Origin of the sequence: Clostridium sp. (genome assembly GCF_036569345.1) — a bacterium.
Taxonomy (GTDB): domain Bacteria; phylum Bacillota; class Clostridia; order Clostridiales; family Clostridiaceae; genus Clostridium_AD.
The window spans coordinates 1-48,552 of the sequence record NZ_DATCQT010000217.1 but is presented as its reverse complement, the minus strand read 5'-3'; the positions used below and the strand labels follow the sequence as shown (position 1 = coordinate 48,552).

General features: G+C 31.2%; 56 protein-coding genes, 1 pseudogene and 2 riboswitches. Of the genes and pseudogenes, 11 read left to right on the top strand and 46 right to left on the bottom strand.

The window, feature by feature from the left end; all coding sequences use genetic code 11:
• The first annotated feature begins 115 nt into the window (after positions 1–115).
• On the top strand, positions 116–2,614 hold the full coding sequence (locus VIM70_RS22965; RefSeq protein WP_331948102.1) for a transglycosylase domain-containing protein: 2,499 nt from the start codon (positions 116–118) through the stop codon (positions 2,612–2,614).
• A gap of 109 nt (positions 2,615–2,723) precedes the next feature.
• Here VIM70_RS22965 and VIM70_RS22960 read toward each other — a convergent pair whose 3' ends face one another.
• From VIM70_RS22960 to VIM70_RS22920, 9 genes are all read right to left on the bottom strand, one after another.
• Complete coding sequence (locus VIM70_RS22960) at positions 2,724–2,927, bottom strand: Spo0E family sporulation regulatory protein-aspartic acid phosphatase (protein WP_331948101.1); 204 nt, start codon at positions 2,925–2,927, stop codon at positions 2,724–2,726.
• Between the two features lie 499 nt (positions 2,928–3,426).
• Positions 3,427–3,588: a hypothetical protein gene (locus VIM70_RS22955; protein ID WP_331948100.1), complete on the bottom strand. Its 162-nt coding sequence runs from the start codon at positions 3,586–3,588 to the stop codon at positions 3,427–3,429.
• A gap of 69 nt (positions 3,589–3,657) precedes the next feature.
• Entirely contained in the window at positions 3,658–5,046 is a 1,389-nt protein-coding gene (locus VIM70_RS22950; protein WP_331948099.1) for a HAMP domain-containing sensor histidine kinase, read from the bottom strand.
• Entirely contained in the window at positions 5,039–5,761 is a 723-nt protein-coding gene (locus VIM70_RS22945; protein WP_331948098.1) for a response regulator transcription factor, read from the bottom strand. The genes VIM70_RS22950 and VIM70_RS22945 overlap by 8 nt, the downstream gene beginning before the upstream one ends.
• An 80-nt stretch (positions 5,762–5,841) precedes the next feature.
• The gene (locus VIM70_RS22940; RefSeq protein ID WP_331948097.1) at positions 5,842–6,600 is read right to left on the bottom strand and encodes an ABC transporter ATP-binding protein; all 759 of its coding nucleotides are present in this window, start codon (positions 6,598–6,600) and stop codon (positions 5,842–5,844) included.
• Between the two features lie 4 nt (positions 6,601–6,604).
• Positions 6,605–8,932, bottom strand: a complete 2,328-nt coding sequence (locus VIM70_RS22935) for an ABC transporter permease (protein WP_331948096.1) — start codon at positions 8,930–8,932, stop codon at positions 6,605–6,607.
• A gap of 113 nt (positions 8,933–9,045) precedes the next feature.
• Entirely contained in the window at positions 9,046–9,546 is a 501-nt protein-coding gene (locus VIM70_RS22930) for an N-acetyltransferase family protein (RefSeq protein WP_331948095.1), read from the bottom strand.
• A 16-nt stretch (positions 9,547–9,562) separates the two neighbouring features.
• Positions 9,563–10,378 (bottom strand): arsenite methyltransferase, encoded by an 816-nt coding sequence (gene arsM, locus VIM70_RS22925; protein WP_331948094.1) that lies wholly within the window; start codon positions 10,376–10,378, stop codon positions 9,563–9,565.
• A gap of 12 nt (positions 10,379–10,390) precedes the next feature.
• Positions 10,391–10,831, bottom strand: coding sequence for a MarR family winged helix-turn-helix transcriptional regulator (locus VIM70_RS22920; protein WP_331948093.1), 441 nt, complete (start codon positions 10,829–10,831; stop codon positions 10,391–10,393).
• Positions 10,832–11,193: 362 nt separating this feature from the next.
• Here VIM70_RS22920 and VIM70_RS22915 point away from each other — a divergent pair, with 362 nt between their 5' ends.
• The 3 genes from VIM70_RS22915 to arsB all read left to right on the top strand — a co-directional run bounded on the left by VIM70_RS22915 (position 11,194) and on the right by arsB (position 13,068).
• Positions 11,194–11,595: an arsenate reductase ArsC gene (locus VIM70_RS22915; RefSeq protein WP_331948092.1), complete on the top strand. Its 402-nt coding sequence runs from the start codon at positions 11,194–11,196 to the stop codon at positions 11,593–11,595.
• A gap of 15 nt (positions 11,596–11,610) precedes the next feature.
• Positions 11,611–11,934 (top strand): metalloregulator ArsR/SmtB family transcription factor, encoded by a 324-nt coding sequence (locus VIM70_RS22910; protein ID WP_331948091.1) that lies wholly within the window; start codon positions 11,611–11,613, stop codon positions 11,932–11,934.
• Positions 11,935–12,015: 81 nt separating this feature from the next.
• Positions 12,016–13,068, top strand: coding sequence for an ACR3 family arsenite efflux transporter (gene arsB, locus VIM70_RS22905; protein WP_331948090.1), 1,053 nt, complete (start codon positions 12,016–12,018; stop codon positions 13,066–13,068).
• A 4-nt stretch (positions 13,069–13,072) separates the two neighbouring features.
• Here the strand turns inward: arsB and VIM70_RS22900 are convergent, their stop codons facing one another.
• The 6 genes from VIM70_RS22900 to VIM70_RS22875 all read right to left on the bottom strand — a co-directional run bounded on the left by VIM70_RS22900 (position 13,073) and on the right by VIM70_RS22875 (position 17,967).
• Positions 13,073–14,170 carry a hypothetical protein gene (locus VIM70_RS22900; RefSeq protein ID WP_331948089.1) on the bottom strand — a complete coding sequence of 366 codons (1,098 nt, stop codon included), beginning with the start codon at positions 14,168–14,170 and terminating at the stop codon, positions 13,073–13,075.
• A 72-nt stretch (positions 14,171–14,242) separates the two neighbouring features.
• Complete coding sequence (locus tag VIM70_RS22895; RefSeq protein WP_331948088.1) at positions 14,243–14,830, bottom strand: undecaprenyl-diphosphatase; 588 nt, start codon at positions 14,828–14,830, stop codon at positions 14,243–14,245.
• Positions 14,831–15,154: 324 nt separating this feature from the next.
• Positions 15,155–15,856, bottom strand: coding sequence for an iron-sulfur cluster repair di-iron protein (gene ric / locus VIM70_RS22890; RefSeq protein WP_331948087.1), 702 nt, complete (start codon positions 15,854–15,856; stop codon positions 15,155–15,157).
• Positions 15,857–16,123: 267 nt separating this feature from the next.
• Positions 16,124–16,813 carry a radical SAM protein gene (locus VIM70_RS22885; protein WP_331948086.1) on the bottom strand — a complete coding sequence of 230 codons (690 nt, stop codon included), beginning with the start codon at positions 16,811–16,813 and terminating at the stop codon, positions 16,124–16,126.
• A 22-nt stretch (positions 16,814–16,835) separates the two neighbouring features.
• On the bottom strand, positions 16,836–17,543 hold the full coding sequence (locus tag VIM70_RS22880; protein ID WP_331948085.1) for a B3/4 domain-containing protein: 708 nt from the start codon (positions 17,541–17,543) through the stop codon (positions 16,836–16,838).
• Positions 17,544–17,646: 103 nt separating this feature from the next.
• On the bottom strand, positions 17,647–17,967 hold the full coding sequence (locus VIM70_RS22875) for a multidrug efflux SMR transporter (protein WP_331948084.1): 321 nt from the start codon (positions 17,965–17,967) through the stop codon (positions 17,647–17,649).
• Between the two features lie 105 nt (positions 17,968–18,072).
• Positions 18,073–18,168, bottom strand: a riboswitch (guanidine-I (ykkC/yxkD leader).
• A 337-nt stretch (positions 18,169–18,505) separates the two neighbouring features.
• On the opposite strand from VIM70_RS22875, the pseudogene VIM70_RS22870 reads away from it, so the two are divergent.
• The 4 genes and pseudogenes from VIM70_RS22870 to VIM70_RS22860 all read left to right on the top strand — a co-directional run.
• Positions 18,506–18,789 (top strand): annotated as a pseudogene (locus VIM70_RS22870) (helix-turn-helix domain-containing protein); the annotation flags it as partial.
• 99 nt (positions 18,790–18,888) lie between these two features.
• Entirely contained in the window at positions 18,889–19,617 is a 729-nt protein-coding gene (locus VIM70_RS22865; protein WP_331948083.1) for a DMT family transporter, read from the top strand.
• 17 nt (positions 19,618–19,634) lie between these two features.
• Complete coding sequence (locus tag VIM70_RS23505; RefSeq protein WP_414648747.1) at positions 19,635–19,796, top strand: hypothetical protein; 162 nt, start codon at positions 19,635–19,637, stop codon at positions 19,794–19,796.
• A 7-nt stretch (positions 19,797–19,803) separates the two neighbouring features.
• Positions 19,804–20,205: a B3/B4 domain-containing protein gene (locus VIM70_RS22860; protein ID WP_331948082.1), complete on the top strand. Its 402-nt coding sequence runs from the start codon at positions 19,804–19,806 to the stop codon at positions 20,203–20,205.
• A 421-nt stretch (positions 20,206–20,626) separates the two neighbouring features.
• On the opposite strand, the gene glmS is transcribed toward VIM70_RS22860, so the two are convergent.
• The 5 genes from glmS to cdaA all read right to left on the bottom strand — a co-directional run bounded on the left by glmS (position 20,627) and on the right by cdaA (position 28,422).
• A complete protein-coding gene (gene glmS / locus VIM70_RS22855; protein WP_331948081.1) occupies positions 20,627–22,453 on the bottom strand; it encodes a glutamine--fructose-6-phosphate transaminase (isomerizing) in 1,827 nt (608 codons plus the stop codon).
• 839 nt (positions 22,454–23,292) lie between these two features.
• Positions 23,293–24,642: a phosphoglucosamine mutase gene (gene glmM / locus VIM70_RS22850; RefSeq protein WP_331948080.1), complete on the bottom strand. Its 1,350-nt coding sequence runs from the start codon at positions 24,640–24,642 to the stop codon at positions 23,293–23,295.
• A 120-nt stretch (positions 24,643–24,762) separates the two neighbouring features.
• Positions 24,763–26,373 carry an NAD(P)/FAD-dependent oxidoreductase gene (locus VIM70_RS22845; RefSeq protein WP_331948079.1) on the bottom strand — a complete coding sequence of 537 codons (1,611 nt, stop codon included), beginning with the start codon at positions 26,371–26,373 and terminating at the stop codon, positions 24,763–24,765.
• Positions 26,354–27,604, bottom strand: a complete 1,251-nt coding sequence (locus VIM70_RS22840) for a CdaR family protein (protein ID WP_331948078.1) — start codon at positions 27,602–27,604, stop codon at positions 26,354–26,356. The genes VIM70_RS22845 and VIM70_RS22840 overlap by 20 nt, the downstream gene beginning before the upstream one ends.
• Positions 27,574–28,422 (bottom strand): diadenylate cyclase CdaA, encoded by an 849-nt coding sequence (gene cdaA / locus VIM70_RS22835; RefSeq protein WP_331948077.1) that lies wholly within the window; start codon positions 28,420–28,422, stop codon positions 27,574–27,576. The genes VIM70_RS22840 and cdaA overlap by 31 nt, the downstream gene beginning before the upstream one ends.
• Positions 28,423–28,657: 235 nt before the next feature.
• On the opposite strand from cdaA, the gene VIM70_RS22830 reads away from it, so the two are divergent.
• Both VIM70_RS22830 and VIM70_RS22825 read left to right on the top strand, forming a co-directional pair.
• Positions 28,658–29,680 (top strand): hypothetical protein, encoded by a 1,023-nt coding sequence (locus VIM70_RS22830; RefSeq protein ID WP_331948076.1) that lies wholly within the window; start codon positions 28,658–28,660, stop codon positions 29,678–29,680.
• A 74-nt stretch (positions 29,681–29,754) separates the two neighbouring features.
• Positions 29,755–29,876, top strand: a riboswitch (cyclic di-AMP (ydaO/yuaA leader).
• Between the two features lies 1 nt (position 29,877).
• Positions 29,878–30,432 (top strand): cell wall hydrolase, encoded by a 555-nt coding sequence (locus tag VIM70_RS22825; RefSeq protein WP_331948075.1) that lies wholly within the window; start codon positions 29,878–29,880, stop codon positions 30,430–30,432.
• A gap of 100 nt (positions 30,433–30,532) precedes the next feature.
• On the opposite strand, the gene VIM70_RS22820 is transcribed toward VIM70_RS22825, so the two are convergent.
• The 6 genes from VIM70_RS22820 to cwlD all read right to left on the bottom strand — a co-directional run bounded on the left by VIM70_RS22820 (position 30,533) and on the right by cwlD (position 35,694).
• Positions 30,533–31,402, bottom strand: coding sequence for an NAD(P)/FAD-dependent oxidoreductase (locus VIM70_RS22820; protein WP_331948074.1), 870 nt, complete (start codon positions 31,400–31,402; stop codon positions 30,533–30,535).
• Between the two features lie 179 nt (positions 31,403–31,581).
• Positions 31,582–31,920 carry a thioredoxin gene (gene trxA / locus VIM70_RS22815; RefSeq protein ID WP_414648745.1) on the bottom strand — a complete coding sequence of 113 codons (339 nt, stop codon included), beginning with the start codon at positions 31,918–31,920 and terminating at the stop codon, positions 31,582–31,584.
• 181 nt (positions 31,921–32,101) lie between these two features.
• Positions 32,102–33,337 carry a tetratricopeptide repeat protein gene (locus VIM70_RS22810; protein WP_331948072.1) on the bottom strand — a complete coding sequence of 412 codons (1,236 nt, stop codon included), beginning with the start codon at positions 33,335–33,337 and terminating at the stop codon, positions 32,102–32,104.
• A 105-nt stretch (positions 33,338–33,442) separates the two neighbouring features.
• Positions 33,443–34,000, bottom strand: a complete 558-nt coding sequence (locus VIM70_RS22805; protein WP_331948071.1) for a Fe-S-containing hydro-lyase — start codon at positions 33,998–34,000, stop codon at positions 33,443–33,445.
• Positions 34,001–34,022: 22 nt separating this feature from the next.
• Positions 34,023–34,865 carry a fumarate hydratase gene (locus tag VIM70_RS22800; protein ID WP_331948070.1) on the bottom strand — a complete coding sequence of 281 codons (843 nt, stop codon included), beginning with the start codon at positions 34,863–34,865 and terminating at the stop codon, positions 34,023–34,025.
• A 124-nt stretch (positions 34,866–34,989) separates the two neighbouring features.
• On the bottom strand, positions 34,990–35,694 hold the full coding sequence (cwlD, locus tag VIM70_RS22795) for an N-acetylmuramoyl-L-alanine amidase CwlD (RefSeq protein ID WP_331948069.1): 705 nt from the start codon (positions 35,692–35,694) through the stop codon (positions 34,990–34,992).
• A gap of 187 nt (positions 35,695–35,881) precedes the next feature.
• Between cwlD and VIM70_RS22790 the strand changes: the two genes are divergently transcribed.
• Entirely contained in the window at positions 35,882–36,526 is a 645-nt protein-coding gene (locus VIM70_RS22790) for a superoxide dismutase (RefSeq protein WP_331948068.1), read from the top strand.
• Between the two features lie 114 nt (positions 36,527–36,640).
• Here the strand turns inward: VIM70_RS22790 and rpsI are convergent, their stop codons facing one another.
• From rpsI to rpsE, 20 genes are all read right to left on the bottom strand, one after another.
• Positions 36,641–37,033 carry a 30S ribosomal protein S9 gene (gene rpsI / locus VIM70_RS22785; RefSeq protein WP_331948067.1) on the bottom strand — a complete coding sequence of 131 codons (393 nt, stop codon included), beginning with the start codon at positions 37,031–37,033 and terminating at the stop codon, positions 36,641–36,643.
• Positions 37,034–37,057: 24 nt separating this feature from the next.
• Positions 37,058–37,492 carry a 50S ribosomal protein L13 gene (rplM, locus tag VIM70_RS22780; protein WP_331948066.1) on the bottom strand — a complete coding sequence of 145 codons (435 nt, stop codon included), beginning with the start codon at positions 37,490–37,492 and terminating at the stop codon, positions 37,058–37,060.
• Between the two features lie 164 nt (positions 37,493–37,656).
• The gene (gene truA, locus VIM70_RS22775; protein ID WP_331948065.1) at positions 37,657–38,391 is read right to left on the bottom strand and encodes a tRNA pseudouridine(38-40) synthase TruA; all 735 of its coding nucleotides are present in this window, start codon (positions 38,389–38,391) and stop codon (positions 37,657–37,659) included.
• A 64-nt stretch (positions 38,392–38,455) separates the two neighbouring features.
• Positions 38,456–39,256, bottom strand: a complete 801-nt coding sequence (locus VIM70_RS22770; RefSeq protein ID WP_331948064.1) for an energy-coupling factor transporter transmembrane component T — start codon at positions 39,254–39,256, stop codon at positions 38,456–38,458.
• Positions 39,257–39,334: 78 nt separating this feature from the next.
• A complete protein-coding gene (locus VIM70_RS22765) occupies positions 39,335–40,189 on the bottom strand; it encodes an energy-coupling factor transporter ATPase (protein ID WP_331948063.1) in 855 nt (284 codons plus the stop codon).
• Positions 40,174–41,019, bottom strand: coding sequence for an energy-coupling factor transporter ATPase (locus tag VIM70_RS22760; protein ID WP_331948062.1), 846 nt, complete (start codon positions 41,017–41,019; stop codon positions 40,174–40,176). Before VIM70_RS22760 ends, VIM70_RS22765 begins: the two co-directional genes overlap by 16 nt.
• Positions 41,020–41,178: 159 nt before the next feature.
• Positions 41,179–41,520 carry a 50S ribosomal protein L17 gene (rplQ, locus tag VIM70_RS22755; RefSeq protein WP_331948061.1) on the bottom strand — a complete coding sequence of 114 codons (342 nt, stop codon included), beginning with the start codon at positions 41,518–41,520 and terminating at the stop codon, positions 41,179–41,181.
• A 12-nt stretch (positions 41,521–41,532) separates the two neighbouring features.
• Complete coding sequence (locus VIM70_RS22750) at positions 41,533–42,477, bottom strand: DNA-directed RNA polymerase subunit alpha (RefSeq protein WP_331948060.1); 945 nt, start codon at positions 42,475–42,477, stop codon at positions 41,533–41,535.
• Positions 42,478–42,540: 63 nt separating this feature from the next.
• Positions 42,541–43,161 (bottom strand): 30S ribosomal protein S4, encoded by a 621-nt coding sequence (gene rpsD, locus VIM70_RS22745; RefSeq protein ID WP_331948059.1) that lies wholly within the window; start codon positions 43,159–43,161, stop codon positions 42,541–42,543.
• A 45-nt stretch (positions 43,162–43,206) separates the two neighbouring features.
• A complete protein-coding gene (rpsK, locus tag VIM70_RS22740) occupies positions 43,207–43,599 on the bottom strand; it encodes a 30S ribosomal protein S11 (RefSeq protein WP_216287815.1) in 393 nt (130 codons plus the stop codon).
• 15 nt (positions 43,600–43,614) lie between these two features.
• On the bottom strand, positions 43,615–43,983 hold the full coding sequence (gene rpsM, locus VIM70_RS22735; RefSeq protein ID WP_331948058.1) for a 30S ribosomal protein S13: 369 nt from the start codon (positions 43,981–43,983) through the stop codon (positions 43,615–43,617).
• Positions 43,984–44,123: 140 nt separating this feature from the next.
• Complete coding sequence (gene rpmJ / locus VIM70_RS22730; protein ID WP_007062395.1) at positions 44,124–44,237, bottom strand: 50S ribosomal protein L36; 114 nt, start codon at positions 44,235–44,237, stop codon at positions 44,124–44,126.
• A gap of 15 nt (positions 44,238–44,252) precedes the next feature.
• Entirely contained in the window at positions 44,253–44,471 is a 219-nt protein-coding gene (gene infA / locus VIM70_RS22725; RefSeq protein WP_125002904.1) for a translation initiation factor IF-1, read from the bottom strand.
• 7 nt (positions 44,472–44,478) lie between these two features.
• Positions 44,479–44,769: a KOW domain-containing RNA-binding protein gene (locus tag VIM70_RS22720; protein WP_331948054.1), complete on the bottom strand. Its 291-nt coding sequence runs from the start codon at positions 44,767–44,769 to the stop codon at positions 44,479–44,481.
• 5 nt (positions 44,770–44,774) lie between these two features.
• Positions 44,775–45,521 (bottom strand): type I methionyl aminopeptidase, encoded by a 747-nt coding sequence (gene map / locus VIM70_RS22715; RefSeq protein WP_331948053.1) that lies wholly within the window; start codon positions 45,519–45,521, stop codon positions 44,775–44,777.
• The gene (locus tag VIM70_RS22710) at positions 45,518–46,171 is read right to left on the bottom strand and encodes an adenylate kinase (protein WP_331948052.1); all 654 of its coding nucleotides are present in this window, start codon (positions 46,169–46,171) and stop codon (positions 45,518–45,520) included. Before VIM70_RS22710 ends, map begins: the two co-directional genes overlap by 4 nt.
• A 22-nt stretch (positions 46,172–46,193) precedes the next feature.
• Entirely contained in the window at positions 46,194–47,474 is a 1,281-nt protein-coding gene (gene secY / locus VIM70_RS22705; RefSeq protein WP_331948051.1) for a preprotein translocase subunit SecY, read from the bottom strand.
• Entirely contained in the window at positions 47,475–47,915 is a 441-nt protein-coding gene (gene rplO, locus VIM70_RS22700) for a 50S ribosomal protein L15 (protein WP_331948050.1), read from the bottom strand. It abuts the gene before it with no gap.
• 16 nt (positions 47,916–47,931) lie between these two features.
• The gene (gene rpmD, locus VIM70_RS22695) at positions 47,932–48,111 is read right to left on the bottom strand and encodes a 50S ribosomal protein L30 (protein ID WP_331948049.1); all 180 of its coding nucleotides are present in this window, start codon (positions 48,109–48,111) and stop codon (positions 47,932–47,934) included.
• A 12-nt stretch (positions 48,112–48,123) separates the two neighbouring features.
• On the bottom strand, positions 48,124–48,552 hold a 429-nt coding region (gene rpsE / locus VIM70_RS22690; RefSeq protein WP_331948048.1), incomplete at its 5' end, for a 30S ribosomal protein S5.

The window sequence follows — 48,552 nt, the reverse complement described above, 5'->3', positions numbered from 1 at the left end:
ATATATTATATGTGTATAAATTACATATTTTGTTAATAATATATAAGAAGCATAGTCGCCTAGGCCAAGCCTTGGAGAATTTCTTTTTTTGTAGAACATAAGGGAGTAGATGTTAATGGATGATAATAGAGCAGTTGAAGTCATAGAAGAAACAAAAGTAAAAAAGAGGTTATGGAAAACAATCATTAAATGTTTATTGATATTTTCCACAATAATTATGGTATTAGTTGCAGTAGTTTCAACTTATGTTTATATCAAATATGGTTCTAAAATACAATCAACCATAACGGCTGGTAACAATATAGCACAAAGTATAAAACAAACTGATTTTAATACCAGAAAACCAACACAATTTTATGACAGCAACGGAAAACTATTAAAAGAATTCAAAACCAACACATATTATTATACCAATGAAGTCGACTTAAATCCATATATAGGAGAAGCCTTTACTTCAATAGAGGATCAACGATTTTACGAACATAACGGTATAGATTATAAAGGTATAAGTAGATCTATTTGGCTATATATAACATCCAAGGGTGCTACACTTCAAGGCGGTTCTACAATAACACAACAACTTGCAAGAAATGTATTCCTTACATTTGACGTAACCTTGTGGAGAAAATTAAAAGAATCTGTTATAGCATTAGATTTAGAAAAAAAGTTTTCCAAAGCACAAATATTAGAATTTTATGTAAATAACATAAACTTCGGTAATGGCTGTTATAGTATTGAAAGTGCAGCGCAATATTACTTTCAAAAGTCAAACAAAGACTTAGATTTATCTCAAATAGCTATGCTAACATCTATTCCTAACAACCCATCTCTTTATAACCCTGTACGCCATATGGATAATGTTATAAATAGAAGGAATCTAGTTCTAGACAAAATGCTGGCTTTAGGTAAAATTTCACAGGCGGATTTAATCAAAGCAAAAGCAGAAGTTATTAAATTAAATATAAAACCCAATGTAAAATCAGAACCTATGACTTACGATATGCAGTATGCAGTATATAATGCTACATTAAAATTAATGGAACAAGATGGTTTTGTATTTAAATATTATTTTAGCAATAATATTGATAGAACAGCCTATTTTAATCAATATACTAATGAGTATGCGGATAAAGAAAAACAGCTCCTTAGTGGAAGGTATAGAATAGATACATCTATAGATACTACAAAACAGAAAAAATTACAAAACGTAATAGATAGTAATTTAGCTGGATATTTAAAAAAGGATAAGACCACGGGTTTATATGAAAAACAAGGCGCAAGTGTCACTATAGATAATAACACAGGAGAAGTAGTAGCAATAGTTGGTGGTAGAAGTCAAAGTGGCAACACGTTTAACAGAGCTTTTTTAGGGATAAGACAACCCGGTTCTGCTATAAAACCACTAATAGCATATACACCTTCATTTGAAAAAGGATATATTCCAACAAGTGAATATATAGATGCGCCAATAGCTAATGGCCCCGCTAATGATGACTTTGCATACCGAGGTTCTGTATCTTTAAAATACGCAGTTGATATATCAATAAATACTATTCCTGTCAGATTAGTAGAAGCAAATGGTGTAAAAAATTCATTAAAATACTTACAAAACATGGAGTTTAAGTATATAACTTCTGATGATACCTCACCTATAGTTGCTATAGGAGGTTTTACAAAGGGTGTTACCCCAGTAGAAATGGCTTCAGGTTATTCAACACTCTCAAGAAATGGCATATTTATAAGTCCTACTAACCTGCGTAAAATAACAAATACAGTAATTGATGAAGTTTTGTTTGAAAATAAGCATAAGCAAATTAAAGTGTATGATAGTGGTGCATCTTATCTTATGACAGATACTTTAAAGAGTGTATTAACAGAAGGTTATTCAACAGGAAGTGGCTTATCCCTTAATGATTATTATTTTAGTGCAGGTAAGACAGGAACTACTGATAAATCTAAAGACTGTTGGTTTGTCGGCTATACGCCTTATTATACAACTTCCGTATGGGTAGGAGATGATACCCCTGCTGCGCAAGATATGTTTGGTGCTAGTGAGCCAGGACATATATGGAAAGAATACATGGAATACCTACACCAAGGGTTAAATCAAAAGGATTTTGACCGCCCTAATACAATAGTTGATAAAAACGGGATATTAATGGACACATTGTATTTAAAACTTCATCCAAATATCAGCACCGTAAAAACAGAAAATGAAAACCAGTTAGAAGTTATAAATAAGGAAAATATTAAAACTAATGATGTTCTGATTAAAGAACAGGAAACGGCATATGAAAAGTCTGCTAAAGACGCCATTTACCTACTTGAAAGCTTCACTTTAACGGATAAATCACAATATGCGCTTTCTGAACAATTAATTCAAAAGGTCTCTTCTGCTTTGCAGAATGTATCAAATAAGGAGATTTATTCAGAATATCAAGCAAGACTTCAAACTATGATAAACAAAATTAATGGAGAAAAATCTAATATAGAAAATCCGCCAAAAACAGAACCTAACCCACACGACACGACAGGTACACCTCCAAAAACTGATGGTACAGATACTAATGTAGACACACCTGCACCAGCTACAAATCCACCAAAGTCCCAATAACCCAATACTAATTCAAATATGGGAAATAAAAAATAACAACATCTTATTATGCGGAAAGTATTAAAGAAATACTTTCCGCATAATAAAAACAATAAAATTCTGTTCTTTCTTATATTTTTTTATTATTTTGTTTCATATATTCAACTATAAGGTCATCTAAATACTGGCTTACTATCAATATATCTTCTTTATTTTCTTTATCACTGTCATTATCATATATTGTACTGCAAAGCTCATTAAGAACATTCCTTAATTCATAAATACGATTGTTTAGCTTCTCAAGGTCACTATTTAACATTTCTATTTTTTCCATTCTATCTCTCCGATGTTATATTATTTAAATAATTTCTGAGAATCTCTATTATATATATATTATTCTTTAGCTTTAATGGTGTAGCAATAACCAAAAAAAATTTTCCTTCTTTATCTTCAATTTTTACAAACATATCATTTTTTTGTATATGCTCTCATGGAAATACAATTTCCACAAACCTCTTCTCCCTAAGAATAAGGCTATCAATCATCGATAGCTTATTATATCATTCATTTTTTTTACAATCAATCTCATATTCAACTAATTTATTACATTTTTTATTACATTATTCGACATATTAAACAAAAAAATAAAAACACTTCCATCACTGAAAATGTCATCCATATTACTTTCGAAATATCAACTAGCAACTGTTATGTTAGTAGCCGTTTACATATTATTTCAGCAATTTCTTTATGAGTTTCTTTTGATACATGTATTCCATCTTCCAAAAAATATTTCCCTATGTTTTCATTCTCTGATAAAAGGTTTTTTAAATCTATGGATATAATCTTTTTTTCATTCCGAATGTTGTATCTCCTGGTATACCTTTGTTAATAATATTCTCTTTTATTCTTGTAGATACTATACTAACCCAGCCTTCTGATTCATTAACCCCATATCCAAAAGTTAAACTATCTCCGATACATACTATTCTCACTTTATTATCTCCTCTGTTATCATAGTGATAAAACTGTTGCTCTATTTGAAAATTTCACATTAATACTACTTATATTGGTAGTCCAAAACAAATAATCGTCCCATTAAATGAAGATTCAACGCATTTTATAAAGCCACCATGAGCCTCAACAATATATTTAGATATGGAGAGACCAAGTCCGGAGCCAGGAATGTTTTGATTTCTACATTTCTCGGCTCTGTAGAATTTATTAAATATATAAGGAATATCAGCTGAGGAAATACCTATGCCTGTATCTTTTATGAATACGTTAAGGTAGCTACAAGTGTTTTCAAAATATATTGAGATGGTTGCATCTTCTCTTGAATACTTTATACTATTTGAAACTAAATTGTACATTACTTGAGAAAGTCTTTTCTTATCACCATTTATCAAAAGATTAGGTATTTTATCTGGGCTAATAAAATGAATTTTTTTGCTGGTTATCTCTACAGATAAATCATCTAATATATCTTTAAAGAAATCACCACAGTAGAACTCTACTAATGATATGTCCATTTTGTTAAGCTCTGCCTTTGAATGCTGTAGTATATCCTCTAGAAGTTTGGATAACATTTTTACTCTGTTTAATATTATTGTACAATATTTATCAATACCCACCTTATCTTTAACAATACCATCCTTTATCCCTGACACATATCCATGAATGGCAGTTAGTGGAGTCTTAATATCATGAGATAAGCAAGCTAAAAGTTCCTTCTCACTTACCTTTATTGATATTTCCTTTTGTTTTGAAACTTTAAGTTCGTCTCTCATGGCTTCAAAATCATGGCAAAAAAGACCCATTTCTGTATCATAGTCATAATCAATCTGGTATGAAAAATCGCCGTTTAAAATTCTCCGAGCACTTTCATTAAGGGAAGCTAGAGGCAATAAAATATCTTTTTTCAAAAAAATATAAATAAAAATCATCAGCACACTTATCGCAAATAAAGAGATGATAATAGGTAGTATATTTATAAAGGTAACTAACCTTGATGAAGCGGTTAAAAAGTTCTCCTTAGGAATTAAAAAAATTGCGGTACCAACTTGAGCACTATTTATAATTAGTGGGGTAGTATATTTGACTAGTCCCACTTGCTGCAAGGAGGATTTATTATCGTACTCCATAAATTCATTTAAGTTAGTTAAAGCATCTTTTTTGTAAGTACTTATAGTAGAGTACAAAACCTTACCCTTTAGATCTACAACAGCATAGGGAAAATCAGTTTTCAAAGGAGACTTAGAATTATTATTCACTAATACCTTTTCTAAACTTGTTTTTATAGAACTTGTTAAAATTCTACCCCTATTAACTGTAGGATAAAAACTATTTTTATTATATATAAGATTTGTTGAATAAATAATTACAAAGGCTACTAACACAATCACAGATAAAACCAAAAATTTTATTTTGAGTGCTATGCTTTGGTTATTCATCTATAACTTCCTCCCATTTGTACCCAACTCCCCAAACAGTTTTAATATAATTTATGTTGTTCAACGCAAATTTCTCGCGAATTCGGTTTACATAAACAGCAACTGTATTTAAATCTCCAAAACCGGTTACTCCCCAAACATTATCATAAAGCTGTTCCTTAGAAAATACTTGAGATGGGTAATCAGATAAAAAGTCTATTATTTCAAATTCTCTAGAGGTTAAGTGAATTTCTTTATCCCTGTAAGTTACCTTATAGCTTTTAGCATCTACTGCTAATGTGCCAAATTCTTTTATTTGAGACTCATACTTATTTGTAGGACAAACATCTTTTAATGGAATTGAAAAGGTTTTATATCTCCGCAGATGTGCCTTTATTCTTGCTACTATCTCCATTGGCGAAAAAGGTTTAGTAATATAATCGTCAGCACCAACCCCTAAGGATAAAATCTTATCAATATCTCCACTTTTTGCAGAAAGCATTATTATAGGTATTAAAGATGAACTCCTAATTATTCTGCAGATTTCTATACCATCCACCTCAGGAAGCATTATATCTAAAACAATAATATCCGGATTAAAAGAGTTAAAAATAGCAAGTGCATTTCCTCCATTATCACAACAATCAACAGCAAAACCTTCACTTGTTAAATAATCTTTTAATATATTTCTGATGTCTATATCATCTTCAATGATAAGGATTTTTTCATTTGACATAATATGCCTCCCAATACTTTATAATTATATTTTAACATAAAAGTGAAGAAAAGAGAGTTTAAAACTGGTAGCAGTTTAGTTTACCACCCTCTTTCTTTTAAAAATTCAAATATTAAAACCTCTCTATTTTCATAATCTTCTTTAGAGAACTTATCTAAAGCTAGTTCTCCATCGATTCTACCATCCTTTAGATATATTAATCTGGAAGCACGAGCAGCAGCCTTTAAATCATGAGTAACCATAACTACTGTTTGGCCATTATTATTTAAGCCCGATAATATGTCTAAAACCTCTTCTCCAGCAGTTGAATTAAGTGCTCCTGTGGGTTCATCTCCAAATAATATTTTAGGAGAGGTGATTATAGCTCTTGCCACTGCTGCTCTTTGTTGCATGCCTCCAGAAATTTCAGAGGGATATTTTTCCTTAGCATCCTTTAAGCCAAGGGTTTCAAGAAGCTTTAAGGTTTTCTCATTGACTTCTTTTTTATTTTTATTTACTCCATAACCACAATAAGCTATATTTTCAAAAACTGTTATATCCGGCAGTAAATTTATACTTTGAAATACGAAAGAAATGTCTTTCTTTCTTACCTTAGAGAGTTCCTCCTCCTTCATTGAAGTAATATCATAACCTAAGAGGTTAACGCTGCCACTAGTAGGGGAGTCCATACCACTTAAGGTATATAATAATGTAGACTTACCAGAACCTGAACTTCCCATAATTACTGTAAAGTCCCCTTCAAATATGTCTAAGCTCAAATTTTTTATCACGTTAAGAGCAGTTTTTCCCGTGACAAAGGATTTGCAAAGGTTATTAGTTTTTATAACTGATGTTTTCATCAAATCACTCCTCCATTAATTCAGTAGGTTTAGTCTTTTTTATAACGTCGCAGCACATAAGTGTAGTTAAAAGTATTAAAAAAATCATAATGGTTATTAGTAGTAACATTGTTACAGGCGATACTATTAACACATCTAATTTATTAATTACTGCAGCAATAATAGGTCTTGCAATAGTTAAATTTAATATGATAGCTATAATAGTGCTACATAATGTTAATATTAATATCCTATATAAATATCGATTTGTTATTTCTTTAGAGGTAAATCCTAGTGCCTTCATTATTCCAAAGTTTCTTCTATTATCTCTAATATTCATTATTATAATGTTTAATATGGTTATAAAGCAAAAGGCTATAAATACTACAATTAATAAATTGGTAATAGGGAGTAATATTCCAGGCATAGGGTCTATACTGTCTTTAACTGTGGGATGAATATCACTTGCATCTAAATTAGGATATCTATTATTAATCTCTTTCTTAAATTCTTCTTTATTGGTACCAGCTTTAAGGTTTACAAAAATTTCGCTACCTATAAATTCAGGAATCTCCTTTTCTATATCAGAGTTTAACATTCTTATACCATATCCAAGTTGCATCATTGAATTATAAGATCCGGTTATTAAATAGGATGTTTTTTTATTATTTATAGATAGTTCTATATAGTCTCCTACAGATAACTTTGCATCTTCTAATATTTTTAATGAAACGGCTACTTCTTTAGAATTTTCAGGATTGTGCCCCTCTATGATAGTAAATCCTAAGTCACTAGTGTAAGAACTCATGGCAAATATATCGTAAAATGTGCTCTTTAGAGGGTATTTTTTAGTATCTAATTCTACTACATCAGTTAGCATTATGGATCCATAAACATAATTTTTAATTCTATTGTCCTTCTTTACTCTATTCAAAACCTCCTTTAAAACTACTGCTGAGCTAACCCTGAGCGGAGCACTAATGGTTACATCACTTTTAGGTAGTCCAAACCAGATAGGAGTATTTTCCTTCATCTTCGATATAGTCACATTTAAATTACCAAAGAGCAATACTAGGGTTAGCGATAAGGTTAATGTTAATGTTATAAAGGCAGCAACCTTTTTATATTTAAAAATATCGTTTATTGCTAAGGCTATAGGAGATATATTATTCTTAATCAGTGATTTTGTTAGCTTTTTCCTTGAAGAAGTAACACCAGTTCTGATAGCTTCTACAGGAGTGATTTTATTAGTTTTTCTAATTACAAAATACAAATTAATAATTACCACTAAGGTAAATAAAATTATTGTAGCTAAAATAACATTAACATTAATACTTACACTTTGAAAATCACCAATATACTTTAAAACTTTAGAGGCTGTGTAATTTAATATAGGAATACTACACAGAGCTCCAAATATACTTCCAATAAAAGCAATTATAGAGTAACCTATAATATAGAATTTGAGAATTTCTCTTTTAGAAAAACCAAGAGCTTTGTAAATTCCAATAGATTTATATTCTTTTAAAATATTATTCCATAGAATAAATCGCATAAGAAACACTGAAACAATAAACACCAAAATTGAAGCTAAGGTTGAGACGCCACCCATCATGGAAGATGCCATAGTGGCACCTGATATTAACAATTTTTTATCAACTACAAATCCACCGACTTTTATTGCAGTGGTCAAATCCTTTTCTAGATTAGCAACATTAGTCCCACTTTTAACATCTATAAAGATTAATGATGTTTTACTAAATGAGGAAAAATCCTGAGAACTATTGTTATTGGTATATAAATCAATTGTACCCATCATAGAAGATGGCTGAATTGAGTCATTAATTAAGGCAGAAACCTTTAAAGTGACGTCCTTAGCCTTTGTTTTAAACGTCAAGCTATCTCCAAGGTGAATATTATAATTATCTGCTTGAAGGTTAGTGATCCACACTTCGTTAGCCTTTGGACAACTGTCCTTATTTGATGAGTTACCCTTATTTAAACCAAAGGGAAGATTTTTGCTATCTTCTATGGGAACGACATCATACATTGAAAGCTTTAAATTTTCTCCATTGTGATAAAGATTATAACCAGAGGTGAAAGCCTCCATAGTTTTAACATTATTAACTTCTGAATTACGCATGCTCCAATTAAGTATATCCTTTATAGAACTTTCATTTGCGTTATAGCAGATTATATCGTAAAATTTATCATTAGAATAAAATTTATTAACATACCCTTGAATAGAGGTTAACATGGACAAACTACTTGTAAATATTAAAGAAGATAAAAATAATAACGTTCCAATTAAAAAACATTGAAGTTTTTTCTTTTTCAGTTTTTTAAGCCACATATAAACACATCCTTCCTTTAATTCTATAATACCCAACAAAAATTAAAGAAAAATATTCAATTTATTAATGAAATCTTACAATTTATAACTAAATAAAAATTTAATTCATAAATCTAATCTATTCCAACTATTTTACTTCTACGTTCCATCAAAATTACATCCAACCATTTATCATTGTTCATTTTAGCAATTTTTTCTCTTATTCCAATTTGTCTAAAACCACATTTTTCGTGTAATGATATACTTGAAGCATTTTCTCTAATAATTCCAGAATGTAAAGTCCAAAATCCATTTTCTTCTGATAGTTTGATTAAATTTGTTAGAAGAACTGTTCCTATTCCTTGACCTTTATATTTTTCACTTATGTAAATACTTACTTCGACTACACCTCCATATACACACCTACTTGAAGTTGGACTCAAAGCACACCAACCCAATATATTATCGCCTAAGCGAACAACTAATCTACATGAAGTAATATGATTATTATTCCAGTTCTCCCAAGTAGGTATCTTTGTCTGAAATGTTGCTATTCCCGTTTTAATACCTTCAAAATAAATATTTGCTACCTGTTCCCAATCAGATTGTATCATTTTATCAATTTTATAGTCCATTTTTTTCTCCCCCTTACTATTTATATGCTTTTACATGTGCTCCAGCAAAAGCCCCATCAAGTAGTTCCGCATCCATTTGACTATAAACATCCCCTAAATTTTTGCCCTGCGCTATGCTTTGAATGATATCTTTGGTGTATATATTGACTGGCGTAATTTCAATGTTTTTAAATCCTACCTTTTTAAGGATTTCTTTGTATTCTTCTATGTTTAGTGCACCTGCAATACAACCTACCCACATTTGTATATTATTCCTTATTTCATCTGGAACACTTTTAAGTTCAACAATATCTGCAATTGCAAGTCTACCGCCATTTCTAAGCACTCTATAAGCTTCTTTTAAAGCATCTTCCTTACTTTCACAAAGGTTAATTACGCAGTTTGATGTGATTACATCAATAGTTTCATCTTCAAGTGGAATATTTTCAATATAGCCTTTTAGAAACTCTACATTCTTAACTCCCATTTTTTCTTTGTTATTGTTAGCAAGTGCAAGCATTTCATCTGTCATATCAAGCCCATAAACTTTTCCAGTTTCTCCAACATATTTAGATGATATAAATACATCTATACCACCACCACTGCCCAAATCAAGTATTACTTCACCCTTTTGAGGATTAGCCAATACAACAGGATTTGCACATCCTAATGATGCATTAACAGCCTCTTCTGGTAAACCTTTAATAAATTCTTTAGTATATATCAACGAATCGTTTGTAAGCTTACTACAACATGCGGCTGTGCATCCACAAGAGCTTACTGACTTAGCAGTTACCTTTTTTGCTATATCACCATAATATGCTTTAACTTGACCTTTTATATTTTCCTTCATTTTTAAATCCTCCTAACAACATTTATTATTTTTGACTGCATTAGTTAAAAGTTTAAGGCTTTCCAATACTTGCTGTCGCTTATCCTTTGGAATTGATTGAAATATTTTTTTATAGTAAATTTCCATACTAATTTCTATGCTTTGATAGACCTCTTGACCTTTGTCTGTCAATTCTATATTTACATATCTTCTATTCTCTGCATGTGTTTCTCTAATAACCAACATATCTTCTACAAGATTGTTAATTGTTCTGCTCATTGTACTTTTATCTAATCCTAGTAAGTCAGAAAGCTCATTTAATGATATTTGTTTTGCCCTCCCAATTTCAACAATTGCATGACATTGAGATATAGTAGTACCACAACAAGTCGCTTCACTTTTCTCAAGGATACCTAAATTTCTGACCAAGACTCGAATTAATTCTCTTAAATAATTATCACCTTGCTTTTCCATTATTTATCACCTCACAATAATTGTAACACACAACAGTTGTATTTTACAACCATTATGCACAAAAAAACAAATACCTTCCACTTGTGCAAGATCCCTTTAAATAATTGTTTAAATTAATCTGTATTAATTCTACAAGTATAAAATAAGATATTTGCTTTTCTTGTAGCTAAAATTCAGTATATTTATAATTACTAAACAAGAACTGTGCAAACACTTAATAAAGTATTAATTGTAATGTTGTATATAGATAATTATTAATATTAAATTATATTAAATGCCTATTTAAAGGAAACGTATTGACAGTATATAGATAACATCCTATACTTAGTTTATAATAAAATAATTTTATGGAGATGATTTAATTGAAAAAAATAGCATTTATATGTGTTCACAATTCTTGTAGATCTCAAATGGCAGAAGCTTTAGGTAAATTATTTGCTTCAGACGTTTTTGAGTCTTATTCAGCCGGTACAGAATTAAGAGATACAATAAACCAGGATGCAGTGAGAATAATAAAAACTTTATATAATGTAGATATGAACGAAACACATAAATCAAAGCTTTTAGATGATATTCCTGCAGTTGATATAGTTGTTAAGATGGGCTGCAATGTGGTTTGTCCTTTTTTACCTTCAAATCATGAAGAAGATTGGGGCCTAGACGACCCTACAGGAAAAAGTGATGAGGAATTTATAAAGACAGCTAAAATTATTGAAGAAAAGATTAAAGACTTAGCAAAACGAATAAAAAATAATGAACTTTAGATAGGAGGTGATGAAGTGAAGCAGAATTATGATGACAATTCAAAAATTATTAAGGCACTTTCAGATCCAAGTAGACTTAAAATAATTGATATTTTGTCCTGCGGAGAAAGGTGTGCTTGTGATATATTAGAACACTTCGAATTTACACAGCCAACACTTTCACATCATATGAAGGTGTTAATGGATTGTGGTATTTTAAACTGTAGAAAAGATGGACTATGGAGTTATTATTCGTTGAATAATAACAACTGTAATAAACTTATATTATTTCTTATGAATCTCATAACGGATACGGATGAATGTATTTGTAAAGATAAAGCTAAATCTGAATGTACATAATAAAAGAGGTGCACATAAATTTTACAATGCTATAATAACAAAGTTAAAATATGAAATAAGATATAAAAGGGGGATTTTAATATGAAAGGACAACCAAGACTATCATTACTTGATAGGTTTCTAACCTTATGGATATTTCTTGCTATGGCAATAGGTGTTCTATTAGGCTATTCAGTGCCACAATTATCAAATGTTTTATCAAACCTGTCAGTAGGTAACACATCAATACCAATTGCAATTGGACTAATAGTCATGATGTACCCACCACTTGCAAAGGTTAATTACAAGGAACTTGGAAAAGTGTTTAAAGAACCAAAGATTTTAGGCTTATCATTAGTTCAAAACTGGATTATTGGGCCAATATTAATGTTCATACTTGCAATAGTTTTCTTAAGGTCAGATCCAGCCTTGATGACAGGACTTATACTAATAGGTATTGCAAGATGTATAGCTATGGTAATTGTATGGAACAGTTTAGCTGATGGAGATGGTGAATATGCTGCTGCTTTAGTAGCTTTTAATTCAATATTCCAGATAATATTCTATTCAGTTTTTGCTTATATATTTGTAACAGTTCTACCACCTTTATTTGGTCTTACAGGATATAAGGTTAATATTTCAATGGGAGAAGTGGCTTCGTCTGTTGCAATTTATTTAGGTATTCCATTTGCTTTAGGAATGCTAACAAGATTAATTCTAGAACCTAAAATGGGAACTGAATGGTACACAAAAAAATTTATTCCTAAGATTAGTCCCCTTGCTTTAATTGCATTATTGTTCACAATAATAGTTATGTTTACTTATAAAGGACAATACATTGTTCAGCTACCCTTAGATGTAATTAAAGTAGCTATTCCACTTTTAATTTATTTTGTTATTATGTTTTCAGTATCATTCTTTATAAGTTATAAATCAGGAATTGATTATAAGCGAACCGTAACACTCGCATTTACAGCTGCAAGTAATAATTTTGAGCTTGCTATCGCAGTTGCTGTAGCTGTCTTTGGAATACAATCTAAAGAAGCTTTTGCCGCAGTTATAGGTCCACTCGTTGAAGTTCCAGTAATGATAGGATTGGTTAATGTAGCTTTATATTGGAGAAGAAAATATTTTGTGAAAAAACAGGAGAACTAAATTTCTAATTTCCTATAATAGCATCTTTATTACTACCAAAAAACATTTGCTCCCATAATCCTTCAGTTTCAAAAACCTCTTTTTTTCCATTTTCTTCTACTGTTAACTTGACTTCACCAATACATCTTATATAAGTAGGATTTATCCCCATAGCTTTAACGATATTATTTTTAATTGGAGAAATTCCCATTCTATCAAGCATATTAAAGGCTAGAATGTCAATTTCTCTTTTAAATTCTATTTGATAATTCGCTCCATTATCCACTTGCTGTATAAACATCAAATTATTGTCAATGAATTTTTTAGTTATTGGATGATATTCTGTACTTAATCTTTTAACTACTGTTTTTTCTTCATTATCATCTAATATAATTCCATCTTTAGCTATCATTATAACTGGTAATCTAGTATAGTCATATTTCTTTTCTGTAATAATATCACAAGCTATTATCGTATAAGGACCAATATTAACGCGACACCAATACCAATGATTCATAAGTTTTCTCATATGGGTATTACCCCAGTTGTGGTCATGATATCCATTGCCATTTAACTCAAAGGTTTCTCCGCAAACTTTTAACGTAGCACTAATATCGGCAGAGGGTTGTGGAACAATCCATGCAAAATAATGTTCCTGATTTTCGCCATAATACCAATGTCCTGTCCCCGGTCTCCACATTGGTAACTTAGGCTTCATTACGCAAGTATATTCAACATCACCATCTATGAAATGAATTAAGTAATTCCCTTCGCAATATTTAATACTGCTTTGACCAATTTTTACATCACATTGCTCCCTTGAAGCACGAATTTTTTGTCCCTTTCCTTCAGAAATTTCTTTTGATATTCTTTTTCCATTTGGAAAAGTTATCTCAAGTGATGCTGTTGGATTTGCAAGACCTCTTACATCAAATCCATTCTTGGTATAAAATATAACAACTACTTTAGTGCCGTCTAAATACTGCGCATCAAAATACCACCATTCGTATGTACCTCTACCACCAGTACTTCTCATACCATCTTCCCAGACTGCGATTTCTTTATTGATACCTAATTGCTGATAATAGTTAATACTTTTGGCTAAAATCGCTTTTTTGTTCATAACTCACATACCTTCCACTTGATATTTTAACCTTTTAATAAATATTGCCCAACGATAACAACCTATAATCAATTAATCTTCATTGTATAATGATTTAAACCATAATTTTGTTTCTATTTTCTTCTCAACTATTTCATATAAATTCTCGACTTTACTTCTTAATTTGAAGTTATAAATATAACTTGTTACAAAAACAATTATATATGATCCTATAATATCCATAGGATAGTGGTGTCCAACATACACTCTTGAAAAGCTTACAATTATTGATAGTATTGTCATTATCATTCCAAGTATTCTATTGTATTTTCCTAAACCTAAAGCTATACTCATTGTTCCCGTAGCATGGTTACTTGGAAAGGATGAAGCTGCATCGTGAGGCAATAATAAATTCACCTTATTATGAACAAAAGGTCTGTCAACATAGAATATACTTCTAATGATTAAATTTATCATTAAATTTATAACTGTTAGAATAACTGTACTAACAGCAATTTTTCTATATTCACATTTTCTTTGTTTAATTCCTAAAATAAACACTATTATAATAACTGCCATAAACATATAAGGTACATATTGAGAAAAGAAAATCATTGTCTTATCTAAAATCATGTTTTTATTTGCTAAATTATTTATTATCCTGAAAAATTCCATATTCATTTTTAACTACACCTTCTATAATATATTTTAATAAAAAACAGCAATCCCATAAGCTATAGCATTAATCTATCTAAATATACATTATAGGTATTTATGATTAAATTTGCATTAAAAAATTCTTAGATTTGCATTAAAAAACATCTGTATAAAAATTTGATAACATACTACAATATGTGATTTGTGTACACCAAAAGCCAGGCACTTCTAATCATTTTCCGATTAGGAATTCCTGGCTTTGTAGATTTATAAAAAAGATTGATTAGAGAATCTCTTATAAATGGTTAAGCAAGTTTTACGATTTCACTTTATTGAGATAATCTTTTTCTATTTAAGCATATTAAACAATACACTGTTTTCTAGATAAATATGAATAAATAAGTCTTTTTCCAAGTCATGGAGTTTTGTATATGCAAGTTTGAAGGAGGTGCAGGCCCCCTCTGGTGCATTAAAATCTCTGGTTATTTTCTCTAATTCTTTAAGTATATTTCCAGTAGCTTCATGCTCCTCCTCGGTATCCTTTGTTAACTGATGTATTTCTGATAAGACACTATTGTCATTTGTAATTTCAAATTTTTCTATAAGAGGGAACAGGTTCTCCTCTTCTTTGATGAGGTGCTCCTCAAGTTCTGTTTTTAAGTTTCCAAAATATCTATGCACATTTAATAGTTCTTCACTGTGAAGTTTAAAATGCACCTTAAGTACTTTAAATAATAGTGAATCTATTTCTTTAAGCTGTTTTTTTGTAAATTCATGATGGGTTTGTACTATGTGTCTTATTAAGGCAGAAGGTTTTTCTTTTCTCCAATCCCTATACTCTGAATTACTTTTTATAAACTTCCCATACTCATTATTTAGTTCCTCAATAATCTCATTATGATTTATTTTCATGGCCTCCAAAGCTCCTGCTAATGTATCATGTCCACCACAGCAATAATCTATTTTGTATCTGTTGAAAATCTCTGATGCACCTGGAAAAATTGAAACTATTTCTCCAAGGCTTTGGTTTTTATTTATAATTTTATTCATAATTAATTCCTCCTATATTTTAATTTATTCTCACATGTTCTTGCTTTCCTATGACCTCATTCTATATTTAATTGGATTAAAAAAATATGATTTAAATCAAAATTTATAAATAATAATAAAATTACTGATTATTATTTGAATATTTTATGTATTAGAAAAGACACCCTCCTGAGTGCCTTAAATTGTATTATTTTATTTTGTAGTTATGTCGCGACATATGAATATTCTAAATTAACTTATATACCATTAAGAATGTATAATGTCATACTACTTATCAAGTAATGCCTTTGAAATCACATGAAATTTTTCATCACTTATTCCGAGTTTCTCTTTAAATCTGTCATCGTTCATTCTTTCAATAATTATCTTGTCTGGTGATAATTCCTCAATAATATTTTTCAACCTGTAAATAGCTTCTTCACTGTCATTATATCCCTTGAGAATTGTTATCTCTAATATAAACTTGCCTTTGTATTGTTTATTGAACGAAATCATACTTGATATATACTCATGGAAGGTATAACCATCAATAGGGCGTTGAACCTTTTGAAAATCATTCTCCGTAATAGCTTTTATTTCTCCAATTACCTCATCACATTTATTGGCTATTTTCATGTACTCAACCCTACCCAATATATACCCGTTTGAAAGTAATCTTACTGTCAATCCTTTACTTTTCACTAAATTAATGACACTTTCAATTTTATCATTAACCAGAGCTTCTCCTTTAGAGTTTATAAATACCAAATCAGCTTCATTATTTACTAATTTATATTCCAGTTCATTTAATGATTCAGAAATATCCGAAAATGTTTGTTGTGTGTCTATTTTGTTGTGTGACCTTCCAATAGGGCAAAATATGCAATCAAAGTTGCAATACTTTTCTGGCAGTATGTTCATCTCAAGAACTCGCTTACCATCCTCAATATAAATATCCTTATAACTAAAATTACTCATTTATAAACCCTCCTAAATCAATTTAATCAATTTGCACATTCTTATTATTTGCATCCAAAATTGAAATCTGAGTTTCTCCTCCTAAATTATTTTTTACTAGTTTTTCTAATTCTTTTAAAGCATCCTCAAATTCCACTTGTCTTTTTTCATCATTCAATTCAATACATAAAAAAGCATTATTTGTTTTTTCAGTTAGCATGGTTCTTAATGATTCCCGCCAATTCCAACATCTACAAATCGCTCCACTATTATCTTTGTAGACAATTTCTCCTTTATAAGGAGGGGAGTTTTCATCTGTTCCTAGTGGAATAAACTCTTCATCTCCAATTGCTTTTGTTAATTTTATATTACCATTAAATTTGTCTATATCCTCGCCACCGCAAGGCAAAGCGTATCTTAATGAAATTGAATTATAGATGTCAACTAATGGATTAATATTCCCAATATGATTTCCATTATTAACTCGTTTTAACAATGCCTCGATAGATGACCTTGCACCTTTCTTGGTTTTAAATTTCTGAAATGCTTCTCTCCATATTTTTATTACTTCATTTTTGCTGAATTCCTCATTTTGCAAATATTTAAAAGCTTCTTTTTCAGCCTTTAAAATCATATCCTGGTATCCTTCTTCATTTATTATGGTGTTATCTATTCCATGACAAATAACAACCCCAATCTTTGCGTTAGGGAATAAACTCCAAAAATCATCTTCAATTACAAAATTTTTCACTAAAATTCCTCCTTATTAATAGGTATTATTCTGGGTTTCATCTACAATCCTTTACTGGTATAACTAGCACTTGATTTGATTAGTATAAAGCTTACATAAATTGCTACTTTATTGTTATCAGTTTTAAGCCAATGATTCCACTTACAATTAATACAACACAAATAACACGCATAATATCAATTGGCTCTTTAAACAAAATAACGCCTAAGACCACTGTACCAACAGTTCCTATACCAGTCCAAACTGCATATGCAGTTCCAAGTGGCAGACTCCTTAGTGATAATGATAAAAAATAAAAACTTGTAAGCATTCCTATAATGGTTAATAAACTAGGTAATATTTTCGTGAATCCTAGCGAATATTTTAACTCGATTGCCCACCCTACTTCAAAAATTCCAGCTACCACTAAATAAAACCATTCCATGATTACTCCCTCCTAAACTAATATTTGGAATCAATTATAATAATATTTCGTGGCATCATTTTAAAGTGAGTAAAATAAAAAAGCCTAAAGAAATATTATTATAATATCTCCCAGGCTTTTATCCTTCCGTGAACACAGATAACTGTGCGTTTTCTCTTGGACCAGCCAGTCATAAACTGCGGAACCCTAGAAAACTAAATAAATATTAAGTTTTATATAAGTTTCAACTTATATATTAATATAAACATAATGAATTAGTTAAGTCAATTTATTTTTTCACCTCGTAATAATATCCGTAATATTTTATAATTGTTCAACTATCGTAAAACTGCGATTGATACGCTATTTATGAACATTATATGTATTAACTAAAATATTAGTCATCACATATGATGTGGTTTACTAATGAAGGTATAATGTAGACTTCTTAATAAAAAATCATACGTTTATGCTATAATAAGATTAAAATTCAAATTTAGGGTTATTGTATATAAAAAGAAGAGGTGCATACTATTGAACAGTGTAAAATGTGAACGCAGATATAGCTTTAAAAAAATTGGCAGTTATTGAGCATTACAATATTAGTTATTATACCGAATGGTTTAAAAATAAAATGAAAGTTTCACCTGTTGAATATATACAAAATCTAAGAGTGGAAAAAGCAAAAGAACTCCTTTTAAATTCAAATTTATCAATATTACAAATTTCACAAATGGTAGGTTATGAGCACAATTCATCATTTACTAGAGTATTTAAGTATTTTAAAAAAATAACCCCTGCAGAGTTTAGAAAAAATCAAAAAATAGGCTAAAAACTAACTAGATTTCAGAAAAGACTTATCTAACCTAAAAAGCTATAATAATATGTATAAGAACTATGTTTAATAGTTCTTTATTTTTTAATAGTTTAAGGGGTATAAAAGTGATTATTAAGTTATTTAAAGCAAAAAATTTCAATGCATATATCAATTTAGCTCTTTGCATATTATTATGGGCTTCCATACCCGTAGCAACAAAAAAAATTTTGGTAGAGTTAGATATCTTGCAAACTTTGTTCTATTCAACTATTTTATCAACACTAGTACTTGGTTTAATGTTGATATTTCAAAAGAAAACTGGAGATTTAAAAAAATATAATAAGAGCCAATATAGCTCAATGTTTTTTCTTGGATTTCTCGGCAATTATATGTACTATGTTTTTTTATACGGAGCACTAAGTAAAACAACAGCTTCTGAAGGTTTTATATTAGCTTACACTTGGCCTATATTAGTGCTTATATTGTCCTTTGTCATACTTAAAGATAAGGTCACTTTGCAAAAATTAGTAGGAATTCTTATTAGTTTCTTTGGCATTATCATCATAACTACTAAAGGTAATATTTCATCCTTCAATTTAACAAACTTACAAGGAGATATACTCGCACTAAGTGGAGCTTTTGTTTTTGCGCTATTTTCTGTATTAGGAAAAAAATTTAACTTTGATAAAACCATAAGCGTTTTTATATATTTCTTATCGGCGTTAATATTTATAATTCCAACAGTATTGATTTTTTCAAAGATTGTGTTTCCTAGCTTTGATGTTTGGCTGTGGATTATTTATAATGGAATCTTCGTCAATGGTATATCTTATATATTTTGGTTTAAAGCTTAGAATGCGGAGAAACCCATATAGTTTCAAATTTGCTATACTTAACTCCGTTTATATCCTTAATCTATATTTCAATATTTTTGAATGAGAGGATATTGATAAGTGCAGTAGTAGGTATTGTAGTTATGGTTTTGGGGGTTTTATCTCAATATATTAAAATTAATAAGTACAAAGGAGCTTGATTATATTATGTTAGATGTTATAATTTGTGAAGAATTAAAGAAAATTTGTCCTGAAATGACACTAGGCTGTATACAAGCACATGTAGATGTAGAAAGCAGCGGTGATAGTTTATGGAAAGAAATTAACGATTATTGTGAAGTCTTAAAGAAAGAAATGCATATAGAAGAACTAGCATCATTACCCAGAATTAAAGAAGGAAGAGAAATATATAAAAAACTAGGTAAAGTACCTAGTAAATATAGGTTATCTTCAGAAGCATTAATAAGAAGGATATTGCAGGGAAAAGGAGTTTATAAAATAAACAATATTGTAGACATTAATAATCTAATATCATTGAAATCAAAGTTTCCTGTAGGTTATTTTAAAATTTGTAAAAGGATTTACTTTATTTCAGTAAGTCCTTTTTAATGCTTATACATAAAAAATCTATGCTATTTATGATAAGTTTCATCGTTCCTAATCGTATTTCTCTAATATAAATTAAGTCGTCATAAATTACAATCTAGACATATCTCCGTTATCTATTCATTTTCAACTTCCGCTTATAACTATACTAACAATATGTAACTTCGCTCCTTTTAACACCATTATTTTACATATATACTAAGTAACCTTTAAAATATAGAATTTTCAGTACTATTAAATTAAATACTCTAAGTCTTTAGTAGAACGTAAAAATAAAGCATGAAGAAAATATATATTCCATATATTTTTTCATACTTTATTTTTAAAAAACTTATAATTACATTCTCTAAAACATAGTATCCTACACCAGATCATTTCGGTGCTTTGTTATAAAGCTACAAGTTTTTAATATAATTTTTTTATTTTATTCTACAGTTACAGATTTTGCTAAATTTCTTGGCTTATCAACATCGCAGCCCTTTTGAATTGCCATGTAATAAGATAATAATTGTAGTGGAATTACTGAAATCACTGGTGCTAATATATCCATTACTTTTGGTATATAAGTCACAGAATAAACCGATTTTTGAATTTCAGTGTGTCCTTCTGGTGCGAAAGCAAATACTTTTGCGCCTCTAGTGGATAGTTCTTTTATATTACTTACCATCTTGCCAAATAGTTCTTCTTGAGTAGCTAGTGCTATAACTATAGTTCCCTCTTCCATAAGTGCTATTGGGCCATGTTTAAGCTCTCCTGCAGCATATGCATCTGAGTGGATATATGATACTTCTTTAAGTTTTAATGAACCTTCCAAAGCAACTGCATAATCAAGACCACGTCCTATAAAGAACATATCCTTGTGCATATAAGTTTTTGCTGTAAACTTTTGTATAGTTTCTTTGTCTTTTAGCATTTCTTCTGCTTTTTCTGGTAATTCTAGCATTGCTGCTTTCATTTCTTCAATTTTTTCCACGCTCATAGTTTCTTTATTCTGAGCAAAGAATAATGCTATTATATACATTGCTATAAGCTGAGTTGCATAAGCTTTAGTAGATGCAACTGCTATTTCTGGTCCTGCCCATGTGTATAGTACATCATCCGCTTCTCTTGAGGCCGCACTGCCTACAACATTAGTTACAGCAATTACTCTTGCACCCTTTGTCTTTGCAAGCCTTAACGCTGACATTGTGTCTGCAGTTTCTCCTGATTGACTAATAACTATCATCAATGTATTTTTATCAATTATTGGATCTCTATATTTAAACTCAGAAGCTATATCAAGTTCTACTGGTATTCTTGCAAGTTTCTCTATAACATATTTACCTACAGCCCCTGCATGGTATGCAGTTCCGCACGCTACTATATATATTTTATCCAAGTTTTTAATTTGCTCTTTAGTTATATTTATATCATCAAGAGTAATTGGCTGTCCTAAAACTATTCTTGAAGTCATTGTATCTCTAATTGCTTTTGGCTGTTCATGGATTTCTTTTATCATAAAGTGCTCAAATCCACCTTTTTCAGCTGCTGCTGCATCCCAAGTTACATGGAAGACTTCTTTATCTATAATTGAACCATCCATAGTAAGAAGTTTTATACCATCATTCGAGATAACAACAAATTCATTATCTTCTAATAAATATATTTCTCTTGTATGACTTAAAACTGCTGGTATATCTGAAGCTACATAAAATTCATTTTCTCCAAGTCCTATTATTAATGGACTATCTTTTCTTACTGCTACTAATTTATCTGGTTCATCACTACATAATACTGCTATAGCATAACTACCTTCCATTTTAGTAGTCGCCTTCATTACCGCATCAACTATATCACCTTTATAATAATAATCTACAAGGTGTGGTATTACTTCTGTATCAGTCTCAGATGTAAACTTATATCCTTTGGTCATTAACCATTCTCTTAAATGGATATAATTCTCAATAATTCCGTTATGAACTACACTAATAGTTCCTTTTTCATTAGTATGTGGGTGAGAATTTTCATCTGATGGCTTACCATGCGTAGCCCATCTAGTGTGCCCAATTCCAACTTGACCTTTAACAGGGTTTTCTGCTAACTTAGCTTCTAGATTTGCAAGTCTCCCTTTACATTTAGTAACATTTAGAACTCCATTATTTATAACTGCGATTCCTGCTGAATCGTATCCTCTATATTCTAATTTTCTAAGACCTTCTATTAAAATTGGTGAAGCTTCCTTTTTTCCATAATATCCAACTATTCCGCACATATACATCTTCCTCTCAAATTTAAAATTTTGCAAAACTCAATTAAGCATACTCTCATTCATTATTTAAAAAATATAGTATTTTGCAGTCGTCCTATACATAATATTTATACATGGAACAACCTGTACTATACAATTATAATAATTAGTGGAAATATACCAATTAACTTATTACATTTATAAAGGTTTTAACACCAGATTGATATTGTTACGAAAATCACTTCTCGCTTTTATCAATCGTTAACGGTAGTGCGCTACCGCGGGGCATCCGCCGAAGATTCGATACTCCCCATCCTCGTCAACTCATAGTGCATCTTAATTTATAAATCACATTATGAGTCCTGGCGCTTTAAAATTATTTAATTCCTCTATCCTCCTTTTCTATAACCTTTAATACAATCTACTCTATTCTTTAAATAAATAGACTGAAAGCTTATGAACCTTTCCCATAAGCTTTCAGTCTATTATATTCATTTTATATACTATACGTCAATACTTTTAATGATATATTCATTAAATCGTTACTTTATTGTACTATAATTTAGTTTTTATACCATATTTTTCATTAAAATTAACACGTATAGTAGATGTAATTGTTTTTCGGAGTGACTTGAATAAGAGGCGCAAAAACTATTGAAATTTGATTTAGAAATTCTTCTTTTGCAAATATAAAATTCTCGTAAGCCTGACAGGACGTCAGGCTAGTGAACCTGAGGCAGGACGCCGAATGTTCACGTTAGAGAATTTTATATGAGCAAAAGATTAGAATTTCTTAATCAAATTTCTTGTTTTAAGTTCTTATTCAAGTCACCTAGGAAGACTTTCTCATCGATATACTATTCCTACGCGTTTGCTTTTTCTTCAATCAATTTAGCAAGAGCATGTGCCATTTCATCTAATTCCTTTTGCACTTTACCTTCAAGCATTACCCTAACCAATGGTTCTGTACCTGATGGCCTAATAAGTACCCTTCCACAACCATTTAATTTCTTTTCCATTTTTTTAATTTCTTCCACTATCTCATTATCAGTTTCATGGATATTTTTTTTGTCATTTGGAACTGTTGCATTAACTAATACTTGCGGTAACTCTGTCATCATTTGTGCAAGTTCCGATAATGACTTTCCTGATTCTTTAATTACAGTTGCTAACTGTATCCCTGATATAAGTCCATCTCCTGTAGTATTAAAGTCTAGGAAAATTATATGTCCTGATTGCTCTCCCCCTAGGCTATATCCTTCTTGTTGCATCTTTTCAAGTACATATCTATCTCCTACCTTTGTTTTCACTGTAACTATTTTTTCTTCCTTCATTGCAATATCAAGGCCTAAATTACTCATAACCGTCACTACTACGGTATTTTTAGTTAATTTTCCAATTCCCTTTAGGTGTTTCGCACAAATAGCAATCATAATGTCTCCATTTATGAGGTTTCCTTTTTCGTCCACCGCTAAACATCTATCTGCATCACCATCAAATGCTAATCCTAAATCACAGTGATTTTCTTTAACAAACGCCATTAAATGCTCTGGATGAGTAGACCCACAGTCTTTATTTATATTTATTCCATCTGGATCATTGTTAATAACTAAAACCTCTGCTCCAAGAGATCTTGCAGCTTTTACTGATGTAATATACGAAGCCCCATTTGCACAATCCAATGCTATTTTAAGTCCTTTTAAGTCTCCTGAAATAGTAGATTTAGCAAAATCTATATAATCATTTACGGCATTTTCTTTAACTATTTTTTTACCTAAATCACCTGCTATTGGTGATGGTACTCCTTTAAAATCGCTTTCTATAACTTCCTGTATTGTATCCTCTAATTCATCCGACAACTTGAACCCATTATTGTCAAAAAACTTTATACCATTATATTCTACTGGGTTATGAGAAGCTGAAATAACAACCCCTGCATCTGCTCCATATTTTCTAGTTAAATATGCTACTGCAGGTGTTGGCACTACCCCAAGACATATTGCCTCGGCCCCTACAGACAAAATCCCTGCAACTAAGGCTGATTCTAACATATCACCTGAAACTCTTGTATCCATTCCTACTATAATTTTAGGTTTATGCGCTCCATCTGTTAGTACAAACGCTCCTGATTTTCCTAACTTATATGCTAGCTCAACTGTTAATTCTGTATTTGCAATACCTCGTACTCCATCTGTTCCGAATATTCTACTCATATTTTTTTACCTCTTTCTCAATATTTTATAGGTTTATTTACGGGCATACTAAACAAAATATACAGCCCGTTTGCTATTATTTTATTCTTAAAGTTTAAATCTGCCTTCTTTTTATTCGTATTATACATGTTCCCAATTTTTCATTATAATTTCTGCAATTTTTAATCCATCAACAGCTGCAGAAATTATTCCACCTGCATATCCTGCTCCTTCTCCTGCTGGATACAAGCCTTCTAATGATATACTTTGAAAATTCTCATTTCTATCAATTCTTACTGGCGCTGAAGTTCTTGTTTCAATACCAGTCATAACTGCATCTTCTCTTGAAAAACCATTTATTTTATAGTTAAATTTAGGTATAGCCTCTTTTATTGCATCTGTCACATAGCTTGGCAAACACTTAGTAAGATCTGCAAATTTATATCCTGGTGTATAGCTTGGTTTTACACCACCTAATTCGCTACTAACAGTTCCACTTAGGAAATCTCCAACTAATTGTACTGGTGCATTATAGTTAGATCCTCCTATTTCATATGCTAAAGCTTCATAATGCCTTTGAAATTCAATCCCTGCGAGTGGATCATCTGTGGCGAAATCTTTAGGCCCTACAGATACCACTATAGCTGAGTTTGCATTGCCTTTATCTCTTTTATATTCACTCATACCATTTATTGCAAGATGCCCCTGTTCCGATGCTGCAGCTACAACTACTCCTCCTGGGCACATACAAAAACTATATACCGCTCTGCCAGATTTTCCACTGGTATATGTAAGTTTGTAATCTGCACCTTTTAACCTGGGATGATTAGCATATTTCCCATATTGATTAACATTTATCATATCTTGAGGATGTTCTATTCGAACCCCTATTGCAAAGGGCTTACTAGACATAAATATGCCTTTTTTATGTAACATTTCATAGGTATCGCGAGAGCTATGTCCTATAGCTAATATTAAGTTATCACAAGGCAACTCTTCACCATTTATTATTACGCTTTTAAGTTTTTTATCTTTAATAGTTATATCTTCAAGTCTACTATTAAATCTTACTTCTCCACCTAACTTAATAATAGTTTCTCTAATATTTTTCACAACTTCTTTTAACACATCTGTTCCTATGTGAGGTTTACCAATATATAATATTTCAGCCGGTGCTCCAGCTTTCACAAATTCCTCTAAGACAAAATCACATCTAGTGTCCTTTATTCTTGTAGTTAGCTTTCCATCTGAAAAAGTTCCTGCTCCACCTTCACCAAATTGCACATTAGATTCTGTATTAAGCACAGCTCTCGTCCAAAATTTATTTATGATTTTAGTCCTATTTTCTACCTTTTCTCCTCTTTCAATAATTAGAGGATTATATCCCTTTTGCGCCATAAGAAGGCCAGCAAACATTCCTGCTGGTCCCATTCCTACAATAATTGGTCTATTTAACATTTTCTGAGTTCCAAATTCAAACTCAGCATCATACTTAACTTCTTCAAGTTTAACATCTTTATGATTCGCTCTTTCCACTACTTTTTCTTCATTATCAATTTCAATAGAAACAGCATAATTAAATTTAATATTATTTTTTTTCCTAGCATCAATGGATTCTTTAACTATTCTACAATCTTTTATTTCACTAAAATCAACTTTCATTATTTTTGCTGCCTTTATTTTTACAGCATCTATATTATCCCCTACACAATCATCTATGTCCAAAACTATGTTATTTAACCGTATTGTCATTACTGGTCTTTACCTCCGTTTGTTTTTTCGTAATAGTTACTAATATTTCACCTGGGTTTTGTGATACTAAATTTATTCCGTCAGGAATTGATACTTTTACTTTGAGCGTGTGCTCACCTTCTACTAAATTAGCTAGATCTACTTGCGCACTGAACTTTTGTAAATTTAATGAATTTATAACTGTTTCAGTTCCTGAAACCACTATTGTGTCTTTAGTTGTCCCAAGTTTTCCTAAATATGCGGCGCCTAAATTTACATTTTTAATGTCTAGATTTATGGTTTTTTGCACTACCTTATCTAAATTGATTTCAACCTTAACTACAGCACTTCCACTAACTAATTTTAATCCATCTGGAATTACTACATTTGTGCTTACTATATTACTATTTGTTATTTTACTTAAATCAATAGCTTCCGTATTTAAATTGCTTAATGCATTAAGCGCATCTGCATTTCCCGTTACATCAAACCTCTCCGGTGTAACTTTTATGCTTGATATAGTAAGTCCCTGATATAGTGATCCTGTGGTTTTTACTTTTACTTCTGCCGATTTAGTTTTACTTACTGGAATCTTAACATTTATCCGAGCTGGACTTACGACAACATTGCTCACTTCTTTTCCTGCTGCATCTAGTGGTTTAAGCTTGTATGTTTTCGACACATCCGATTCAACACCTTCTATGTTTTCTTCCATAACTATACTTTTCACTGTACTTACATACTTTAATCCACCTGAAACTGTTGCAGAAGTTTGGGATAAATTTGGCTGGGATGCATAAAACCCCTGTTTAGGTTTTCCAGTTATATTTACGGTTATAGGTAGTTTAGTTTGTGTAAGTTCATCTAAATTCACTTTTATAAAAAGGCTATCGCTATTAAGCACATTTATATTATCAGGACTTTTTCTTATTTGAATCGGAATATTTTGTTCTCCACTTTTAAGAGCATATGCTCCTAAATCTGCTACTACTTCAAAATCGTCTGCTTTCGTGTTCAAAAGTATGCTAGTATTAGCTCCTTTAATACTTAGAATTGTGGTCAAATCTTGACCTGGAGCTAAAATTAGCCCTGTTTGAGCTAATGTATCCGTATTTAAAAGTTGCACTGGAATACTTTTAATTTTATAAGTAGTCAATGGATTTTCTGTGCTTGTTATAAAAAGCCATAGCATAAAGGCAGCTATAACACAGCAAACTTTAATTATAAATTGTTGTTTTCTGGCTTTATCCATGACATTATTCTCTCCTTTAAAGTTACTTTTTTGTTTTGCCTTCTCTTTATTATCTGAACAAGTATCTTCTTAAGCTTATCCTTATCATAGTTTCTTATAAGTCTCCCGTTCATTGCTAGAGATATAGTTCCTGTTTCTTCTGATACTATTATTGTTAAAGCATCTGAAGTTTCTGTTATTCCAATGGCTGCTCTATGCCTGGTTCCTAGTTTTTTACTTATTACATCATTATTTGATAAAGGTAGAAAACACCCTGCCGCGATTATCCTATCATTTCTAATTACTGTAGCCCCGTCATGAAGTGGTGTATTAACTACAAATATATTCTCCAGTAAAGCTGCAGATATTACAGCATCTAGGGTAGTACCTGTTTTAATTATTTCTCCAATACCTGTTTTTTGTTCTATTACAATTAGTGCTCCTGTTTTACTCTTTGACAAGATTTCAACAGCATTAACGATTTCACTTATAACCTTCTCCATTATCTCTTCGTCCTCGAATATGTGTTTATCAGTAAAAGCTGTACGTCCTATATGCTCTAAAGCACTTCTTATTTCTGGTTGAAAGATGATAACAATAGTTAAAACACCAATTGTTATTGTCTTATTTAAAATCCAATTTAACATTGTCAAATTAAGCAATTGGCTTATTGGAATAAGCACGAAAATAAGAACTATTCCTTTTAATAGTTGTATAGCTCTTGTTTCTTTCATTAGCGTGTAACTTTTATAGAATATGAATGCTACTACTAATATATCTAAAATTGAAAATATACTTATATTTTTGACAGTGCTTATCATTAACCTGAATACTTCCATAAAGCTTACACCCCTCTACTAAAACCTCTCTATACAATTATACACCATGCTTTGAATATTTAGTATATAATATAAGTTAATTTTATTATAACAATTAAGCTTCTAGTCCACGTGTTTTAACTAAATTAATACTAATTTAATGTTTAATAGGGTATAATTCTTCAATTAAGTTAGAATAATATATATATTATGTTAATATATGAATACAAGACAAATAATAAGGGAGTGAGTTATTTTGAGCGAAAATAAAGATATTATAGATATTAAAACTAAGAGAAAATTATCTATAATAATAATTGTTCTATCTATTATCACGATTTCTATAGGTATTTTTCTAGCCAGCTACTACTCATCTATAAATAAAGATTATAGTTCCTATAAAACCACATTAGTAACTAATATTAACAGTATTAACGATGCTAATAAAAATGTGGCACAATTTAATAGCGACGAAACAATAGATGTTGAGTATGCAAAAAAACAATTACCTATTATTATTATAGATTTGTCTAATTACAAAAGTAATATATCAGTTTTAGAGCCTGCAACGAAATATGAAAAAGACCAAGAAAATTTAATATTAGCACTGGATGACAACCTAAAAATATATAGACAAACATTGTCAATTTTAAATAACCCTTCTGGAAGCGATGTAGACAAATCTGTGGAGGCTCTTAAGATCCTTAAGAATGACTGCATTAATTATTACTCCTTAATTGATATTAATAATATTGAAATAACACTACCTGAAACCTCTTTATCCTTTATTGATAATGTGCTTAATTATAGTTCTAGTGCCGTAATGGCGAGAAAAGAAACAGATATAAAGTCAGAACAAGATAATGATTTTATCAGTAAAACTGAAGTCTTATCTGAGGATTTTTTAAATACTAAAACTAATTTTTACACAGAAGTATTAAAGGTTAGAAAAAAAAGTATGTCTTATGATGAACTTTTGTCCTTAGTAGATGTAGGCTCAGCACAACTAGTTGAAGTGCAAAAGAGTTTTAAAGGTTTAACCGTGCCTGACTCTGCTATTCCTACTTATGAAGCCTTCAGAATATTACTTGATGCAAATGAAAATTATCTAATGGACTTCAAACTTGCTTTGACAAGTGAAAAAATTCAAACCTTAAGTGCAACTGTTGCTCCATCGAAATTAAATGCTTTATATACTTCTTCTAATGAACTATTTGCTAAAGTTGAAAGTTCTAATAATAATTTCAATAAAATCTATACTCAGCTAAAGAATAAATAAGTATATATTATGATTAATACATTATTTTTATTATTAAATAAAAAATTAATGTATTATTTCTACACTCTTGGTCACACTATTACTAGCCTAAGTAAAAAAACGCGGAGGAACCAAGCATTTGGGGTGAATCACTATTGTGTAGGTTAAACCTTTCCCGAACCCGTCAGCTAACTCCGTCGGCAAAAGGAGAAGATAACATGAAAAAATTCGCTTTTATATCTTGTATGCTAACATTATTTTTAGCATTATCTAATTTAAGCGTATATGGTGAGAGTTTATATTCATTTGATTCAAAAACAAAGGATTTATATAATGAACAAATAGAGGCATTAGCTGTGTTTAATCAGTCAAATAACTCACTTTCAATTACAAACGATGACATTTATTTAATGTCTCAAGTTGTATATGCTGAGAGTTGTGGTGAACCGGATAGTGGCAAACTTGCTGTAGCATCTGTAATACTAAACCGTGCTAGCGATAGTCATTTCCCAAAATCTATTTCTGGTGTTATTAATCAAAAAAACGCCTTTTCTTGTGTTAAAAACGGAAAGGTAATTCACAATGGAAAACAGAATGTTATTCCCAATACAGCTTGTTACACTGCTGTATTAGATGCATTAAAAGGTAAAGATCCTACATATAATGCAGTTTTCTATTATAATCCTGAAATATCCACTTCTCAGTGGATGAACAATATAAAAAAGACCAATATAAAAACTATAGGGAATCATGTTTTCTTTGTAGTGAAATAAAAAAGCTGTAGTGAAAAGCTACAGCCCTGGCAGTTAACTTTAGTTAACTGCCTTTTTTTATTTTTAATTATATCTAAATAAACACTAACTAAATTTTTTGTTATTTATTTTCCCTCGGCTTATCCAAATAAGAAGTTGCAGATAATGCTGCCACTAATCCTTCCCCCGCTGATTTCATATACTGATATGGTTTTCCTGTGCAATCTCCTGCTGCATAACATCCGTCTATGTTTGTTTTCATGTTTCTATCTACTTTTATATGTCCGTCAATTATCTCAAGACCTGGTACTAATTGAGCAGGAGATACACTATCTCTTAACATGAATATTCCATCTGTAGTTATTTCACTCTTGTCTAAAACAATTTTAGTTACCACGTCTGTGCCCACTATCTCTACAGGTTTCTGGTTTATTATCTCTACACCACGATTTATTTTGTATTCCCCTTTGTACATAGGTATATAATATGTTTTACTACTAAGTTCACTTACATAATTAGTTTCTTCTTCACTTTCTTTATTATACCCAACTATAACAACCGTTTTCCCTTTATATAAGGGAGCATCGCAGGTAGCACAATATCCTACTCCTTTTCCCAAATATTTTTCTTCTCCTTTTAATGGTTTTGTGTATTCTATTCCCGTAGCTAAAATTATTGTTTTAGCTTCATACATTTTTTCATTTACCATCAAAGCAAAATATTCTCCCATTGCATAAACATTATTTATTTTCTCATTTACAATATCTATTCCCATTGCTGCAATATGCTTCGCAAAGTTATTTTTGAGTTCACTTCCTGTAATGTTGTAAAATCCTAAAAAATTATTTACCTTTGCTGCTTTTAGCAATTTAGGACTTAGATCCTTATTTCCAAAAAGTATTATATTTTTGTTTCTAATTTTAGCATTAATAGCCGCTTCAAGACCTGCTGGCCCAGTTCCGATTATAGCTATATCATATCTCTCATTCATAGTTTTTCCTCCTCATTTACCAATTCATGTAAACATTATTTGCTTCAAATTTCCTTATTAAAAAAATGGAGATATTTATTTAAATTTTACAATTTAAATTATCTATCCCCAAAAGTTTTTATTCAATATTTATTCTATTTTGATTAACCTAAAAATAACATTTTAAGTACATGTAAATTTTATAAATGTTTTTCTATGATTTTCTTTAAATCTGCTTTAGGTCTGAATCCTACCATTGTTTCTTTAACTAACTCTTTACTAAACACCATAACTGTTGGAATGCTAGAAACTTTATATTTTGATGATATAACTGGGCTTTCATCAACATTTATTTTTGCAAATGTAACTTTCGTTCCCATTTCCTTTGCTAATTCTTCCATAACAGGAGTTAACATTTTACAAGGTCCACACCAAGGTGCCCAAAAATCTACTACAACTATATTATCTGAATTTGTAATTTCTTCACTAAAATTTTTATCATTTACTTCTTTAATCATATTATTACCTCCAGTTGTTATACCCCACTTGGGTATATATTTTAAGTTTATACCATATTATGAAACTAGTCAATATATTCTAATTCAATACCCACTTTATCCCTGTTTTTTATTACAAATATTAAATATAATTATTTATATATTTAATATTAGTATACCCAATTTAAAATTTAAAAATATCAATATCAGCTTTTATTTATTCTTATTTACCTAATATGTTTTTCACTATGGAATTATAATATAAAGAATCTGGAAATTGATTTACTAATTTCTCTGCGTATTCCTTTGCTTTGTTTATATCTACTTCTTTGTTTATTAGAATTAAATTATACAAAACCTCCTGTGTATAACTTCCACTAGGAAATTGTTTTAAATTTAATTCATAATATTTAATAGCATTTTGAAAGTCCGAAATGTCTTTGTAACTTACTGCTAACATATAAATAATATGTTCTTGCAAGTAATTATCACTAGAGTATGGCAATGCATATAAAAAGTATTTCTGAGCTTCAATAAACTTTTTATCGCTCATATAACTCTCACCTTTTTCATAGAAAAATAATACCCCACTCTTCTTAATAATTTCTTCTCCTTTTACAATAAGTAACTTATCATTCATTTCCAAATCAGCATTTTTCCACTTATTTAAATATAAAACTATTTGCTCCATATTATTATTCTTTATGCTTTCTTTAAATTGTCCCTCTGGAAACTTGGGTTTTTCTTGTACTTTATTTTCTGTTTTTACTAAATTGGTAGTTTCTTCGTTATCTTTTTTATTAATTAACGACTTTTCATTTTGTATTTTTTCAGTAGCCATTATTGAAATTTTTTGTGTTTTATAAAATTTTGTACCGAAAAATACCATTATTACAATTAAAGATAAAGTAGAAGTAATTATAAATATTTTTTTATAATTTATATCTCTCTTTAAGTTCCCATAATTTATTAATGTGTTTTTATTAATATTAGCTTTAGCATTTTTTTTATCTACTTTTAAAACCTCATTTATGTATTGTAGAGCTTTAGTATATTCTCCTTGCTTTATGTAACAGTCACTTATATTGTTATTCACATTTATAAAATTAAAGTCACTATTTTGGCACTGTTTTAGAATTTCTAGAGCACCGCTTATATTATATTGCTTTATTAACTCTAATGAGTTAATAAACAACTGTAAATTTTTTTTATCTCTCACACTATCATTTAGATATTTTTTTGATACTTTATCATTATTTCTTTTATAATTTATGTTCCACGTATTTTTAGCTTTTTCTAAATCACCTTTTAAATAACATAATATACCCTTTAAATTTAAAGAAGCAGCATTTCTACTATTTAAAGAAATACTTTTTTCACATAAATCCAATGCCTTATCTATATAACCATCATTATATTTATTCATTGCCTTTACATATAATTTTCCTGCTTTGTCCATAATTTCACCTTTTATTTCCTATATTTATTATTACTCTAAGTATATCATAGGATTTATTTTTAAGGTTATAAATTAAAATTTCTTGTAAAGGAATATCTTCTATATCTATTTTAAACTTTCTAAATAGGCCTTTTGTCCTTGTTCATATAGGTTATTGCCTTCACTGTCTATTACCACAATTATAGGAAAATCCTCTACTTCAAGCCTCCGTATAGCTTCAGAACCCAAATCCTCATATGTTACTATCTCTGCTTTTTTTACACATTTACTTATTAGCGCTCCCGTTCCACCAATTGCCGCAAAATAAACTGCACCATTTTTAATCATAGAATCTATAACCTCTTGTGATCTTAGTCCCTTACCAATCATTCCTTTTAAACCTTTTTCCAAAAGTTTTGGTGCATAATCATCCATTCTATAGCTTGTAGTTGGCCCTGCTGATCCTAAAATCATTCCAGGCTTCGCTGGAGTTGGTCCAACATAATATATAACTGCATCTTTAACATCTATCGGTAGCTTTTCTCCCTTATCTATAAGTTCAGCTAGTCTTTTATGAGCTGCATCTCTAGCCGTATATATAACACCCGATAGCAACACACTGTCTCCTGCTTTTAAATCTTTAACTTTATCTTGTGACAGTGGCATCGTTATTTTTTTCTCCATAACCTTCTCCCCCTTATTCTTATTATAGCTCTACACTTGCATGTCTTGCAGCATGACAGTTTATATTTACCGCCACTGGTAGCCCTGCTATATGAGTTGGAAAAGTTTCAATATTTACAGCTAAGGCGGTAGTTTTTCCGCCAAACCCTTGAGGTCCTATTCCTAGCTTATTTATTTCCAACATAAGTTCTTTCTCAAGATCTGCATAGAAAGGGTTTAAATTTGGCTTATCAGTCCGTCTAATTGCTGCCCTTTTAGCAAGATACGCTACTTTATCAAAAGTTCCACCAATACCTATCCCTACAACTATTGGAGGGCATGGATTAGGCCCAGCTTCTTTTACCACTTTTAGAACGAATTCTTTCACGCCTTTAAGACCATCTGACGGTTTTAACATTTTAATCTGACTCATATTTTCTGAGCCAAACCCCTTTGGAGCTATAATTATCTTTAATTTATCCCCTGAAACTACATCATAATATATAACGGCTGGTGTATTATCTTTTGTATTTACTCTGCTAATTGGATCTTTAACTACAGACTTCCTCAAAAATCCCTCTTCGTAGCCTTCTGCAACGCCCTTATCAATAGCTCCTTCAAGACTACCACCCACTATGTGAACGTCTTGCCCTAGCTCTATAAATACACAAGTCATCCCTGTATCTTGACACATTGGCACTTTTTGCGTAGATGCTATATCTGCATTTTTTAAAATTTTATCTAAAACGTTTTTAGCTATATCCCAAGTCTCGTCTTCTCTGGCCTTTAATAAAATGCCTCTTACATCCTCAGAAAGATAGTAATTGGCATCTATGCATAAGTTTCTTACGGCTTTTGTTATTTCACTTATATTTATTTCTCTCATCCTATTCTCCTTTTAAATTCAACATTTCAATATAGAAATATCAATTTTAATAAACCATATTTATTTTTATTATAAGACTTTTGCCATCTATTGTCTAGAGATGTAACTTGCTCATTTTAGACTCCTAATTAGTTTTATAAAACTCACCTACAGATTTACTTATGGAAGCCGCAATTTTTTCTTGGTAATCACCAGATTTTAATTTTTGTTCTTCTTCATTGTTTGATAGAAATCCACATTCCACTAGAATACTAGGCATAATATCATTATCCCTCAAAATTCTATAAGAATTTTTAGCAGCTTTTTGTATTCTCATATTACCCGGATCCAGATCTGCTTTTAAATTTTTCTGGACTGTAGCTGCTAACATAGAACTATCTTTATAACTTGAGTACCAAACTTGCGCTCCATAATATTTGCTCTGCGTAAAATAATTTAAATGTATGCTAATAAACATATCACAATTGCTAGATTTCTTTAACTCGCATCTTTTTTTTAAATCTTCAATATATTTTTCTCTTATAGTACCACCCGTAGAATTGAGGCCTATATCTTCTTCTCTTGTCATAACTACCTCATAACCTGCCTTTTGTAAACTTACTTTAAGCTTTTTTGCTATACTTAAATTAATATTTTTTTCTAATGTACCATTTTTAGAACTTGTTCCTCCATCCATTCCTCCATGTCCAGAATCAATAAGTATTTTTTTTATTCCTTTATTAGTATTCATAGTCTCTTTGTCAATGCTTACATTTGCACCAATAAAACCTACCATTGCTACAATTATTACTATAACAATAGCTATTAATTTATTGTTTCTATATTTCAAGACACCCACCCTTTTATTTATTGCTATTTGTTAATTTTATTCAACTTGTATATGATTTATTAACATTTACAATTTGTTTTACATGCTTTCTTTAGAAATCTATATACCTGCTAAAGTTTGTAATTTACTACAAATAAAAATACACAAATTCAATTACATTGCATATGATATTTATAGAGGTGATTTAATGTACAATCTAAAACCTAAAACATTTGATTTGGATTCAGTAAAAGGAATTTCTAAAAAACAGCTCGATGAACATTACAAATTATATACAGGTTATGTAAGCAAATTAAACGAAATTTGGAACACTCCCTATATATCTGCCAATTATACTGATAGCAATGCTACCTATTCCAAAATGCGTAGCTTAAAACTGGGTGAAACATATTCACTTGACGGAGTAAAACTTCACAACCTTTATTTCGAGAACATGACGGGAGGTAATAATACCCCTTATGGCCCAATATTTAATGCTATAATAAATCAATTTTCGTCCTATGACAATTTTATCTCATACCTTACGAATGTAGGTTTATCAATGCGAGGTTGGGCAGTTCTTACCATTGACTCACTTGATAACATGTTACACATAATAGGAAGCGACTCACACGACACTGGAGCCGTATGGCAATCTTTCCCGATACTAATTATGGATGTTTATGAGCATGCATACTTCATGGATTTTGGAACAGATAGGAAAAAATATATATCTACATTTATTGAAAATATAAATTGGAACGTTTTAAATGACAGATTTGAAAAATACGTATCTTCAATGCAACTTATGGATATGAACAAAAAAAGATATTGTCCATATAATATTTACTAATAGATAGTTTGCTTATCATTGTTAGTTGTAAATGATTCTTAAGTAACTATATCCGCTCTTAAAAACAAAAATCCCACAAACACAAGTGTTTGAGGGATTTTAACTTTATATATATTATCTCTTTGAGAACTGAGATGCTTTTCTAGCTTTTTTAAGACCATATTTCTTTCTTTCTTTCATTCTTGGATCTCTTGTTAAGAATCCTGCTTTTTTAAGCTCTGGTCTTAAAGTTTCGTCAGCTTTTAATAAAGACCTAGAAATACCGTGTCTTATTGCTCCAGCTTGACCTGTATATCCACCACCATTTACATTAACTAGGATATCAAATTTATCTTTTGTTCCAGTTAATACTAAAGGTTGGTTAACTATAAGAATTAAAGTTTCTAATCCAAAATAATTTTCTATGTTTCTCTTATTTATAGTAATTTTACCTTCGCCAGGTACAAGTCTTACTCTCGCAACTGATTTCTTTCTTCTTCCTGTTCCTATATATTGAACCTTTGCCATTATATGTCCTCCTCCCGAATCTAATTAGTATTTAAGTACTAGTGTTTCTGGATTTTGTGCTGCATTTTTATGTTCTGGTCCTCTGTAAACAGTCAATTTTTTAAGTGTTGCACTGCCTAATGGTCCGCTTGGAAGCATTCTTCTTACTGCTTCTTCAAAAACAAACTCTGGTTTTTTAGCTAATGCTATTCTATATGGAACTTCTTTTAATCCACCTGCATAATGAGAATGATGTCTTAACATTTTTTGGTCTAATTTCTTACCAGTTAAAACTATCTTATCAGCATTTATTACAATTACGAAGTCACCTGTATCTACGTGTGGTGTAAATGTTGGTTTATGTTTACCTCTTAGTATTGCAGCTATTTGACTAGCAGCTCTTCCTAAAACTTTTCCTTCTACATCTACAACGAACCATTTTCTTTCTACTTCTAGTGGTTTTGCTAAGTATGATTTCATTATTTTCCCTCCCTGAACTTTTAACAATTAAAATTCTATGCTAAAGATCCGGGGCTAGTGGATCTTATACACGATATTTTATACAAACATTAATAATTATAATACATTCTACCACGTGTGTCAATGCTTTTAGATTGTATGTTGTAATTTTACTACTTTTTATTTTAATAAAAAACCTCTTCCAAACATAAACCACTGGCTGGAACAGCTTTTCCAGCTTTTGATCTCTCTTTTGATTCAATTATATTTTTAATTTCATTAGGTTTTATTTTTCCTTCTCCAACCCTAATAAGTGCTCCCACAATTATTCTAACCATATTATATAGAAATCCATCAGCAGCAATATATATTTTTATGATATCTTCATTCTTTACGATATCAAGCTTTGTTATAGTTCTTACAGAGGTTTTTACTGAACTACCTAAATTCTTAAATGCAGAAAAATCATGAGTACCTATAAAATATTGAGTTGCAAGTTGCATATTCTCTACATTTAATATTCTTTGGTGGTGATATATGTAATTACGCCCTAATGCTACATACTGGCGCCTATTGACTATAGTGTAACTATACATCTTTCCTATACTGTTATATCTTGAATGAAACTCATCCGGAACCTCAAACGAATGTAGGATTACAATATCTCGTGGAAGCTTACTATTAATAGCCCCTGCGAATTTTTCCATAAGAATCTTACTATTAGTATAAAAATTACCTACGTATCCTTTTGCATGAACTCCGGTATCTGTTCTGCTACAGCCAGTTATTAGAATTTTTTCACCTGTAATTTCTTCTATAGCTCTCTCTGTCTTTTCTTGAATTGTCATTACATTATTTTGTCTCTGCCAACCACAATAATTTGTCCCATCATATTCTATTATAAGCTTTATATTTCTCACCGCATCACACGACCTTTTCTATTTATACATAGGATTTAATAACCCTTTGCAATTTAGCAGAATATTACGTTCTACTTACAATAGTAATAACAATCAGCAACGAAAAAACAAAACTTGCAACATAGTCTTTTCTCGTTATCTTTAGTTGTTTCATTCTAGTTCTTCCTTCTCCACCTTTATAACATCTTGATTCCATAGCCATTGCTAATTCATCAGCACGTCGAAATGAACTTATAAATAAGGGTACTAGAATAGGGATTAAACTTTTAGCCCTGCTTATTAAATTTCCAGACTCAAAATCAGCACCTCTTGCCATTTGTGCTTTCATAATCTTATCAGTCTCATCCATAAGAGTGGGAATGAACCTTAATGCAATAGTCATCATCATTGCTAATTCATGAGCAGGTACTCCTATTTTTTTAAATGGGTTTAGAAGACTTTCTATACCATCCGTTAACTCTATGGGTGAGGTTGTCAATGTTAATATTGACGTTCCCATAATTAAAAACACTAGTCTAACAATCATAAGTGCGGCAATTATTAAACCTTCTTTGTAAATAATGATAAAGCCATAATGAAAAAGTGGCTTACCAACACCGCCGGTCATGAAAATATTTAATATCCCTGTAATTAGTAATAAAGCTAAAATAGGCTTTAATCCTTTGTAGATATACTTAAAAGGCAAATTTGCTATTAGTATTGTGGCTAAAATAAATATAAATATAAATAAATAGCCCTCAAAATTATTTACCAAAAATAGGTCAACAATAAATAATATAGATATCATTATCTTAAATCTTGGATCTAATTTATGTACAAAAGACTCCCCTGGTATATATTGACCTATTGTAATATCTTTGATCATACAAATTCCTCCAATGTGTTGTAAAAAGCACATATTACTGTTTTATATATGATGCCTTAACAAGGCAAAAGATTCATACTAGTTATTTTTTAATATTTTTAACAATTCTTGTTTAGCTTTTTCGATGGTAAATATATCTTGAGATAAATTAAACCCTTTATTCCGTAATTCCCTAATTAGGTATGTTACTTGTGGTACTGCAAGGCCAACACTTTCCAATGTTTCTATTTCTCTAAATATTTCCGCCGGCGGCCCATCAAGAATACATTTGCCCTTATCCATTACTAAAATTCGATTTGCAACCTTAGCCACATCTTCCATGCTATGCGATACTAAAATTATGGTTATATTGTTTTCTTTGTACAGTTCAAGAATTTTGTTTAAGATATCATCTCTGCCCTTCGGATCAAGGCCTGCTGTTGGCTCATCTAAAATTAAAATCTTTGGTTCCATAGCTACAACTCCTGCAATAGCTACTCTTCTCTTTTGACCACCACTTATTTCAAAAGGTGATTTATCCTTATACTCTTCATAGTCCAGACCAACAATTTTCATTGCCCTTTGAACCCTTTTATTTATTTCATCATTATCTAGACCTAAATTATGTGGTCCAAATGCAATGTCTTTTTCAATAGTTTCTTCAAAAAGCTGGTATTCAGGATACTGAAATACTAGTCCAACTTTCTTTCTTATGTTTGTAAGTTTCACTTTTTTCTCTGTTATATCTACATCGTCTATTAATAATTTACCTAAGGTCGGTTTTAGAAGTCCGTTTATGTGTTGTATTAGTGTTGATTTTCCAGAGCCTGTATGCCCAATCAGTGCAACAAATTCTCCCTGCTTTATTTCTATAGAAACATCATCTATAGCTTTTTTTTCAAAAGGAGTTCCCGGCATATATATATATGATAAATTTTCTATTTTAATTGACATAATGCATTCACCATCTCATTTATAGTTAGTATATCTGATCCTATATTGATACCATTTTGTCTAAGTTCATATGCAAGTTCTGTTACTTGTGGAACATCTAGTCCTATTTTTTTCATAATAGATACATTGCTAAATATTTCCTTAGGTTTTCCATCCATTACAATTTTACCACTATCCATAACTACAATTCTATCCGCTTCTACAGCTTCTTCCATGTTATGAGTTATTAAAATTATTGTTATTCCATGTTTCTTGTTTATTTCTTTTATAGTTCTCATAACTTCTTTTCTTCCAAATGGGTCCAGCATTGCTGTTGGTTCATCGAAAACAATACATTTTGGCATCATAGCAAGAATGCCAGCAATAGCTACTCTTTGTTTCTGACCACCTGAAAGTAAATGTGGAGCATGTTTTTTATAGTCATACATTTGTACATTTTTTAGTGATTCATCCACTCTTTTTCTAATTTCCTTAGGGTCTAGGCCTAAGTTCTCTGGACCAAATGCTACATCTTCTTCTACAATTGTTGCAACAATTTGGTTATCTGGATTTTGAAATACCATACCAGCTACAGTTCTGATGCTCCATAGATTAGCTTCTAAAGATGTTCGTAACCCATCTACATAAATTTCCCCATCTGTTGGTATCAATAGCGCATTTATATGTTTAGCAAAAGTTGATTTTCCTGAGCCATTATGGCCGAGCACTACTAAAAATTCACCCTTTTCAACCTCTAAATCCAATCCATCTATGGCTATTTTAGGCTGTTCATCTTCACTTTGAGGGTACTTATAAACAAGTTTATTACATATAACCATTTTTTCACCCATAAGTGTCACTCCCTACGTATATAAATATATTAAGTTTTAAAATTTAATAAATTAGTCTAATTAACAACTTCAATAGTGGACTTTCTTTGTGAAATGTAATTAAATATTCATATGAAAATGGGGATTAAGTTTGTTCCCACTTAATCCCCTTTGCTCAAACTATACTAATTCTATGATACTCATTTCTGCCGCATCGCCTCTTCTTGGACCCATTTTCATTATTCTAGTATATCCGCCGTTTCTCTCAGCATATTTGGGAGCAATATTTTCAAATAAATCTTTAACTACACTTTCTTCAGTAATAAATGAAAGTGCTTGTCTTCTAGCATGAAGATCTCCTCTTTTTCCAAGAGTAATCATTCTTTCAGCAAATTTTCTAGTTTCTTTTGCTCTAGTGACTGTAGTTTCGATTTTTCCATATTTCAACAAATTAGTTGCAAGACTTCTAAACATCGCGATTCTTTGATCAGTAGAACGTCCTAATTTACGATACATTGCCATGTGTTTACCTCCTTACTCTTCAGTTAGTTTTAAGTTCAAACTCAAAGCTTGAAGTTTTTGTTCAACTTCTTCAAGTGATTTCTTACCCAAATTCCTAACCTTCATCATATCGTCCATAGATCTTTCAGTTAGTTCCTGAACTGTATTAATTCCAGCTCTTTTCAAGCAATTATAACTTCTAACAGAAAGGTCTAACTCTTCAATAGTCATTTCAAGAACTTTTTCTTTCTTATCTTCTTCTTTTTCTACCATTATTTCAACGTTGTCAGCATGATCTGTTAATGTCATAAATAACTTAAAGTGTTCGATAAGAATTTTAGCTGATAAACCAATTGCTTCATCTGGTCTAATGGTTCCATTAGTCCAAATTTCAATAGTTAATTTATCATAATCAGTGATTTGGCCTACTCTAGTATTTTCTACAGCAAAATTCACTCTTTTTACTGGAGTATAGATTGAGTCTACTGGTATTGTAGCTATTGGCAATTCATCTGTCTTGTTTTTAGCCATAGACACATATCCTCTACCTCTGTTAACAGTAAGTTCCATATATAACTTAGCATCATCATCTAATGTTGCTATATGCAAATCGCTATTAACAACCTCTATATCCCCATCAGTGCTAATATCTGCTCCAGTAACTATTCCCGGTCCTTTAGCGTCAATACAAATTGTCTTAGGACCTTCTCCCTCCATCTTTAATGCTAAGCTTTTGATGTTCAGAATTAACTCCGTAACATCTTCTTTAACACCTTTAACAGTGGAAAATTCATGAAGCACAGTATCAATTTTAACTGCAGTTGTAGCAACTCCTGGCAATGAAGAAAGAAGAATTCTTCTTAATGCATTACCTAAAGTTATACCATAACCTCTTTCTAATGGTTCAATTACAAATTTACCATATGAACCATCTTCAGCTGTTTCTACACATTCTATTTTTGGCTTTTCTATTTCCATATTAAACCCTCCTCTTTTTTAATTGGCAACTTATTATGAGGGCAACTGATTCTGTATTAATGACTATTTGCTGTATAACTCGACGATTAATGTTTCGTTAACAGGAACATCTATATCTTCCCTAGTTGGTTGTGCTAAAACTTTTCCTTCAAATTTCTCTAAGTTAGCTTCTAACCAATTTGGTAAAGTTTTAGGATTTTCAGCAAAAACCTTAAACTTCTCAGTAGCTCTGCTCTTTTCACATGCAGATACTACTTCATTTGCTGTTAAACTGTAAGAAGGAATATCTACCTTTTTACCGTTAACTAAGAAATGTCCGTGAGTTACTAGTTGCCTAGCTTCTTGTCTTGAATTTCCGTAACCCAATCTGTAGACTACGTTATCAAGTCTCACTTCTAGAAGTCTTAATAGATTTTCACCTGTTATTCCTCTTAACTTGTCAGCTTTTTCATAGTAACGTCTGAATTGGCTTTCAAGCACTCCGTATATTCTCTTAGCCTTTTGTTTTTCTCTTAATTGTAATCCATAATTAGACATTTTTTTCTTACTCTGTCCATGTTGTCCTGGTGCATAGCCTCTTCTGGCAAATGCACATTTATCTGTAAAGCATCTATCACCCTTAAGGTTCAGCTTCATACCTTCTCTTCTGCAAAGTCTACAAGTAGCTCCAGTATATCTTGCCATTCAAATTACACCTCCTATTTACTAAACTATTTATTATAATGTTAACTAGACTCTTCTTCTTTTTGGTGGTCTACATCCGTTATGTGGAATTGGAGTAACATCTTTAATTAATGTTATTTCAAGTCCTGCTGCTTGAAGTGATCTTATAGCAGCTTCTCTACCTGCTCCTGGTCCTTTAACGAATACGTCAACGCTCTTTAATCCGTGCTCCATAGCTGCCTTTGTAGCAGCTTCTGCTGCCATTTGAGCTGCAAACGGAGTACTTTTTCTTGATCCTCTAAAACCTAATCCACCTGCACTTGCCCAAGATAAAGCATTACCAGCTACATCTGTAAGTGTAACGATGGAATTATTGAAAGTAGACTTTATGTGTGCACAACCGTGCTCAACATTTTTTCTTTCTTTTTTTCTTCTACTTCTTTTAACTTTTTGAGCCATTTTATTCCCTCCTTACTATTTCTTCTTACCCGCCATTGTTTTCTTAGGGCCTTTTCTTGTTCTTGCATTAGTTTTAGTTTTTTGTCCTCTTACTGGAAGACCTTTTCTATGTCTTATTCCTCTATAACATCCAACTTCCATTAACCTTTTTATATCTAATGCAACTCTTCTTCTTAAGTCACCCTCGATCATAAAGTTTTTGTTGATGAATGTTCTTAATTCATTAACTTCTTCTTCAGTTAAGTCCTTAACTCTTGTGTCAGGGTTTATCCCTGTTGATTTAAGAATTCCCTGAGATTTTGGTAAACCAATACCAAATATATATGTTAAACCTATTTCTACTCTTTTTTCCCTTGGTAGGTCAATACCTGCTATTCTTGCCATTTACTGTTTACACCTCCCACGTACTTGTTGTTATAATTTTACCACATCAGTAACTTAAAACGATGTAATAACTGTTTATTATTAATATATTAACTTTAATATTTAAGCCTTAACTTAATATCAAATGCAAATAAAACCTATTAACCTTGTTTTTGCTTATGCTTAGGATTTTCACAGATAACCATTACTCTTCCTTTTCTTTTTATGATCTTACATTTTTCACACATAGGTTTAACTGATGGTCTTACTTTCATAGCTAACCCTCCTTATTACTTGTCTCTCCAAGTTATTCTCCCACGAGTCAAATCGTATGGGGAAAGTTCTACTGTAACCTTGTCGCCTGGCAATATTCTTATAAAATTCATTCTTAATTTTCCTGAAATATGAGCTAATATTTTATGCCCACTCTCCAGTTCAACTTGAAATATTGCATTGGGCAAAGTTTCTAACACAACACCTTGCATTTCTATTATATCATCTTTTGACATAAGGTAATCAAACCTCCTTACCATTCTCTGCAGACTGCAAAAATATTTTAATTTTAGAATTAGTAACCAAATTGTTAGATAAAATTATATCTCTAATTTCCTCAGCTACTGTTTCAGTGAAATCTAGATGTCTAACCTTCTTCTTTTTAGGTTTCTCAATCTTTCTTAACTCTCCATCCGAAATATACACATATTCATCATTTAGTATTCCTACCACAATAAAATCTCTATGCATATCCCTTCCAGCTTTAGAATGTACCACCTTACCTACAAGGCTATTTTTCTCCAAATTATTCACCTCTATTAGTTCAAAGTTAATATTTCAGGACCATTGTTTATAATAGCAACAGTATTTTCATAATGTGCAGATAAACTGCCATCTCTTGTTACTACCGTCCACCTATTAGGCTTTACTTTGACATAATGTTTTCCTATATTTATCATAGGTTCAATTGCAAGTACCATACCATGAACTAACTTAGGGCCTCTACTTGGAGCACCATAATTAGGAATTTCCGGATCTTCATGCATTGACGTTCCAATTCCATGACCTACAAAATCCCTAACCACAGAGTATCCATGGCTTTCAGCATAACACTGAATTGCAGCAGATATATCTGATAATCTATTACCGATTATAGCTTTTTCAACACCCTTAAAGAAACTATCTTTAGTGACTTCGATGAGCATTGCAGCTTCATTAGATACTTTTCCTACTGGAAAAGTTCTAGCAGCATCTCCATGATAGCCATTTAATATGGCGCCACAATCTATGCTAATTATGTCTCCTTCAAGTAAAACTCGATTACTGGGAATTCCATGAACCACTTCTTCATTAACAGATGTACATATTGAAGCTGGAAATCCACAATAACCCTTAAAAGATGGTTTAGCACCCTGTTTTACAATGAACTCTTCAGCTACTTTATCAAGTTCTGCAGTGGTTATTCCAGGTTTTATTAACTGCTTAATTACTGCAAGAGCATCTGCAACCACTTTACCCGCATCTCTCATAAGTTGAATTTCCACATCACTTTTTATGTTTATCACCTTTTTATCTCTTCTAAGATACTACAGATACTTTCAAATACACTATTAATTTCTTGAGTCCCATCAACTTCTGATAATAAACTTCTGTCACCATAATACTTTATCAATGGCTGTGTTTGAGCTTCATATATGTCTATCCGTTCATTGACGGTTTCTTCAGCGTCATCAGCTCTTTGCATCAGATCACATCCACATAAATCACACTTTCCATCCACTTTCGGTGGATTGAAAGTAATATGATAGCTAGCACCACAGTTAACACAAACTCTTCTACCAGTCATTCTATCTAGAATGAATTCTCTAGGAACCTTTATCAATAATGCTGTATCAAGTTGAATACCTTTTTCATCCAATAAGGTTTTTAAGGCTTCACCTTGGTTTACAGTTCTAGGATAACCATCTAATAAAAACCCATTACTACAATCTTCATTATTTAGCCTATCCTTGATTAGATCTATAGTCAATTTATCAGGAACTAAGTGCCCCTTATCAATATGTTTCTTAGCTTCAATTCCAAGGGGGGTTTTTTCTGAAATATTCTTTCTGAATATATCCCCGGTTGATATATGTGGTATGAAGAATTTTTTGCTTATGGATTTTGCTTGTGTTCCTTTTCCGGCCCCCGGAGGACCTAACAAGATTATTCTCATAGTATCATCTCCTGGTAATTATTTATTTAAGGAATCCCTTATAATGACGCATTACCAATTGTGATTCAAGTTGTCTTAATGTTTCAATTCCAACATTGACCATAATTAGCAACATAGTGCCTCCAAAGTATATTCCTTTAAACTGAGTGAATCCCTCTAAAACTATAGGGAATATCGCTACAACAGCCGCAAAAGTTCCTCCAAGTATCGAAACCCTAGTCAATACCATATCAATGTAAGTTGCTGTATTCTCCCCTGGTCTAATACCTGGTATAAACCCTGATGATTTATGCATGTTTTCAGCCATTTCATCTGGTTTAAATGTAACTTGAGTATAGAACCATGTAAAGAACACTATTAATACAAAATACACCAAGGCATATTTCCAACTGTTTCGCTCAAATATGCTCCAAGGACTTCCAACAATGAATTTAGCAATTGCAGATGTCGGTTTAAGCTGTGCTATTGTTTCTGGAAATGTCATTACTGACATTGCAAAGATTATACCTATAACTCCAGATGCATTTACACCTATTGGAATATGTGTTGATTGTCCTTTGAAAACTTTGTTTCCAACAGCTTTTCCAGCATATTGAACTGGTATTCTTCTTTCACTTAAACTTGCTATTACTACTGCAACTAACAATACTGCTGCTACTATAACTAACATTATAACTTCTACGAAATTTACAGTGCCTGCCGATTGAAGTGCACCAATTTTATATGCAAGTCCAGGCAACCCAGATATAATATTAATAAATATTATTAATGAAACACCATTACCAATACCTTTACCTGTGATTTGTTCCCCTATCCACACCAAAAATGTTGATGCAGTTGTCATCGTTAGTACCACTAAAAATATGGTTATACTAGATGTATCTGAGAATGCTCCAGTTCCTGCAATAATTGCATACATACCGAAAGCTTGTAAAGCCCCAAGTACTATTGAACCATATCTAGTAAAATCTTGTATCCTCTTACGTCCTTCGAGTCCTTCTTTTGAAAGTTGTTCTAAGTACGGAATAGCTATTACAAGTAATTGCATTATAATCGACGCATTTATGTATGGACCAACACCCATTGCAAAAATACTAAACTTACCAAATGCACCACCTGAAAGCATATCATAAAAACTAAGTAATGTACCTCCATTACTAGTTAAGTCTACAAGCTTACTAGCATCTACACCAGGAACAGGAATGAAAATACCCATTCGCATTATTACAACCATAAGCAGTGTGAAAATCATACGTTTTTTTAAATCAGGAATTTTCCAGGCATTACGTAGGGTTGATAACACTTATATCACCTCAGCTTTTCCTCCAGCCGCTTCAATCTTTTCAGCTGCTGCTTTAGAAAATTTTGACACTTTTACAGTTAAGTTCTTTTCTAAATTTCCATTTCCAAGTATTTTAACTCCATCATGTATCTTTCTTATAATTCTTCTCTCTACTAGTAATTCTTGTGTTATCTCAGTCCCATTTTCAAATACGTTAAGTCTATCTACATTTATACAAGAAAATTCTTTTGCAAAAATATTAGTAAAACCTCTTTTAGGCAATCTTCTGTATAAAGGCATTTGACCACCTTCAAATCCTGGTCTTGTTCCTCCACCTGATCTAGAGTTTTGTCCGTCTTGACCTCTTCCAGCAGTTTTTCCCCAACCAGTAGCAGTACCTCTACCGATTCTCTTAGGTGATTTTTTTGAACCTTCTGCAGGTTTTAGCTCGTGAAGTTTCATTTCAACACCTCCTCGTTTATACTTCTTCTACTTTAACTAGATATACAACTTTATTAATCATACCTCTGATCTGAGGAGTTTCCTCGTGCTCTACACTTTTTCTAATCTTTCTTAATCCTAAAGCATTAACTGTAGCTATATGTTCTTTCTTTCTACCTATTAAGCTCTTAACCAATGTTATTTTAACTTTAGCCAAGGTTTTCCCCTCCTATCTTAAAATTTCTTCTACTGTTTTTCCTCTTAATTTAGCAACGTCTTCCGCTGTTCTTAATCTTGCTAAACCATCAATAGTAGCGTTAACTACATTTCTTGCATTGCTTGAGCCTAAAGATTTAGCTCTAACATCTTTTAATCCTGATAATTCTAGAACTGCTCTGACTGGACCACCAGCTAAAACTCCTGTACCTTCTGCTCCAGGCATTATGTGTATAACAGATGTTCCGAACTTACCATCAATAGTATGTGGAATAGTTGTTCCAACTATAGCTACGTTTACTAAATTCTTCTTAGCATCTTCTATTCCTTTTCTAATTGCTTCAGGAATTTCTACAGATTTACCCATTCCAACGCCAACGTGTCCGTTTTCGTCTCCAACAACAACTAATGCGCTGAATCTGAAGTTTCTTCCACCTTTAAC

Bases quoted from the DNA above. Each gene is read 5' to 3' on its own strand.
- VIM70_RS22965 (WP_331948102.1), top strand. From the start codon at position 116: ATGGATGATAATAGAGCAGTTGAAGTCATAGAAGAAACAAAAGTAAAA.
- VIM70_RS22960 (WP_331948101.1), bottom strand. From the start codon at position 2,927: ATGGAAAAAATAGAAATGTTAAATAGTGACCTTGAGAAGCTAAACAAT.
- VIM70_RS22950 (WP_331948099.1), bottom strand. From the start codon at position 5,046: ATGAATAACCAAAGCATAGCACTCAAAATAAAATTTTTGGTTTTATCT.
- VIM70_RS22945 (WP_331948098.1), bottom strand. From the start codon at position 5,761: ATGTCAAATGAAAAAATCCTTATCATTGAAGATGATATAGACATCAGA.
- VIM70_RS22940 (WP_331948097.1), bottom strand. From the start codon at position 6,600: ATGAAAACATCAGTTATAAAAACTAATAACCTTTGCAAATCCTTTGTC.
- VIM70_RS22935 (WP_331948096.1), bottom strand. From the start codon at position 8,932: ATGTGGCTTAAAAAACTGAAAAAGAAAAAACTTCAATGTTTTTTAATT.
- VIM70_RS22930 (WP_331948095.1), bottom strand. From the start codon at position 9,546: ATGGACTATAAAATTGATAAAATGATACAATCTGATTGGGAACAGGTA.
- arsM (WP_331948094.1), bottom strand. From the start codon at position 10,378: ATGAAGGAAAATATAAAAGGTCAAGTTAAAGCATATTATGGTGATATA.
- VIM70_RS22920 (WP_331948093.1), bottom strand. From the start codon at position 10,831: ATGGAAAAGCAAGGTGATAATTATTTAAGAGAATTAATTCGAGTCTTG.
- arsB (WP_331948090.1), top strand. From the start codon at position 12,016: ATGAAAGGACAACCAAGACTATCATTACTTGATAGGTTTCTAACCTTA.
- VIM70_RS22900 (WP_331948089.1), bottom strand. From the start codon at position 14,170: ATGAACAAAAAAGCGATTTTAGCCAAAAGTATTAACTATTATCAGCAA.
- VIM70_RS22895 (WP_331948088.1), bottom strand. From the start codon at position 14,830: ATGAATATGGAATTTTTCAGGATAATAAATAATTTAGCAAATAAAAAC.
- ric (WP_331948087.1), bottom strand. From the start codon at position 15,856: ATGAATAAAATTATAAATAAAAACCAAAGCCTTGGAGAAATAGTTTCA.
- VIM70_RS22885 (WP_331948086.1), bottom strand. From the start codon at position 16,813: ATGAGTAATTTTAGTTATAAGGATATTTATATTGAGGATGGTAAGCGA.
- VIM70_RS22875 (WP_331948084.1), bottom strand. From the start codon at position 17,967: ATGGAATGGTTTTATTTAGTGGTAGCTGGAATTTTTGAAGTAGGGTGG.
- VIM70_RS22860 (WP_331948082.1), top strand. From the start codon at position 19,804: ATGTTAGATGTTATAATTTGTGAAGAATTAAAGAAAATTTGTCCTGAA.
- glmS (WP_331948081.1), bottom strand. From the start codon at position 22,453: ATGTGCGGAATAGTTGGATATTATGGAAAAAAGGAAGCTTCACCAATT.
- glmM (WP_331948080.1), bottom strand. From the start codon at position 24,642: ATGAGTAGAATATTCGGAACAGATGGAGTACGAGGTATTGCAAATACA.
- VIM70_RS22845 (WP_331948079.1), bottom strand. From the start codon at position 26,373: ATGACAATACGGTTAAATAACATAGTTTTGGACATAGATGATTGTGTA.
- VIM70_RS22840 (WP_331948078.1), bottom strand. From the start codon at position 27,604: ATGGATAAAGCCAGAAAACAACAATTTATAATTAAAGTTTGCTGTGTT.
- cdaA (WP_331948077.1), bottom strand. From the start codon at position 28,422: ATGGAAGTATTCAGGTTAATGATAAGCACTGTCAAAAATATAAGTATA.
- VIM70_RS22825 (WP_331948075.1), top strand. From the start codon at position 29,878: ATGAAAAAATTCGCTTTTATATCTTGTATGCTAACATTATTTTTAGCA.
- VIM70_RS22820 (WP_331948074.1), bottom strand. From the start codon at position 31,402: ATGAATGAGAGATATGATATAGCTATAATCGGAACTGGGCCAGCAGGT.
- VIM70_RS22810 (WP_331948072.1), bottom strand. From the start codon at position 33,337: ATGGACAAAGCAGGAAAATTATATGTAAAGGCAATGAATAAATATAAT.
- VIM70_RS22805 (WP_331948071.1), bottom strand. From the start codon at position 34,000: ATGGAGAAAAAAATAACGATGCCACTGTCACAAGATAAAGTTAAAGAT.
- VIM70_RS22800 (WP_331948070.1), bottom strand. From the start codon at position 34,865: ATGAGAGAAATAAATATAAGTGAAATAACAAAAGCCGTAAGAAACTTA.
- VIM70_RS22790 (WP_331948068.1), top strand. From the start codon at position 35,882: ATGTACAATCTAAAACCTAAAACATTTGATTTGGATTCAGTAAAAGGA.
- rpsI (WP_331948067.1), bottom strand. From the start codon at position 37,033: ATGGCAAAGGTTCAATATATAGGAACAGGAAGAAGAAAGAAATCAGTT.
- rplM (WP_331948066.1), bottom strand. From the start codon at position 37,492: ATGAAATCATACTTAGCAAAACCACTAGAAGTAGAAAGAAAATGGTTC.
- VIM70_RS22770 (WP_331948064.1), bottom strand. From the start codon at position 39,256: ATGATCAAAGATATTACAATAGGTCAATATATACCAGGGGAGTCTTTT.
- VIM70_RS22765 (WP_331948063.1), bottom strand. From the start codon at position 40,189: ATGTCAATTAAAATAGAAAATTTATCATATATATATATGCCGGGAACT.
- VIM70_RS22760 (WP_331948062.1), bottom strand. From the start codon at position 41,019: ATGGGTGAAAAAATGGTTATATGTAATAAACTTGTTTATAAGTACCCT.
- rplQ (WP_331948061.1), bottom strand. From the start codon at position 41,520: ATGGCAATGTATCGTAAATTAGGACGTTCTACTGATCAAAGAATCGCG.
- VIM70_RS22750 (WP_331948060.1), bottom strand. From the start codon at position 42,477: ATGGAAATAGAAAAGCCAAAAATAGAATGTGTAGAAACAGCTGAAGAT.
- rpsD (WP_331948059.1), bottom strand. From the start codon at position 43,161: ATGGCAAGATATACTGGAGCTACTTGTAGACTTTGCAGAAGAGAAGGT.
- rpsK (WP_216287815.1), bottom strand. From the start codon at position 43,599: ATGGCTCAAAAAGTTAAAAGAAGTAGAAGAAAAAAAGAAAGAAAAAAT.
- rpsM (WP_331948058.1), bottom strand. From the start codon at position 43,983: ATGGCAAGAATAGCAGGTATTGACCTACCAAGGGAAAAAAGAGTAGAA.
- rpmJ (WP_007062395.1), bottom strand. From the start codon at position 44,237: ATGAAAGTAAGACCATCAGTTAAACCTATGTGTGAAAAATGTAAGATC.
- infA (WP_125002904.1), bottom strand. From the start codon at position 44,471: ATGTCAAAAGATGATATAATAGAAATGCAAGGTGTTGTGTTAGAAACT.
- VIM70_RS22710 (WP_331948052.1), bottom strand. From the start codon at position 46,171: ATGAGAATAATCTTGTTAGGTCCTCCGGGGGCCGGAAAAGGAACACAA.
- rplO (WP_331948050.1), bottom strand. From the start codon at position 47,915: ATGAAACTTCACGAGCTAAAACCTGCAGAAGGTTCAAAAAAATCACCT.